Origin of the sequence: Streptomyces abyssomicinicus (assembly GCF_008974245.1) — a bacterium.
Taxonomy (GTDB): domain Bacteria; phylum Actinomycetota; class Actinomycetes; order Streptomycetales; family Streptomycetaceae; genus Streptomyces; species Streptomyces abyssomicinicus.
In genome coordinates this window covers 57672-114250 of record NZ_BBZI01000013.1, presented here as the reverse complement: position 1 = coordinate 114250, position 56579 = coordinate 57672, and the positions used below count along the sequence as shown (strand labels likewise).

General features: G+C 74.4%; 50 protein-coding genes, 3 tRNA genes and 2 pseudogenes (2 of these 55 cut by a window edge). 29 read left to right on the top strand and 26 right to left on the bottom strand.

Features of this window, described 5'->3' with window-relative positions; all coding sequences use genetic code 11:
• A protein-coding gene (locus GBN72_RS29745; RefSeq protein WP_164540953.1) for a serine/threonine-protein kinase crosses the window boundary here: on the bottom strand, positions 1-839 show its beginning. 1564 nt of this gene lie to the left of the window's left edge; the window shows 839 of its 2403 coding nt (coding positions 1-839); its start codon is at positions 837-839; the stop codon falls past the left edge of the window.
• A gap of 425 nt (positions 840-1264) precedes the next feature.
• Between GBN72_RS29745 and GBN72_RS29740 the strand changes: the two genes are divergently transcribed.
• The 5 genes from GBN72_RS29740 (at position 1265) to GBN72_RS29720 (ending at position 5314) form a co-directional block, all read left to right on the top strand.
• Entirely contained in the window at positions 1265-1537 is a 273-nt protein-coding gene (locus tag GBN72_RS29740) for a hypothetical protein (RefSeq protein ID WP_151775052.1), read from the top strand.
• Positions 1534-2478, top strand: a complete 945-nt coding sequence (locus GBN72_RS29735) for an RNA polymerase sigma factor (protein WP_151775051.1) — start codon at positions 1534-1536, stop codon at positions 2476-2478. The genes GBN72_RS29740 and GBN72_RS29735 overlap by 4 nt, the downstream gene beginning before the upstream one ends.
• Positions 2475-3251 (top strand): hypothetical protein, encoded by a 777-nt coding sequence (locus tag GBN72_RS29730; protein ID WP_151775050.1) that lies wholly within the window; start codon positions 2475-2477, stop codon positions 3249-3251. The genes GBN72_RS29735 and GBN72_RS29730 overlap by 4 nt, the downstream gene beginning before the upstream one ends.
• 285 nt (positions 3252-3536) lie before the next feature.
• Entirely contained in the window at positions 3537-4601 is a 1065-nt protein-coding gene (locus GBN72_RS29725) for a hypothetical protein (protein ID WP_246212991.1), read from the top strand.
• Positions 4602-4780: 179 nt separating this feature from the next.
• Positions 4781-5314 (top strand): HD domain-containing protein, encoded by a 534-nt coding sequence (locus tag GBN72_RS29720; RefSeq protein WP_151775048.1) that lies wholly within the window; start codon positions 4781-4783, stop codon positions 5312-5314.
• 3 nt (positions 5315-5317) lie between these two features.
• Here the strand turns inward: GBN72_RS29720 and GBN72_RS29715 are convergent, their stop codons facing one another.
• The 3 genes and pseudogenes from GBN72_RS29715 to GBN72_RS35645 form a co-directional block, all read right to left on the bottom strand.
• The gene (locus GBN72_RS29715) at positions 5318-6118 is read right to left on the bottom strand and encodes a GNAT family N-acetyltransferase (RefSeq protein WP_151775047.1); all 801 of its coding nucleotides are present in this window, start codon (positions 6116-6118) and stop codon (positions 5318-5320) included.
• A 145-nt stretch (positions 6119-6263) separates the two neighbouring features.
• Positions 6264-6515, bottom strand: coding sequence for a hypothetical protein (locus GBN72_RS29710; RefSeq protein WP_151775046.1), 252 nt, complete (start codon positions 6513-6515; stop codon positions 6264-6266).
• A pseudogene (locus tag GBN72_RS35645) lies at positions 6512-7039 on the bottom strand (DUF5958 family protein). Before GBN72_RS35645 ends, GBN72_RS29710 begins: the two are co-directional and overlap by 4 nt.
• Positions 7040-7253: 214 nt before the next feature.
• Here GBN72_RS35645 and GBN72_RS29700 point away from each other — a divergent pair.
• The 4 genes from GBN72_RS29700 (at position 7254) to GBN72_RS29685 (ending at position 10595) form a co-directional block, all read left to right on the top strand.
• Positions 7254-8303, top strand: a complete 1050-nt coding sequence (locus tag GBN72_RS29700) for a zinc-binding dehydrogenase (RefSeq protein ID WP_151775045.1) — start codon at positions 7254-7256, stop codon at positions 8301-8303.
• A gap of 70 nt (positions 8304-8373) precedes the next feature.
• On the top strand, positions 8374-8859 hold the full coding sequence (locus tag GBN72_RS29695) for a TetR/AcrR family transcriptional regulator (protein WP_151775044.1): 486 nt from the start codon (positions 8374-8376) through the stop codon (positions 8857-8859).
• A 1-nt stretch (position 8860) separates the two neighbouring features.
• A complete protein-coding gene (locus GBN72_RS29690; RefSeq protein WP_151775043.1) occupies positions 8861-9229 on the top strand; it encodes a hypothetical protein in 369 nt (122 codons plus the stop codon).
• A 208-nt stretch (positions 9230-9437) separates the two neighbouring features.
• Entirely contained in the window at positions 9438-10595 is a 1158-nt protein-coding gene (locus GBN72_RS29685; protein WP_151775042.1) for a CDP-alcohol phosphatidyltransferase family protein, read from the top strand.
• A 312-nt stretch (positions 10596-10907) separates the two neighbouring features.
• Here GBN72_RS29685 and GBN72_RS29680 read toward each other — a convergent pair whose 3' ends face one another.
• From GBN72_RS29680 to GBN72_RS29660, 5 genes are all read right to left on the bottom strand, one after another.
• Complete coding sequence (locus tag GBN72_RS29680; RefSeq protein WP_151775041.1) at positions 10908-11243, bottom strand: alpha-amylase inhibitor; 336 nt, start codon at positions 11241-11243, stop codon at positions 10908-10910.
• Between the two features lie 193 nt (positions 11244-11436).
• Positions 11437-12657: a PP2C family protein-serine/threonine phosphatase gene (locus GBN72_RS29675; protein ID WP_246212990.1), complete on the bottom strand. Its 1221-nt coding sequence runs from the start codon at positions 12655-12657 to the stop codon at positions 11437-11439.
• Positions 12658-12862: 205 nt separating this feature from the next.
• Positions 12863-13045, bottom strand: a complete 183-nt coding sequence (locus GBN72_RS29670; protein WP_151775040.1) for a hypothetical protein — start codon at positions 13043-13045, stop codon at positions 12863-12865.
• Between the two features lie 242 nt (positions 13046-13287).
• A complete protein-coding gene (locus tag GBN72_RS29665; protein WP_439959830.1) occupies positions 13288-14361 on the bottom strand; it encodes a DMT family transporter in 1074 nt (357 codons plus the stop codon).
• The gene (locus tag GBN72_RS29660; RefSeq protein WP_151775039.1) at positions 14358-14966 is read right to left on the bottom strand and encodes a TetR/AcrR family transcriptional regulator; all 609 of its coding nucleotides are present in this window, start codon (positions 14964-14966) and stop codon (positions 14358-14360) included. The genes GBN72_RS29665 and GBN72_RS29660 overlap by 4 nt, the downstream gene beginning before the upstream one ends.
• A gap of 632 nt (positions 14967-15598) precedes the next feature.
• Here GBN72_RS29660 and GBN72_RS29655 point away from each other — a divergent pair.
• A complete protein-coding gene (locus GBN72_RS29655; RefSeq protein ID WP_151775038.1) occupies positions 15599-16165 on the top strand; it encodes a L,D-transpeptidase family protein in 567 nt (188 codons plus the stop codon).
• A 104-nt stretch (positions 16166-16269) separates the two neighbouring features.
• Here the strand turns inward: GBN72_RS29655 and GBN72_RS29650 are convergent, their stop codons facing one another.
• The 3 genes from GBN72_RS29650 to GBN72_RS29640 all read right to left on the bottom strand — a co-directional run bounded on the left by GBN72_RS29650 (position 16270) and on the right by GBN72_RS29640 (position 18737).
• The gene (locus tag GBN72_RS29650) at positions 16270-16773 is read right to left on the bottom strand and encodes a lamin tail domain-containing protein (RefSeq protein WP_151775037.1); all 504 of its coding nucleotides are present in this window, start codon (positions 16771-16773) and stop codon (positions 16270-16272) included.
• A 111-nt stretch (positions 16774-16884) separates the two neighbouring features.
• Positions 16885-17910 (bottom strand): SEC-C domain-containing protein, encoded by a 1026-nt coding sequence (locus GBN72_RS29645; protein ID WP_151775036.1) that lies wholly within the window; start codon positions 17908-17910, stop codon positions 16885-16887.
• A gap of 233 nt (positions 17911-18143) precedes the next feature.
• Entirely contained in the window at positions 18144-18737 is a 594-nt protein-coding gene (locus GBN72_RS29640; RefSeq protein ID WP_151775035.1) for a hypothetical protein, read from the bottom strand.
• A gap of 1450 nt (positions 18738-20187) precedes the next feature.
• Between GBN72_RS29640 and GBN72_RS29630 the strand changes: the two genes are divergently transcribed.
• On the top strand, positions 20188-20517 hold the full coding sequence (locus GBN72_RS29630; protein WP_151775034.1) for a hypothetical protein: 330 nt from the start codon (positions 20188-20190) through the stop codon (positions 20515-20517).
• 38 nt (positions 20518-20555) lie between these two features.
• Here GBN72_RS29630 and GBN72_RS29625 read toward each other — a convergent pair whose 3' ends face one another.
• Positions 20556-21047: a heme-degrading domain-containing protein gene (locus GBN72_RS29625; protein ID WP_151775033.1), complete on the bottom strand. Its 492-nt coding sequence runs from the start codon at positions 21045-21047 to the stop codon at positions 20556-20558.
• Complete coding sequence (locus tag GBN72_RS29620; RefSeq protein ID WP_151775032.1) at positions 21044-22123, bottom strand: Gfo/Idh/MocA family protein; 1080 nt, start codon at positions 22121-22123, stop codon at positions 21044-21046. The genes GBN72_RS29625 and GBN72_RS29620 overlap by 4 nt, the downstream gene beginning before the upstream one ends.
• A 333-nt stretch (positions 22124-22456) precedes the next feature.
• Between GBN72_RS29620 and GBN72_RS29610 the strand changes: the two genes are divergently transcribed.
• From GBN72_RS29610 to GBN72_RS29590, 5 genes are all read left to right on the top strand, one after another.
• Positions 22457-23080, top strand: a complete 624-nt coding sequence (locus GBN72_RS29610; RefSeq protein ID WP_164540948.1) for a hypothetical protein — start codon at positions 22457-22459, stop codon at positions 23078-23080.
• A gap of 238 nt (positions 23081-23318) precedes the next feature.
• Positions 23319-24098 carry an HAD-IIA family hydrolase gene (locus GBN72_RS29605; protein ID WP_151775030.1) on the top strand — a complete coding sequence of 260 codons (780 nt, stop codon included), beginning with the start codon at positions 23319-23321 and terminating at the stop codon, positions 24096-24098.
• A 171-nt stretch (positions 24099-24269) separates the two neighbouring features.
• The gene (locus tag GBN72_RS29600) at positions 24270-24869 is read left to right on the top strand and encodes a hypothetical protein (protein WP_151775029.1); all 600 of its coding nucleotides are present in this window, start codon (positions 24270-24272) and stop codon (positions 24867-24869) included.
• Positions 24866-25513, top strand: a complete 648-nt coding sequence (locus tag GBN72_RS29595; RefSeq protein ID WP_151775028.1) for a class F sortase — start codon at positions 24866-24868, stop codon at positions 25511-25513. The genes GBN72_RS29600 and GBN72_RS29595 overlap by 4 nt, the downstream gene beginning before the upstream one ends.
• Positions 25514-25639: 126 nt before the next feature.
• Positions 25640-26668 carry a glycoside hydrolase family 6 protein gene (locus GBN72_RS29590; protein WP_151775027.1) on the top strand — a complete coding sequence of 343 codons (1029 nt, stop codon included), beginning with the start codon at positions 25640-25642 and terminating at the stop codon, positions 26666-26668.
• Positions 26669-26728: 60 nt separating this feature from the next.
• Here GBN72_RS29590 and glxA read toward each other — a convergent pair whose 3' ends face one another.
• The 3 genes and pseudogenes from glxA to GBN72_RS29575 all read right to left on the bottom strand — a co-directional run bounded on the left by glxA (position 26729) and on the right by GBN72_RS29575 (position 31728).
• Positions 26729-28675: a radical copper oxidase GlxA gene (gene glxA, locus GBN72_RS29585; RefSeq protein ID WP_151775026.1), complete on the bottom strand. Its 1947-nt coding sequence runs from the start codon at positions 28673-28675 to the stop codon at positions 26729-26731.
• A 790-nt stretch (positions 28676-29465) separates the two neighbouring features.
• Positions 29466-31284, bottom strand: a pseudogene (locus tag GBN72_RS29580) (glycosyltransferase family 2 protein); the annotation flags it as partial.
• A 370-nt stretch (positions 31285-31654) separates the two neighbouring features.
• Positions 31655-31728: transfer RNA gene (locus GBN72_RS29575), tRNA-Lys, on the bottom strand.
• Positions 31729-32729: 1001 nt separating this feature from the next.
• On the opposite strand from GBN72_RS29575, the gene GBN72_RS35640 reads away from it, so the two are divergent.
• The 3 genes from GBN72_RS35640 (at position 32730) to GBN72_RS29555 (ending at position 36402) form a co-directional block, all read left to right on the top strand.
• Positions 32730-34028 carry a peptidoglycan-binding protein gene (locus GBN72_RS35640; protein WP_439959835.1) on the top strand — a complete coding sequence of 433 codons (1299 nt, stop codon included), beginning with the start codon at positions 32730-32732 and terminating at the stop codon, positions 34026-34028.
• A gap of 414 nt (positions 34029-34442) precedes the next feature.
• Entirely contained in the window at positions 34443-35591 is a 1149-nt protein-coding gene (locus GBN72_RS29560) for an SPFH domain-containing protein (RefSeq protein WP_439959834.1), read from the top strand.
• Between the two features lie 205 nt (positions 35592-35796).
• Positions 35797-36402: a lytic polysaccharide monooxygenase auxiliary activity family 9 protein gene (locus GBN72_RS29555; protein ID WP_151775025.1), complete on the top strand. Its 606-nt coding sequence runs from the start codon at positions 35797-35799 to the stop codon at positions 36400-36402.
• A gap of 85 nt (positions 36403-36487) precedes the next feature.
• Here the strand turns inward: GBN72_RS29555 and GBN72_RS29550 are convergent.
• From GBN72_RS29550 to GBN72_RS29540, 3 genes are all read right to left on the bottom strand, one after another.
• A tRNA-Lys gene (locus GBN72_RS29550) sits at positions 36488-36561 on the bottom strand.
• A 128-nt stretch (positions 36562-36689) separates the two neighbouring features.
• The gene (locus tag GBN72_RS29545) at positions 36690-37451 is read right to left on the bottom strand and encodes an IclR family transcriptional regulator (RefSeq protein WP_151775024.1); all 762 of its coding nucleotides are present in this window, start codon (positions 37449-37451) and stop codon (positions 36690-36692) included.
• A gap of 202 nt (positions 37452-37653) precedes the next feature.
• Complete coding sequence (locus tag GBN72_RS29540; protein ID WP_151775023.1) at positions 37654-38388, bottom strand: maleate cis-trans isomerase family protein; 735 nt, start codon at positions 38386-38388, stop codon at positions 37654-37656.
• 134 nt (positions 38389-38522) lie between these two features.
• Between GBN72_RS29540 and ehuB the strand changes: the two genes are divergently transcribed.
• From ehuB to GBN72_RS29505, 7 genes are all read left to right on the top strand, one after another.
• Complete coding sequence (ehuB, locus tag GBN72_RS29535) at positions 38523-39425, top strand: ectoine/hydroxyectoine ABC transporter substrate-binding protein EhuB (protein WP_151775022.1); 903 nt, start codon at positions 38523-38525, stop codon at positions 39423-39425.
• An 8-nt stretch (positions 39426-39433) separates the two neighbouring features.
• The gene (gene ehuC / locus GBN72_RS29530) at positions 39434-40138 is read left to right on the top strand and encodes an ectoine/hydroxyectoine ABC transporter permease subunit EhuC (RefSeq protein WP_151775189.1); all 705 of its coding nucleotides are present in this window, start codon (positions 39434-39436) and stop codon (positions 40136-40138) included.
• On the top strand, positions 40135-40782 hold the full coding sequence (gene ehuD, locus GBN72_RS29525) for an ectoine/hydroxyectoine ABC transporter permease subunit EhuD (RefSeq protein ID WP_151775021.1): 648 nt from the start codon (positions 40135-40137) through the stop codon (positions 40780-40782). The genes ehuC and ehuD overlap by 4 nt, the downstream gene beginning before the upstream one ends.
• Positions 40783-40843: 61 nt before the next feature.
• Entirely contained in the window at positions 40844-41572 is a 729-nt protein-coding gene (gene ehuA / locus GBN72_RS29520) for an ectoine/hydroxyectoine ABC transporter ATP-binding protein EhuA (protein ID WP_246213007.1), read from the top strand.
• A 104-nt stretch (positions 41573-41676) separates the two neighbouring features.
• Complete coding sequence (locus GBN72_RS29515; protein ID WP_246212988.1) at positions 41677-42792, top strand: LLM class flavin-dependent oxidoreductase; 1116 nt, start codon at positions 41677-41679, stop codon at positions 42790-42792.
• Between the two features lie 223 nt (positions 42793-43015).
• Complete coding sequence (locus tag GBN72_RS29510) at positions 43016-43402, top strand: DUF8844 domain-containing protein (RefSeq protein WP_151775187.1); 387 nt, start codon at positions 43016-43018, stop codon at positions 43400-43402.
• A 53-nt stretch (positions 43403-43455) separates the two neighbouring features.
• A tRNA-Lys gene (locus GBN72_RS29505) sits at positions 43456-43529 on the top strand.
• A 19-nt stretch (positions 43530-43548) separates the two neighbouring features.
• On the opposite strand, the gene GBN72_RS29500 is transcribed toward GBN72_RS29505, so the two are convergent.
• On the bottom strand, positions 43549-45060 hold the full coding sequence (locus GBN72_RS29500) for a M6 family metalloprotease domain-containing protein (RefSeq protein WP_151775019.1): 1512 nt from the start codon (positions 45058-45060) through the stop codon (positions 43549-43551).
• A gap of 315 nt (positions 45061-45375) precedes the next feature.
• Here GBN72_RS29500 and GBN72_RS29495 point away from each other — a divergent pair, with 315 nt between their 5' ends.
• Entirely contained in the window at positions 45376-47241 is a 1866-nt protein-coding gene (locus tag GBN72_RS29495) for a putative bifunctional diguanylate cyclase/phosphodiesterase (protein ID WP_151775018.1), read from the top strand.
• A gap of 767 nt (positions 47242-48008) precedes the next feature.
• Here the strand turns inward: GBN72_RS29495 and GBN72_RS29490 are convergent.
• The 3 genes from GBN72_RS29490 to GBN72_RS29480 are packed head-to-tail and all read right to left on the bottom strand — an operon-like array spanning position 48009 to position 52125.
• Positions 48009-49364 carry an AAA domain-containing protein gene (locus tag GBN72_RS29490; protein ID WP_151775186.1) on the bottom strand — a complete coding sequence of 452 codons (1356 nt, stop codon included), beginning with the start codon at positions 49362-49364 and terminating at the stop codon, positions 48009-48011.
• Entirely contained in the window at positions 49364-50992 is a 1629-nt protein-coding gene (locus GBN72_RS29485) for a hypothetical protein (protein WP_151775017.1), read from the bottom strand. The genes GBN72_RS29490 and GBN72_RS29485 overlap by 1 nt, the downstream gene beginning before the upstream one ends.
• Positions 50983-52125, bottom strand: coding sequence for a hypothetical protein (locus tag GBN72_RS29480; RefSeq protein ID WP_151775185.1), 1143 nt, complete (start codon positions 52123-52125; stop codon positions 50983-50985). The genes GBN72_RS29485 and GBN72_RS29480 overlap by 10 nt, the downstream gene beginning before the upstream one ends.
• Positions 52126-52422: 297 nt before the next feature.
• Between GBN72_RS29480 and GBN72_RS29475 the strand changes: the two genes are divergently transcribed.
• Together GBN72_RS29475 and GBN72_RS29470 are read left to right on the top strand one after the other, a co-directional pair.
• On the top strand, positions 52423-52752 hold the full coding sequence (locus tag GBN72_RS29475) for a hypothetical protein (RefSeq protein ID WP_151775016.1): 330 nt from the start codon (positions 52423-52425) through the stop codon (positions 52750-52752).
• A gap of 568 nt (positions 52753-53320) precedes the next feature.
• Positions 53321-54178, top strand: a complete 858-nt coding sequence (locus tag GBN72_RS29470) for a spermidine synthase (protein WP_151775015.1) — start codon at positions 53321-53323, stop codon at positions 54176-54178.
• Between the two features lie 229 nt (positions 54179-54407).
• On the opposite strand, the gene GBN72_RS29465 is transcribed toward GBN72_RS29470, so the two are convergent.
• Together GBN72_RS29465 and GBN72_RS29460 are read right to left on the bottom strand one after the other, a co-directional pair.
• Positions 54408-55937, bottom strand: coding sequence for a GH1 family beta-glucosidase (locus GBN72_RS29465; protein ID WP_151775014.1), 1530 nt, complete (start codon positions 55935-55937; stop codon positions 54408-54410).
• A gap of 113 nt (positions 55938-56050) precedes the next feature.
• Positions 56051-56579 carry the 3' portion of a carbohydrate ABC transporter permease gene (locus GBN72_RS29460; protein ID WP_151775013.1) on the bottom strand. It continues 392 nt past the right edge of the window, so only the last 529 of its 921 coding nucleotides appear in the window; the start codon falls outside the window, past its right edge — the gene reads right to left on this strand; its stop codon occupies positions 56051-56053.

The following is a 56579-nucleotide window of genomic DNA, read 5'->3' as shown; positions in this document are numbered from 1 at the left end:
GGCCACGGAGACGCGGGAGGGAACACCTCGGGCGGCTCCCAGTGCGCGGCGATCCGCCCGAGAAGCTGGGCGGGGGTGGGCCGGTCGTCGGGGTCCTTCGCCAGGCACGCGAGGACCAGGGCGCGCAGCCGGTCCGACAGGCCGTCCAGCCGGGGCTCGGCGGTGACGACCCGGTGCAGGACCGCCAGGGGCGGACCCTGGCCGAAAGGCTCGCTGCCGGTGGCGGCGAACGCGAGCACGGCGCCGAGGGCGAAGACGTCACCGGCCGGCCCGACCCGGCCGCCCTCGGCCTGCTCCGGGGACATGAAGCCGGGTGTGCCGATGGCCACGCCGGCCTCGGTCAGCACGGTGGCGTCCATCGCGAGGGCGATGCCGAAGTCGATCACCCGCGGACCGTCCGCGGCCAGCAGGACGTTCGACGGCTTGAGGTCGCGGTGCAGCAGTCCTTCCGCGTGGATCGCCTGCAACGCCTCGACCAGACCGGCAGCCAGCGGCCACAACGAGTCCTCCGGCAGCGGCCCGCAGGCGGCCACGGCCTCGGCCAGGGAGGGCCCGGGCACGTAGACCGTCGCGATCCACGGCGGGTCGTCGTCCGGACCGGCCGCCACGACCGCGGCGGTGAACGCGCCGCTGACGGTCCGCGCGGCCGTGACCTCCCGCCGGAACCGGCTCCGGAAGTCCGCCTGCCGGGCGAGATGCGGGTGCACCACCTTCACCGCCACCGCGCGCCCACCCGGCGACCGGCCCAGGAACACCTCTCCCATACCTCCGGCACCCAGCCGGCCGCGTAACACGACATCACGCACCCGCGTCGGGTCCCCGGCCGCCAGCGGCTCCATCCCGCGCTCCTCCCGTGCCAGAACAGGTCTCCTCCACCACCGTGCGGTTCTCCTCGACCGCCGTTCGGGGCTTACCCAACCCTCGGGCCTTCGGCATCCGGGTCCGGCGGCGGGCGTGCGATACAGGCCACGTGGGACGGGCGTGCGGGGCGGGCCGTGCGGGGCGGGTCGGACGCCGCCTGGGGGCGGGTCGGACGAGGGCCGTGCGGGGCCGGTCCGAGGAGCCGGAAGTGCGGCGGAAGGACGGCGGAGGGACGGCGGAGGGACGGCGGCGGAGGGGCGTGCGCGGGCGTAATGTTCCCCGAACCCATGATCACATTGCGTGATCATCCGCTCACCCACCATGCTGACTACCCGTCACCGCCGAAGGCGTGTTCGGTCGGCGGAGGCGGATTCATCTGTCTGCACGATTTCGGATGTGAGCGATGTCCGCAAGGCAAGTCTGGCCGTACGTCGTGCTGGTGGCCACGTTCGCGTGGAGCACGGCGATGGTCCTGATGGATCACGCCGCCGTGGCGGCGGCGGTGGTCCCCGCGGTGGTGCCCGCCCTGCTGCAACTCGCGGGGACGAGGCGCGAGCTCGCGGGGACGAGGCGCGCCGCGAGGGGCGACGCCCGGCGCGCGGTGGGGCGGGCGGGAGAGGCCGGGGGGCCGGAGCCGGGCGCGGAGCCCGAGCGGAACAAGGAGCAGCCCTGTTGAACAGATCCCCGGTACAGGACGCCGACGAGCCCGCGAAAGCCCGCAAGCGGGGCCGCAGGCCCAGTGAGGTCGATCCGCGTGTCGTCGGCACCCACCTGATCCTGCTGTCCGTCCTGCGCGACCGCTACCAGCGCGACGGGCACACCATCGACCAGCTCAGCGGCGACTGCAACTTCGTCAGGTCCAAGATCTCCGAGCTGCTCCGGGGCTACGGCGGGAAGTATCCGCGCTGGGAGATCACCAGGGCCGTGGCCACCGCCCTGGGGCTGCCGCTCGCGCCGATGTGCCGCCTGTGGCTCGCCGGGGCGCGGGAGGCGCGCAAGAAGGAGGAGTGGATCGAGCGGAACGCGGGGGTGGAGGACGACTGGCGCGCCCCGCTGCCGCGGGCCCTGGAAGGGCTGCGGGACCTGCACGGCGCGACGTACCGCGCCTATGCCCGCGTCTACCTGCGGCCGGACGTCGCCGACGGGGTCGTGCAGCAGGCGCTGACCGTGGTGTGGGCGCGCATGGACGTCGTGTTCTCCAGCGCCAGCGTCGCCGGCCACGTCTGGGCGGTGCTGCGTGAGCTGGTCATGGCATGGGCCGACCCGTCGACGGCGCACGGTGTCGCCGCGTCGCGGACGGTGTCCGTCCGCTGGGGCTGCGACCCGCTGGAGCCGGCGGATCTGCCGGACCTGCCGGATCTGCCGGATCTGCCCGACCCGCGGGACGCGTTCGTCCGGCTGACCGAACAGACGGATCTCTTCAGGGCGATGCGCGAGCTCGCCCCCCACCACGCGGACGTGCTGATCCTGCGCTACGTGCTGGGCCGGAGCGCCGAGAAGACGGCGGACGTGCTCGGGACCGATCCCGGCATGGTCGGCCTGTGGGACCGGCAGGCCCAGGAACACCTGGAGCATGCCCCGCACCTCAGAACCACCCTGGGAGGGATGACGACATGAGCCGTGTCCAGCAGTTGCTCGCGGGAGCCCGGATACCGGACGGGGACCCTGTGCCGCCGGACATCGTCCCCGTCGGCGGTGGGCCGGGCAGACCCCGGGCCGCGGACCCGGCGCGGGACCCGGGGGAGAGGCGGGCGGACGGCCAACTGGAGGTGCTGTGCGAGCTGTTGCTGGTGCGCTACGCGCACACCGCGCTCCGGTCCTTCCTCACCGACCGGCTTCCCGAGCCGCTCGGCGCCCGGCTCGTCGGCTGCGTCCTGCAACTGGCCGACGACGAGGACGGCGCGCGCGCCTGGTGGCAGTACGCCGCCGGGGCGGAGGACGAGCTGTCGCCGTACTGCCTCCACCTCCAGCACCGGAAGTACGGGGACCGGGACGCCGCCGAGTGGTGGCTGGACCGCAGCCGCGTCGAGCGGTGGGCCGGCGTGGCCGGACGGCCGCAGGGCGTCCGCCTCGCCTTCGACGTGACGTTCCCCGCGATGCTGGACCTCCTCGCGGGGCTCCGGCCCCAGTTGGAGGAGCGGTCACGGGACGCGGTGGTGGAGGCGCTGCTGGAGTTCATCCCGGACGCCGTCGCCCCGGGACACGCCCGGCACCCGGCGTTCGACCTGCCGGTCCCCGGGCCGGGGTTCGAGGACCGGATCCGCGCCCTGCTGAGCGGGGGCCCGGGGCGCCGCTCGCCCTCACCCGGTTCGGAGGGTGACGGGGGCGGCGGCGCCGGGGACGGGCGGCTCCCGGCGCACCCCCGCACCGAGGGGCCGGCCGAGGGGTAGGAACGCGGCGGGGCGCCGCGACCACCCGTGTCGTGGCGCCCCGCCCGATGCCTCGGGCCCGTCTCGGGGCCGCTTCGGGGCCGGAGGCCGTGGCCCGGTGCGTCGCGCCGGGTGACCGGCCGTCGGTCACTCACCGCGCACGGCAGTGGAGCCCTCGCCCGCCGCCCCCCTGCCGGTCCCCTGCCCCCTCCTGTCGGCCACCCGCCCCCCTGCCGGTCCCCCGCCTCCGCCTGCCCGGTCCCCTCGCCGTTCCTTGTCGGCCCGTGCGTCTACGGTGTGCCGGTGATGTTCAGCAGAAGACAGAAGCCGGCAGGCCTCGACGCACTCGTGACCGAGCTGGAGCAGGCCGTCGAGGCCCGCGACGGCGCCCGCACCGAGAAGACGTTCGCCGCCGTGATGCGCGCCCTGCAGCAGGCGCCGGACGACGAACTCGTCCCGGCCGGACCGCGGCTGGCCGCGCTGCTGCCGTCGTTCCCGCCCGTCGGTCCCCGGCCGTACCTGGCGAACGCGGCCGGTTACTGCGTCGAGCGCGGCGCCGACCCGCTGGCCTGCGCGGGGCCGATCCTCGACGCCGTGCGGCGGGACCTGCTCGACGCGACGGAGTTCGCGCGCCGCTGGACGGCCGCCGGCGGCGTCGAGGACCAACTGCCCGAGCCCGACGAGAAGATGATCGACGACGCGCTCCTCGCGCGCCTCGGCGACGACGAGTACGAGGCCCTGCGACTGGCACTCGCCTGGTGCTCCACGGACGGCTGGCAGCCGCCCGCGCTGGCCGTGCTGTGCCGCAGCGCGGAGGTGCGCCGCCGGTACGCGGCCGCGCTCCTTCCCGTCGCGCGCGACCTGGCGGCGCTGGAGTCGCACGACCTCAAGTGCCTGGTGTACGCGCTGGCGGTGCTGGACGACGAGCCCTTGATCGTGCTGCACCGGCCCACCGGGCGCGGGTTCGAGGTGCGCATCGGCGGGATCGGGGACAACTTCCAGTTGCACACCCTGCTCGCCCACGTCCTCGTCGGCGGCGGTCACGTACCCGGTGACGCCCCGTCGGCCGAGAGCGTCCTCCTGGCCACGGACCCCGCGCCCGCCCAGGGCCGCACCGACGTCGTGGCGACCGGGGCCTTCGAGCTCCTCGCTCCGGACGGCGAGCGGATCTGGAACGAGGGGCTGCCCGACGACATACCCGTGGTCGAGGGACGCCGTCTGCTCGTGCTGGACGAGCCGACGTACCGGCGGAGTTGGAACGCCGACCGGTTCTTCCCCCACCTGCCGGGAGCGGCGGAGCTGACCCGTGTCCTCTCCGCGGACGAGACGCGCACCTGGTTCGCCCGCACCTCGGCGGACGCCGCGAGCTGACACCGCCGGCCGGACGCCCCCCCCGGTGCGGCGGGGCGGTCCCGCGGGAACCGTACGGCGCCCACCGCCGGTCACCGCCCGGAGGGCGCCGCAAGGCGGGGGAGAATGTACCCGGCAGGCCTGAGCCGGCCGCCGGAGCCGGGCCGGAGCCCGAGGCGGCCGCCGGAGGAGGGGGTCACGTGAAGACCGTCAGCGAAGTCGACGCGCTCGCGTCCGCGGCCCACGCCGGGCAGACCGACAAGACCGGCGTGCCGTACGTGGAACACGTCCGGGCCGTGGCCGCCGGGCTGGCGGCGTTCGGGGACGACCTGGTCATGGCGGGGCTGCTGCACGACGTCGTCGAGGACACCGCCTGGACCGCCGAGCGGCTGCGTGCCGCGGGAGTCCCGCCGCGCGTCGTCGCGGCCGTCGAGGCGGTGACCAACCTGCCGGGCGTGCCCTACGAGGAGAAGATCCGCCGCATCGCCACCGACCGGGATGCCACCCTGGTGAAGATCGCGGACAACGCCCACAACAGCCGGACCGACCGCGCGGAGCGGCTCCCGGAGGAGAAGCGGGTCCGCCTGGCCGCGAAGTACCGGGCGGCGCGCGACGTCCTGTGGGCCGCGGCGGACGAGCGTGACATCGAGGCCATCGTCGGCGTCGTCAATCCGCCGCTGCTGGAGGAGTTGCGGGAGCGGCGGCAGCCGCGGGAGCGGCGGCGGGCGGTCTGACGCTCAGGGCCTGAGCCCGTAGAACCGCATCGGGGAGTTCGGCACGAAACCGATGCGCGGGTACACCGGCGCGCCCGCCTCGGTGGCGTGCAGGGTGGCGCGGGTGAGGCCGGTGGCGCGGGCGCCCTCGTGGAGGGCCCGGCGGGTGACCGCCTCGCCGTAGCCGCGGCGCTGGTGGCCCGGATCCGTGGCCACCAGGGCGACGAACAGCCGGCCGTCCGCCTCGACCGCCGCGGCACAGGTCACCGGCACGCCGTCGCGCAGGCCGAGGAAGGCGAACACCTCGCTCTTCCACAGCGGGGAACCCGCGAGGCCGTCCCGGCCGGCGGCCGGATCGAAGCCGTACGCCAGCGAGTTGAGGTCGGCGTAGTCGCGCAGGTGGTCGTCGGTGGTCACGCGGACGAAGGTGAGGTCGGGGTGGCGCGGCTCCGGCACGGGCAGCAGGTCGCCGGCCATCCCGGTGCCGGGGAAGGCGTACTCCAGGCCCGCCCGTTCCGCCGCCGCGGGCAGCTCCGCCCGGGCGTCCTCGCCGAGCAGGCCCTCGAAGAGCCAGAGGAAGCCCGGCTGCCGCTTCGCGCGCATCACGTCCGCCGCCTGCCGCAGGCGTGCGTCGAGGAGCGGCACGTCCACGCCGTCCTCGGTGAGGGTGACGGCGTTCCAGAAGGGGAACCGGCAGTCGGCCCAGCGGACGGCGACGCCGGGGAGGTCCCGCACGTCCGCTTCCGGGGTGCGGTCGAGCACCATGGCGCGCCACACGGTGGTGAGCTGGCGCATCGATTCGATCGTGTCCGCGAGATCCGTCACAGCCCAGCAGCCCTTCGCCTCGTCGAGCGGATGGTGGGCCGGCCGCGTCCATGCCGTGCCCGCCCCCCGGTCCAACGCCGGAACCCCCCGGAGGCCACGGCCCGAACCGGCCATGCACCGCCGGCCGCGCCGCGCGCCGGTCCGGTCACGTGTCCCCGCGCCCGCGTGCCTTCCGCTGCAGGGCCTCCCGCCGCCGGCGCAGCGCCTTCTGCCGCTTCCGGCTCTCCGCGCGTCGCCGCGCCCGCTCGCGGGCGGCCGGGCTCCTCAGTTTCGAGGAGTCCGGCAGCCACAGGAGCGCCCCCACCAGACCGGCGATGAGCAGCAGCAGCAACACTCCGAGCGCCGCCGCGAAGGCAGGCGGAAGGTCCCCGATCTGCTCGATCCGGTACCGGATCATGGCCACCACCCCTTGTCTCGAACACCTGCACGGCAGGACCGCACTGTAGCCACAGGGCAGCCACCCCAGGACGACCGCCCGCCCACCGCGGGGGCCGGGCGGTGTCGGGCGGGCGGCGCGTCGGCCTCCGGCCGGGGCTTCAGCCGGTGCCACGCGTGACCGCACCCGTCGGCGCAGGTCTTCCGTCGGCGCCGCGCATCGGCGACGGCCAGGACCTGGACGAGCAGACGGAATGCCTTGATCCGCTCGTGCCGCGGCCGCAGCCCGGCGATGGCTCCCAGTCGCTGCTAGACCCGGCCTCGCATGATCATCACGCAGGGCGTGTGGCTCGGCCGGAGCCCTGAGCGCCGTATGGCCTCCCGGGTCTCTTCCCCGGTGGGACGGGCCTGGTGACAGAACTGGCCGAGGTCTCGCAGCGCGAGGGTCTGTTCGCTCTCGTCCAGGCCTTCGAACCACGCGAGGCCCTCGTGAAGCGGGCGCATCCCTTGGGTCGTCTCGTTCAGGATCACGGCGCGCTCGTCCATCCGTGGGGCCCTCTCGCCGGGTGTCGGGGTGGGAAAGGGACTGTGCCGCCCCCGGCGCCGGGTGGCAACGGCATTTCGTCGCGGGTCGGGCCCCGGGCGCCCCCGGCTCTCGGCGGTACGCCGGGGCCGGGCGGTGTCCGAGCGGTGTCCGAGCGGTGTCCGGGCGGCGCGTGGTGCGGGGTTTCCGGTCGGCGATGCACGGTACGCAGACGGCATGGGAGTGTCCGAGATGATGCGTGCCGTGCGGCTGACCGCGCACGGAGGGCCGGAGGTCCTCGTGCCGGCGGAGGTGGCCGTGCCGACCCCACGCGCGGGGGAACTGCTGATCCAGGTCAGCGCGGTGGCGCTGAACAACACCGACCTGTGGACCCGGGACGGCGCCTACGGCCGCCCGGGGGACCCGAGGGCGCTCTCGGGGTGGCGGGGGCCGATCGACTTCCCGCGCATCCAGGGGGCGGACGTGGCCGGCCGGGTGGTGGCGGTCGGGTCCGAGGCGGACGCGGGGCTGCTCGGACGCCGGGTGGTCGTCGACCCGGCGATCTACGACACCGACGGGCCGGACGCGTACCCGGTGGGCCTGATGGGGAGCGAGCGCGACGGCGGTTACGCCGAGTACGTGACGGCCCGGGTGGAGCGGGCGCACGACGTGACGGACTCCCCGCTCACCGACGCCCAGCTCGCGGCCCTGCCCACCGCCTACGGCACGGCGCTGGGCATGATCGAGCGCGGGCGGCTCCGGCGGGGGGAGACCGTCCTGGTGTCGGGGGCGTCCGGCGGTGTCGGTCTCGCGCTGGTGCAGATCGCGCGGGCGCGGGGCGCGCGGGTGCTCGCCGTCAGCCGGGGTTCCAAGATGAGCCTGGTGCGTGAGGCGGGCGCGCACGAGGTCATCGACCGCGGCCGGGACATCGACGAGCAGGTGCGCGTGGTCGCCCCGGACGGTGTCGACGTCGCGCTGGACGTCGTCGCCGGGGACCTGCTGAGCGAGGGGCTGCCGTGGCTGCGCGAAGGGGGCCGGTGGGTCGTCGCCGGCGCGCTCGGCGGGTACGACGTCGCCTTCGACGTGCGCCGTCTCTACCTGCACAACGCGCAGGTGATCGGCTCCGCGATGCACACGCCCAGGCACTTCGACCTGCTGATGGAGATGGCGCGCAAGGCCGAGGTGCAGCCCGTGATCGCCGCGACCTACCCGCTGGAGGAGGCCGCGCTGGCACAGGAGGAACTGGCCCGCCGGGGACACGTGGGGAAGATCGTCCTGCATCCCTGAGCCGGGCGGCGCGCCATAAAAGAACGATCGTTCTTGACTGATCGTTCTCGAACTGCGTACGATCACCGGCATGGGAAGACCACGGGCCTTCGACGCCGACCAGGCCGTCGCGGCCGCCGCCGTCCTGTTCGCCACGCACGGCTTCGAGGGCACCTCGGTGGACGACCTGGTGTCCGCCACCGGCGTGCACCGGGGCAGCCTCTACAAGGTGTTCGGATCGAAGCGGAGCCTGCATCTGACCGCTCTGCGCGCCCACCTCGCCCAGGAGATCCGGCCGACCACCGAGGCCATCGCCTCGGTCACCGGACCCGAGCAGGCGCTCGCGGCGGCGATCGCCTCGTTCGACGACGGCCCGGCCGCAGGGCTGCTCCTGCTCGCCGCCACCGAGCGCGCGCCTCACGACCCCGAGGTGGCCGCGCTGGTCGCGGAGGGTGTCACCGCCCTGGAGGACGCCCTGCGCCCCACCCACGGCGACGCCGCGCCTCAGCTCGCCTCCACCGTTCTCGGTGCCCGCCTGCGTCTGCGCGCCCGGCCGGCCGACCCCAAGGAGTACTGACATGGCCCTGATATCCATCGACAACGAGCGGAACCTGCTGATCGTCGAGATCCAGGGCCTCGACAAGCTCTGGGCGCTCAAGAGCCGCCTGGAGGTCCCGCTCGGCAACGTGCGCGGTGCCACCCACGACCCCGGCATCGCGCGCGAGTCGAAGGGCATCCGCGTGGCCGGGACCCACATGCCCGGCGTGGTGACCGCGGGACGCTTCCGCCGGCAGGGCGAGTGGCTGTTCTGGGACGTGAAGAACCCCGAGAAGGCGGTCGTCGTCGAGCTCGCGGACGCGGAGACCTACGACCGTCTCGTGGTGGAGGTCGACGACCCCCGCGCCACCGTCGCACTCGTCGAACGATCTCTGCCGCGCGGCGACTGAGCCGGGCGCGGCCGGGTTGTACGGCAGAACTGTGATGAACGACACCCAAATGGAGGGCAAACTTCCGGTGGAGACGAGCGTCTGATAGTTACAAGTCCGATTTCCCTAAGCCTGTGATCACGATGCCGCCGTCGCGGGGGCGGTCGTCGGGGTGGCCGACGGCGAGGGCAGTAGCCAATCGGAAAAGCATCCCGTGTGACGAGGAGCCATGAGTCAACTTTCCCTCAAAGCTGTTCAGCAGCTCACCTGCAAGAAGCGTGACGCCTGGTGGACGGTGTTTCTCGTCGATCCTCTGGCCACCCGGATGCTCCTGGTGCTGGCCAGGTTCCGGTTCATCACGCCCAACGGGGTGACCTGGGCCGCGCTGATCTTCGGTCTGGTCTCGGCCGGGTTCTTCCTGGCGGCCGACCCGGTGTCGCTGATCATCGGCGCGGTGCTCTACCACTTCAGCTTCGTGCTCGACTGCGTCGACGGGAAGCTGGCCCGGCTCAAGAACAACGGCTCCCTGTTCGGCGGCTGGCTGGACTACGTCTTCGACCGGGTCCGCGTGCTGTTCTGCGCGGTCGGCCTGATGGGCGGGCAGTACCTGCGCACCGGTGAGGGGATATTCCTCCTCGCGGGCCTGGTGATCGTCTTCCTGGACAGCCTCCGGTACCTCGACGCGCTCCAGATCTACAAGATGCGCGCGGGCATGCGGAGCAAGATCAAGAAGGCGATGCGGGCCCGCCGTGCGCAGGAGATGGCCGCCGCGATGGAGGCGGGCGTCGTCACGGACCCGGCTTCCGGGAACGGGCCGGCGGCCGACGGCGAGTCCGCGGTGGACGCGGGCGTCGTGTTCATGGAGGACCTGCTCCGCGACAGCGAGACCGAGAGCGACGGCGACGACGCCGACCGCTCCGAGGAGCAGCTGCGGGCGGCCCAGGAAGCCCCCGACCGCAAGGTCATCGACCTGCACACCGAGTTCCGCACCAAGTTCCCCTGGTACACCCGGGTCCGCACCGCGCTGCTGAACCGCCGCGTGCGGCCGCACCTGGTCAGCGGCATCGAGTTCCAGATGTTCGTCTTCATCGTGGGCCCGCTGATCGGTCAGCTCCTGTGGACCACCGCCGTCGCCGCGGCACTGATGCTGGCCTTCGAGCTCGTGATCATGTACAAGTTCTGGCTCTCCACCAAGGACTTCGACCGGGTGATGGCCGAGCTGAGCCCCGCCCCGGCGAACACGGTCGGCGTGATCGTGCCCGAGGCGTTCAAGGGCTACGTCGCGCCCGCGCCCGAGCCCGTCGCCGAGGACGCCGCGTCGTTCCTGCCTTCGCAGTCGCGGACCGAGGCGGCCGACGTCCCGGCCGCCACGTCCGGCAAGTTCTGACCGGGCTCACCCGCGTCTCCTGGCGACCCCGAAGGTGGCGCCAGGAATCGTGATCACCCGGCCCGCCGGCCGACTCACCGGCGCGCACAGGACCGGCACCCGCGTTCGCGGGTGCCGGTCCTTCGTGTTGTGCCCCTGCCGGGAAGCGGGTCCCGTGGCCGGGAAGCGGGCCTCGTGCCGGGAAGCGGGCCGCCGTCGGCCCCGCACGGCTCTGGCCTGTGCGGCGCGGGGCCGACGTGTCGATCCCACCAGGGGCCGCCGCCCGCCGCACGCCCGTGGGGCCGTCCGGGCGACACCGCGGCGGGCCGCCGGTCAGCAGGTGACCGTGCGCTCGTAGGCGCCGGTGATCGACTCGTGCGTGTGGATCACGGAGTCCTTCGGCGCCAGCCGGAAGCAGGGGCTGTCGCCCGCGTTGTCCACGACGACGCGGACCCGCGCCGTCCTCGCGCAGTCGTTGGTGAGGTGGACGTCGAAGCCCGCGGGGGTCGGGTTGACGTACTGCCGCACACAGGCCGGGGCGGTCGGGCCGGCGGCCGCGGCCGGGTCGGAGGGCCAGAGGGCGGCGGCGGTGGCGCCGACGGTGACCCCCGCTGCGGCGATCACGGCGGTGCGGCGGGTGGACGGGCCGCGTACGCGCTTCGGTGACATGGGCGCTCTCGCTTCCTCGCGGTTCTCGCAGGGGCTGAGGCTGAGGTGCGTCCATCATCCGGCGGACACGCGGACGGCGGCATCCGCGCTGGGCGGAACGGGTGATGTCCTGCGTGCTGGGCCGAACGGGCGAAGCGGTACGGCGCACGCCGCGTCACCGGGCCCGTCGTCCCTCCCCCGGAAGGTGCCGGGTTCACGGTGTGAGCTTGTCCTGGTGTCCTCCGCGCCACTCGGTGAGCAGCACCGTGGCGTCGTCCGCGAGGACCCCGCCGTGGTGCTCCGTCACGGCGGCCATCAGCCGGCGGAGCGTCTCGTGCAGGGTGAGCTCGCCGGAGTGGTGGCGCAGGATGAACTCGACGAACCGGTCCAGGCCGAACTCCTCGCCGCCGGGCCTGCGCGCTTCCACGATGCCGTCGGTGTAGAGCAGCACACGGTCGCCGGGCTCCAGCTGCTCGGTGCACTCGGTCACCGGAAGCCCTAGGTCGGTGCCCATGGGGCCGGCCGGCGGGCAGCTCAGCTCGGTGGTCCACCGGTTGCCCCGCAACAGGATCGGCAGGTGGTGACCGCGGTTGATCCAGGTCAGCCGACCCGTGTTCATCCGCAGCTCGGCGATGATGCCGGTGACGTAGCGGCTGGTGCTGAACTCCCGCACCAGCGTGTTCTCCACGTGGCGGCTGGTCTCGACGAGGGACGCGCCCTGGCGGCGCGCGTTGCGGCAGGCCGCCACCGCGACGTTGGCGGTGATACCCGCGGTGGTGTCGTGGCCCATCGCGTCGAAGATGCTCAGGTGGAGCGTGCCGTCGGCCACGGCGTAGTCGAAGGCGTCCCCGCCGACGTGGTAGGCGGGCTCCACCGCGGCGCCCACGGTCACCTCGTGCCCGGCGTACGCCGGGGGCGGCGTGAGATTCCACTGCATCTCGGCCGCGACGTTCATCGGCTCGGTGCGGGTCAGCCGGGCGTAGGAGTCGCTGTAGGAGCGCTTGCTGAGCAGCAGCAGGGCCGTCGTCGACGCGAGATCGCGCAGGGTCTCCCGAACGTGCTCGCCGTCGGTGTCGGTGTCGCTCCGCAGCACGCCCAGCCGCTCCACCCCGTCGGTGATCGCCACCCACCAGCGCCGCCGGCCGGTCTCCGTGGGCGCGAGCCGTTCCGGCAGGACGTCGACGCGCTGGTAGGCCTGGCCGGGCAGACTGCCGTGGATGGTGAACAACTGCCCGCGGTGGCCGGCGTCCGGCCCCTCGCCGGTGAGCTGGCGGAGCACCTTCTCGCGCAGGTCCACGAGGAACACGGCCGTGTCGTGCAGCCCGGCGGCGGTCGCGTGCCGTGTGATCAGCTGGGGCAGCTGATCCAGGGTGACGGTGTGGCTCTCCTCGATCAGGCGCACCCATTCCAGCGCCGCCGCCGCTCGCTCGTCCACGGTTCGCCCCTCTCACCGACGCCTCCGACGCGCCCACGACACCTTCAGCACCCGTCTCCCGCACCGCGAGCCGACGTGCGGCGCGGACCCCGCCGTGACGCGCCGCACCCCCGGTACCGTCGCGTCGCCGGACGCGTGGCCGCGGGGGTGCGGGGCGGGGAGTGGGCCTGACGTCAGCGCCGTCGGTGACGACGCGGCGCGGCCGTCAGTCGTCGTGACCGGCGTTGGCGGTGCCGTAGTTGCCCTCCTCGGAGGTCCACTGGGTGCCGGAGAAGATGTTCGGCGAGTGGTCGTCGTCGTTGCCGGCGACGGCGGTCCCGGCGCCGAGGCCGGCGGCGGCGAGGGCGAAGGCGGCCAGAACGGTGGCGGTGGCGCGGCGAACGCGCATGGTTCCTCCTCAGGGTTCGGTCCCCGGACGCGGAACGGTCGGGCGGGTGATCGCGTCCGGTGCCCTCATGCCACCAGCCGCGAGCCGTGCGGGTACGCCGCCGGCCCCGTGTCGCGCCCTCCGTTCACCCATCGGACCCAGCAGGGGGCGCTCACCTCCACCGGGTGCGCCCCCGCCCGCGCGCCCGTTCACCCCGGGGCCGCCGAGGCCGCGCCCGCCCTCGGGGCCGGGGTGTCACGCAGTCACGGTGCCTCGCGGGCCCCCGCGAGCACCGCGCCGTCGGCCGGCGCGGCGGCGGTGTCCGGGGTGGCGCTGTCCGGGGCGGTGGTGTCCGGGGCGGTGGTGTCCGGGGCGGCGGGCGGTCGCGGCCCGCGGGGCCGGCGGCCGGGTGCGGTGAGGACGGCGAGGCAGGCGACGACCAGGGTGATGCCGGCCCAGCCCGGCAAGGGCAGGCGCTCGCCGACGACCAGGACGGCGAGGACCGCCGCGACGGCGGGTTCCAGCAGGGAGAGGGTGGTCGCGGTGCTCGCCGGGACGTGGGCCAGGCCCCAGCCGAAGAGGACGTAACCGGTGAACATCGGCACCAGGGCCATGTAGAGGCCGACCGCCGCGTTGGACCAGGAGTCCAGCAGCGGCGCGCCGGTCGCCAGCAGCACCGGCATCAGCAGCAGGCCACCGAGGCCGAAGACGGTGCCCATGGCCGCGCCGGAGGTGACGCCCGCGCCGATCAGGCGGTGGGCGGCCCACGAGTACAGGGCGTAGGTGAGGCCGGCGACCAGGCCGAGCGCCACGCCGAGCACGGTCGCCCCCGGGGAACCGGCGCCCGCGGCACCGGTCCCCGCGTGCGCGGACCCGGCGTCCCATGCCTGGGCGGCGCACACCAGGACCGTGCCGGACAGACCGAGAGCGGCGGCGGCCGTCCAACGGCGGGTGAGGCGGCGGCCGTCGGCGAGACGCTCGATCAGGGCCGAGGCGAGCGGGGCGGAGCCGATCGACACCACCGTGCCGACGGCGACGCCCGCCAGATGCATCGAGGAGTAGAAGGCCAGCGGGTAGACCCCCACCGACAGCGCGCCGAGGAGCACCACACCCGTGCGGGTCCGCAGGACCACGGCCTCCCGCCGGATGCGGGAGGCGGCCACGAGGGCCTGCAGCAGGCCTCCGAGGCCCATGGCGACGGCCCCGATCGCCAGTGGCCCCACCGCCGGGGCGAAGGTCGCCGCCGTGCCGGTGGTGCCCCAGAGCACCGACGCCAGCAGCACGCACGCCGCCCCCACGCCGGCCGGACCGGCCGCCCGGCGGGCCGGCCGCCTCACAGCCGGTCCAGCAGGCCGGCCGCCATCGCGCGGGCGTGCCGCAGACGCGTCCCTGCGCCCTCCAGGCCGGCCCGGGCCATCGAGCCCTCCAGCAGGAAGGACAGGTGCTCGGCCACCGCGCGCGCCTCCTCCGGGCGGCCGGGAAGCAACTCCTCCAGGTGCCCGGCGAGCAGGTCCTCGACCTCCTCCTTGTGCCGGCGCACCACCTCCCGGCCCCGGTCCCCGGCGGGCAGCTCGGCGGCGGCGTTCAGCAGGCCGCAGCCCCGGAAGCCCCGGTCGTAGGCGAAGGCGGCGTGATCGGCGTACGCGTCGAAGACGGCCAGCACGCGGCCGCGGCCGTCCCGCGCCTCCTGGAGGCGCTGCCGGTAGAGGCCCAGCCACTCCTCGTGCCGTGCGTCGAGGTAGGCCGTCACCAGCTCGGCCTTGGAGGCGAAGTTGTTGTACAGGCTCATCTTCGCCACCCCCGCCTCGGCGGTGATCGTGTCGATGCCCGTCGCCGCCACGCCGTCCGCGTAGAAGCGGCGCGCCGCGGCCGCGAGCAGCCGCTCCCGGGCGGCCCCCCGCCGCCTGCCGGGACGCGCGGCGCCCGACTCCGTACCGCTCACCGGGGTCCCCTCTCCCTCGCTTGATTAGGTAGGTCAGTCTACCTAATGGTGTCCAGGTCGGTGCTCGCGCCCGGGTGCGAGCGTGCTCGAGGGGTCCCGGGCCCGTGGGCCCGTGGGTCCGTGGGTCCGTGGCGGGAGGCGTGCGGAGGCCGCGCGAGCCCGGTGCGCACGGCGTGACCGCTGGGGGAACAAGGGGTGCGGCGGGGCGCGGGGTGAGGGCGGTCTCCGGCCGTCCGGGTGAATAGGCGGTGACGGGTCTATGAGGGGCGTTGATCTGTGCTGATGCTTCGAGGACGGGCCCGGGTGATCCAGAAGGGGCCGTTCGTGGAAGGACCAAGCCGATGACACGAGGGAAGTTTCTGCGTCTGGCGGCAGGGCTGGCCGCCGGTTCCGTCCTGGGGAGAGGGCGGTGGCGCAAGGGCGCCGCGGGCCGGGCCAATCCGCGGTCGGAGGCCAGTCACGGCTGAGACCGCCCGCCGGCCGGGGCTCAGCGACGTGCGCGCGGGGCGCGTACGGACGGTGGGCTCCTGCCGTCCGGGTGACTGCCCCCGTCAGGCCTTCCGTGATGGGCCGCGCGGTGCCGATGCTGCGGCGGACGGCCGGTGAGGCGAGGAGCGGAAGGCGGGATCTCGGTGGCGACGGGGACGCGGTGGGTGCGGGGGATCTGCGGGGTGTCGGTGGTGCTGGCGGCCGCAGCGGGCGCGGCGGCGGTGACGGGGACGGCGGGGGCCTCGGCCGCGGCACGCCCGCAGGTCACGCTGGTGTTCGACAAGAACCCGGCGGATCCGGGCCGCTCCACGCTCACCGTTTCGCGCGACGGTGAACGGCAGGCCCGGTACCGGGCGGGCTCGGGGGACGGGAGCACCGACGACTGCGCGGCCGGCCGGGGATGGCTGCCCGACGGGGACTGGCGGATCGTGCTCAAGGACCGGCGCTTCAAGGGCGGCAAGGTGCGCGGGTACGGGATCCAGCTGGGGAACATGCGGTGCGCCGGGGGCACGGTGACGAGGACGGAGATGTTCGTCCACTCGGAGATGCACCGCGACGGCGGCCAGGGCGACACCGAGCCCCGCCGGTGGGACGGGGAGGAGGACTACCTCTCCGACGGGTGCGTGAAGCTCCGGCCGGAGGACATCAAGGACCTGTTCGCCCGGCTCGACGACCTCGGATGGCCGGAACGGCTGAGGGTGATCGCCTGAAGGGGATCGTCTGCGGGTGACCGCCTGGGGTCGGACGCACGGCGGCCGCGCTCCCCCCTCCGGAGGGGGGCAGCGCGGCCGCGGGTGACAGGGCCGGAGGACGGTCAGCTGTGGAAGCCGATGTACCCGTTCCGGTCGCCGTCGTGCGCGCTCCGGCTGTAGGCGTGGGAGTCCGAACCCGGACCGGACGGCTTGTACAGGTAAATCGTGTCCTTGTCGTTGTTCCACATGAAGTTGCAGTTGCCGCGGTAGACGACGTTCTTCGCGTCGGAGTCCGTGCCGTTGCCGCCGCGCAGGCGGACGTAGTCACCGGGCTGGAGCGAGTGGGAGGCCGTGAAGGTGAACCTGTTCCCTGCGGCGTCCTTCACGACGTATCCCCTGAGGTTGATCGTCGCGGTCTTCGAGTAGTTCTTCAGCGTCAGGTACTCCTGGGCGGTGTTGCCCGACGCGCAGCTGTTGCGGTCGGTGCCCGGGGCGTCGTACTGGACGCCCCGGATCTTCAGCGCGGAGCTGTACTCGGCGGCCTGCGCGGGAGCGGCGGTCAGGACGCCCAGCGAGACGGTGGAGACGGCGGCCAGGACGGCCGCGCGCGTGGTGGAACGGCGCATGAGGATTCCCCCCTCGGTCGTGCGGGTGCAGCGAGGGCAGGAGTCTATGGTGCGTGAAGATTGTGTGACGGACTTATGAAGTTTTTGGTTGTGTGGCGGCCCGCGCCCCGTTCAGCCGTGCTGCCCGTGACAGGTGGTGTACGGGTTGCCGGAGCCGCACCAGCAGGGGGCGGCCGGTTCCGGCGGCCAGGCGAGCGCGCGGCCCCGGGCGGCCAGGGTGGTGGCGTACTGCGGGAGCAGGGTCGCGTCACCGGGGGAAGCCGCCTCGGAGGCGGCGAAGGCCTCGTAGGAGGGGACCGTGCCCGAGACGATGCCCAGGTTCGGGGTGCCGGAGGCCGCCAGCTCACGGAGGCTGGCCTCTATGGCGGCCACGTGGGCGGAGTGGGAGGGATACTCCTCGGCCAGCTCCGGGTAGGCGGCGAGCAGTTCGTTCAGCTCGCGCTCCGGCCAGTGGAGCACCGCGACGGGGAACGGCCGGGAGATCTCCCGGCGGAAGGCCCCCAGCTCGGCGTGGAGCCGCGCGATCTCGGCGGCGAGCTCGCGCGGGTCGGAGGAGCCGAGGGACCAGACCCGCTTGGGGTCGTGCAGCTCGTCCAGGCGGACGGCGGACGAGGCGTCGTGCAGACGGTCGGCGAGCGAGTCCCAGGCGTCGTGGTCCGCGCCCAGCATCCGGCGCACCCGGTGCCGGCCGTAGAGAAGGGGGCGGGTCGCCGACGTGGGCTCCTGCGAGTCACCGATCAGCAGGTGGGCGCCGTCCGTGAACGTCTCCTCGGCGGAGTCCAGTTCGTCGTGCGACTCCAGGGCCTCCGCGACGACGACCCACGGACCGGGCGTCGCCGGCCTGGCCGCGCGCACGCCGATGATGATGGCGCGGGCCTCGGCGACATGGTCGTACTGCCACAGGTTGGACGCCTTCAGGGCGCGGACCAGGTGCGGGTCCTCCGGACCGGAGGGCGAGGCGAGCAGCCGGTCGTAGAGGGCGGTGGCGGCGGGCCGGTCGCCGGACAGCTCGTGGTGCGCGGCGGCACGCAGCAGCAGAGCTTCGGCGTCCTGCGGGTAGAGCGCGGCGGCGCGCTCCAGGCGTGCCGCTTCTTCGGTGTGGTCGACGGCGTTCTCTGCGGGCATGTCGGGACGCATGTCCTCACGGTAGCGCCGGGGTCCGACGCGGCGGGCGGAGTGGGGGCACGGTGTCGGCAGCGTCACGGTCGGCGGGCCGCGGTCGCGCGGACGCACGCCACCCGGCGGCCGGGGGGCCGCCGGGTGGCGTGCGCGTCGGTGACGGCTCGGGAGGACGTGGAAGGAGGAGGAGCAGGCGCCCGGGCGGGGAGCCGTACCCGGGTCGGGTCCGGGCGCCTGCGGACCGGAGGACGTCAGAAGTAGGTGACGTCCAGGACGCGGCGCTCCAGCTCGTACTGGACGTACGGGCGGCCGCGCTCGTTGTCGCGGTAGACGACGTCGTGGGTGCCGCGGACGCGGTCGGCGGTGCGGCGGATGTGGTTGACCAGGCAGCGGTTCTCGCGCAGGTCGACCTTGTGGCCGTTGGCGTGGCTGTAGCGGCTGCGGCGGTCGCGGTCGTTGCCCACCTCGGTGCCGTTGACGACGACCACCTGGCAGCGGCTGTCGCGCTTGAGCTTCACCAGGCCGCGGACGGTGTCCTCCTGGATGCCCTGGTAGCTGGTGCAGCGGGAGCGGTTGACGTTGCGACAGTCGCCCGGCGAGACGCGGCGCACGCCCGCACGGTCGAGGATGCGGTCCGCCTCGCGGTCGCTCAGACGGTCACCGGGCCGGGCGGACACGGAGTCGGCCGCGGCCGGGGTGGCGGAGGCGACCGGGGCGAAGGCCATCAGGCCGCCGGCCAGGGCGGTGGCGAGGAGGGCGGCGACGGCCCCCGTGCGCCGGCGGGCCGGCTTGCTGGACGGGGTGGCCTCGGTGGCCGGGGTGAGCTGCTCGGTGGCGTTGCGCACGGATGCGGGTCCTTTCGAACTGCCGTCGCGGTCGCGTCGTGGATCGCGTACGACGGTGGTTTCATCCGGCCGATGACGCTCGACCGGGTGGCTTGGACGCCTCAACACTGCCCCGGCAATTCCGGCGAGTTCTATACTTCCGGCGGGTCAGTTGATTCATGCACAAATCGGCTCCTATGCACGCGGCTGACCAGCGTTCATGCAGAGGAGCGTGGGGGAGGCGCATCAAATGCGTGAGGAACCGGGGCGGAATTGTGGGGAGTTCGCGAAGGCCGGAGTGGCCTCGGGGGCGGCTGCCCGGCTGAAGCTCGCGGCGACGCTGCGGAGTTGGTGGCAGGAGGACCCGGGGCGGGCCACGCAGTCCTCGCTGGCCCGTCGGCTGGGCGAGCGGGGTGTGAAAACCAGCCAGGAGATGCTTTCGCGCTACCTCCACCGGACCCGGCCGACGCTGGCACGGCCGGACGTGATCCGCGCGCTGCACGCGGTGCTGGGACGCGGGGAGGGGGAGCTGGAGGAGGCTCTCGAACTGCACGCCGTGGCGCGGGGGGACGGTGCGGCCGGGGCCGCGGAGGGGCCCGGCGCCGTCGGGGCCTTCGGGGGCGGCGGCGCCGGCGGGTTCGGTGGGGTCGCGGACACGGGCCCGGGGGTGAGGTCCGCGTACCCGGCGGGCGGCGGGGGCGCGTCGGTCGCCCCGCCCGGGCGGGACGCTGCCGCCGTCGTCCCCGGTGACGTGTCCCGACCCGGGGACGGCACGGCGCGGGACGCCTTCCCGACCGCCCAGGCGTTCCCGGCTGCCCAGGCGTCTCCGGCCTTCCGAGCCGCCCCTGCTTCCCAGGCCGCCCCTGCTTCCCCGGCCTCTGCAGCCTCCCAGGCTTCCCACGCCTGCCCGGCTGTCCCTGCGCTCCCCTTCTTTTCGGCTCTTCCGGCCTCCCAGGCCGTCCCTGCTCCTTCGGCCTCCGCGGACTCCCAGACGTTCCCGGCTGCCCCTGCTTCTCCGGCCTTCCCGGCCGCCCCTGGTTCCCCGGCGGCTCCAGCCTCCCAGGCTTCCCATGCCTGCCCGGCCGGGCCTGCCGTCCCGGCTTCCCAGGCCTTTCCGGCCTCCCAGGCCTTTCCGGCCTCCCAGGCCTTTCCGGCCACCCAGGCGTTCTCGGCCTCCCAGGCTTCCCATGTCTGCCCGGCTGTCCCTGCTGCCCCGGACTCCCAGATCCCTCCGGCCGCCCAGGCGTTCCGGGACTCCGAGGACTTCCCGGCCGTCCCTGCTTCTCCGGCCGTCCCGGCCTCTCAGGCATTCCCGGCCTTCCCCGGCCTGACCGGCAGCGGTCCGGCGGTGGGGGTCGCCCGGGGCGAGGGCGCGGCCGTGTCCGCCGCTGCCCATGTCCCCGGCGCGCGCAGCGGGACCGGGACCGGTGCCGGAGGTGGGCCGGCCGGCGGCACCGGGGCGGATGGCGGGGTGGCCGCCGCCCACGGCCCCCGCCCGTACGGGACGGGCGGTGCGCAGGACGCCGCGCACGGCGGGGGCGGCGGCAGTGTGGCCGGTGACCTCGCCCACGGGGCGGCCCAGGTCGTGCCCGGCGCCGCGGCCGGGGCGGGGGCCGAGGCCGCCGCGGCGGAGCTGCGGTGGCGCCGGTGGTCCGCGGTGGTCACCGCGGCCGCCGCCGCGGCGGCCGGCATGGTGCTGACCGCCGCCGTGACGCTGGGGGACGTGCGCGGTGAGGCACGGGTGCAGGCGCCGGTCTGCCCGGTGGCCCCGAGCGGCCCGGCGTCGCCGCAGCCCAGTTGAGCCGAGCGACTCCCGCCGCGGCCGGCGGTCCCGCGCCGTCAGTCGACGACGAGGCCCAGGAAGCGCTCCAGCGCCTCGACGACCAGCGCGTGGTCCTCGGCCTGCGGGAGGCCCGAGACGGTGACCGCGCCGATCACCCCGGAGCCGTCGACCCGGACCGGGAACGAGCCGCCGTGCGCCGCGTAGACGTCCGGGTCGAGGCGGGACGACTCCTCGAAGCTGCGGCCCTTGGCCCGGAACCGGGTGCCGACCAGGAAGGAGGCGTGCCCGTAGCGCATCACCACCCGCCGCTTGCGGTCGATCCACGCGTCGTTCTCCGGCGCCGAGCCCTCCAGCGCCGCGTGGAACAGCTGCTGGCCCGCGCGGTGGATGTCGATCGCGACGGGCGCCTGGCGTTCCCGGGCCAGCGCCACCAGCAGGGAGCCGAGCTCCCAGGCGTCCTCGGTGGAGAACCGGGGGAACACCAGGCGGCGTTCCTGAGCCTCGAGTTCCTCGACGGTCGGGGTGAGTTCGGGAGTCATCCTGGTCATGCCGGCTTCACCGTCCCGCCGTCACGGGCGGACCGGGCGGCCGCCTCCAGCACCGCCAGGGCGTCCGCCGCCTCCAGCGCCGTCACCGGGTTCTCCCCGGCGCCCGTCAGCGCGGCGGCCACCGCGCGGTAGTACGCCGGGTAGTCGCCCGGCAGGGTGGACACCGGCTTGCCGCCGCCGGTCAGCGGTGACTCACCGGCACCGACCGCGCCCCACATGCCCTCCGGCTCGTACCCCCAGCGCTCACCCTCCGAGGCCGGACGCAGGCCCTCGCGCAGCGCGTTCTCCTGCGGGTCCAGGCCGTACTTCACGTAGCCCGCGGTGGAGCCGAGCACCCGGAAACGGGGGCCGAGCTGGGCGGTGGTCGCGGAGGCGTACAGGTGGGAGCGGACACCGCCGGTGTGGGTGACGGCGATGAACACGTCGTCGTCGATCAGCGCGCCCGGCCGGCGCGTGTCGACCTCCGCGTAGACCTGCTCGGCCGGACCGAAGAGGTGCAGCGCCTGGTCGACGACGTGGCTGCCCAGGTCGTACAGGAGACCGCCGAGCTCCGCCGGGTCCGCCGACTCGCGCCAGCCGCCCTTCGGCTGCGGACGCCAGCGCTCGAAGCGGGATTCGAACCGCTGGACCTCGCCGAGGGCGCCGTCCTCGATCAGCTTGCGCACGGTGAGGAAGTCGCCGTCCCAGCGGCGGTTCTGGAACACGGAGAGCAGCAGGCCCTGCTCCTTCGCCAGCGCGGCCAGCGCACGGGCCTCCGCGGCGGTGCCGGCGACCGGCTTGTCCACGACCACGTGCAGGCCGCGGCGCAGTGCCTCGGTGGCCAGCGGGACGTGCGTCCTGTTCGGGGAGGCGACGACCACCAGGTCCAGCTCGTCGGCGCGCGGCCACAGCTCGTCGGCCGACGCGGCGATCCGCACGTCGGGGTACTCGGCGCGGGCCTGGGCGGCCCGCTCGGGGTTGGAGGTGACCACGGTGTCCAGGACCAGGCCCTCGGCGGCGGCGATCATCGGCGCGTGGAACACGGAGCCGGCCAGACCGAAACCGACCAGGGCCACGCGCAGCGGTGCAGTAGTCATACGACCACTCTGGCACGGGGGGTTCCCGCGCTGATCCGGGTGGGGGGTTCCGTACGGCCGTCCGGGTGGCGTGGCGGTGTGTCGGGGGCGCGGGAGCGTGGCGCGGGGAAGGCCACCGGCATGCGACGGTGGGCGGCTGCCGTGGCTCTGGCCGCGGCCGCGGTGGGTACGGCGGCGCCGACGGGACCGACCCCGCCGACGTCCGGCCCCTCCACCACGCCCACTCCCCCCGCCGCGTTCACGGCGTCCGCCGGACCCGCCGCGCTCACGGTTCGCGCCGCCGCGGCGGGGCGGGGATGCGAGGGGGTGGGGAAGGGGGCGCGGGGATTTCCGGTGGTGGCGCGGTTGCGGGGGCCGGAGGCCTACCGGGCGGGCGAGGTCCCACGGGCGTGGGTGCTGGAGCTCACCAACCGCTCGTCGCGCACCTGCGCGGGGCTGCACCCGGTGGTGGTGCTGACCGACGAACGGCGGGCGCTGCGCCCGGCACAGGCGGCGCTGTTCTTCTTCGACGGTGAGCGGCCCCGGGCCGTCGACTTCGAGGGGACGGAACGGGACGAGCTGGTGGGGGTGTTCGGCGAGGAGGGGCGCGAGCGGCGTGGCGACTTCAAGGGGTTCACGGTCGGGGCGGGAAAGACGGTGCGGGTGCGGGTGCTGCTCGCGCTGGCACCGGACGCGCTGTCCAACGAGGTGGCGGCGGAGGCGGTCGTGGTCCGGCGGGCGGGCCGGGACGGGGCGGACGGCGAGTGGGTGGGGCGGTCCGCGGACCCGTACCGGTTCCGGATCCGCGCGGCGGAGGCGGCCGGCGTACGCGGCGCGTCCGGGCCCGCCGCGGAGCGGGACGACCCGGTGCCGTGGGTTCCGGCCGCCGCCGGTGGCGCGGGAGCGGTGGCCCTCGCGGCCGCGGCGGTGTTCGCCGTGCGGCGCGCCGTCCGCCGGGCCGCCCACCGCGCCCCCTGACCTCCCGCCCCCGGCGTACCCGCATCCGGGCATCCGCGCCCTCGCGCCGCCACCCGTGCACGCCCCGCCCCGGGGCCGGCGGCACGATCCCCCGCACAGGGGTCCTCACGTGCGGCGGCGCGCACCAGGGCGGGCGGGCACCACGGCGGGTGCGAACAGCGGCGATCACCTCTGGGCCGGGAGCGGCGGGGCGCATAGGGTGGGCCTCCGGTGGCAGTAGAGGTTCAGGAGGCTGTGGATGTCGGAGCGGAAGCCCATCGAGTCGTGGCTCACCGACATGGACGGGGTACTCATCCACGAGGGCGTCCCGATCCCCGGCGCGGAGGAGTTCATCAAGCGCCTCAAGGACAAGGACCGTCCGTTCCTGGTCCTGACCAACAACTCCATCTACACGCCCCGCGACCTCCAGGCCCGGCTCCGCCGGATGGGCCTGGACGTGCCGGTGGAGAACATCTGGACGTCCGCCCTGGCGACCGCCCAGTTCCTCGACGACCAGCGGCCCGGCGGCACCGCCTACGCCATCGGCGAGGCGGGCCTGACGACCGCGCTGCACGACATCGGGTACGTGCTCACCGACCACGACCCCGACTACGTCGTCCTCGGCGAGACCCGCACCTACTCGTTCGAGGCGATGACCAAGGCCGTCCGGCTGATCAACGGCGGCGCCCGGTTCATCGCCACCAACCCCGACGAGACCGGCCCCTCCACCGAGGGACCGCTGCCCGCGACCGGCTCGGTGGCCGCCCTGATCACCCGCGCCACCGGCAAGCAGCCGTACTTCGCCGGCAAGCCCAACCCGCTGATGATGCGCACCGGCCTCAACCGGCTCGGCGCGCACTCGGAGAGCTCCGCCATGATCGGCGACCGGATGGACACCGACGTGCTGGCCGGCATGGAGGCGGGAATGCGCACATACCTGGTGCTCACCGGCTCGACCGGCAAGGACCAGGTGGAGAACTACCCGTTCCGTCCCTCCGAGGTCGTCGGCTCGATCGCGGACATCGTCGACCTCGTGTGACCCGCCCGGGCGGGGCCACCGCACCCCGCCCCGCCCGGCCCCGGCACCACCCGACACGCGCGCGCTGCTCCGAACGGGCGGCGCGCGCACGTTCGTTCGTGGCATACCCGGCACGGTCCCGATGCGGGACGGCGCGGTCCGGGGGAGCCTCCTGGTAACGGGAGGTTCGTGATGGGTGCACTACGTACGACGCTCAGCTGTGCGGGCGCCGCGGTGGCCGTCGCGCTCACCCCGGTGGCCGGCGGTCCCCACGCGGCGCCCCCGGACGCGGGCGACGACACGGTCGTGAAGGTGGCGCCGACCGCGCCGCGCCCCGGCGCCGACGTGCGGGTGACGGTGGACCGCTGCGGCGGCCGCACCGGCACCGCCGCGTCCGACGCCTTCGTGGCGGAGGCCAGGCTCACCGGTACCGGCGTCGACGGCAGGCTCACCGGGGAGACCCGTGTCCGTTCCGGTGTCCGGCCGGGCGCCTACCGGGTGCGGATCCGCTGCGACGGCGTCCCCGACCGGTTCGCCGAGGTCAGGGTGGCCGGCGTCCGCACCGGCGTGGCCCCGCCCACCCCGCCCGCCGTCTCGCCGACCGCCCCGGTCCCGGCCGGCGGTGGCGGCCTGGCCCGCGCGGAGGCCGAGGCGAAGGCGCAGGAGGACGCGGAGGCCGCCGCTCCCGGGGCCGCGCAGACGGTGACCGGCCTGGTGCTGGCCGGGGTCGCCGCGGCCGTCGTGGTGCTGGTGCCGCGGACCGCCCGGAGGCGACGTGCGAGGCAGCGGTGACGGTGCGCGGCGGACGACTGCTGCCGGTCCTGGCCTGGCTGACGCTGCTCGGCGGCACGCTGGTCTGGGCGGCGGAGCTCACCGACGTCGACCTGCCGCCGCCCTCCGGCCGGCCGGCGGCGGAACCCGCGGCGCCCGCCGCACCGGGGCCGGGTGTCCGTCTGCCCCCCGCCCGGCGGCCGCTGCCGCCGGCCGCGCCCCGGCGGATCGACGTGCCGTCGCTGGAGCTGAGCGCCCCCGTCGTGCCCCGCCCGCTCGACGCGTCCGGCGCGCCGGGGACACCGCCGATGGACATGGCGGGCGCGGTCGGCTGGTGGCAGCGCGGCCCCGCCCCGGGATCGGCCGGCCCGGCCCTGCTGGCGGGCCACCGGGACACCGCCACCCAGGCGGCCGTCTTCCACCGGCTCGGCGAACTGCGGCCCGGCGACGCGATCGACGTCTACCGCGGCGACGGCCGGGCGGCCCGCTTCACGGTGGAGGAGGTGCGGACCCTGGACCGTGACGGCTTCGATGCCCGCACCGCCTACGGGCCCCGCAGACCCGGCCGCGCCGAACTGCGGCTGGTGACCTGCGCCGGCGCATGGGACGAGGCGGTGCGTGCATACACCGCCAATGTGGTGGTCTCGGCCTATCTCACCGGATGAGGTGAACGATGATCCGGAACTTCCGTGTTGGTGCTCTCCGTTGGATTCGCGTGGGTGACAACTGAAATGTCAGGACTGAGAATGGGAACGACAGTGCGCCCAGGGGGGACAGCAGGGGGGAACGGGATGGACGCCATCAGGCGAGCCAGGAGGGTGAGACGGCTGTGCGCGACGGTGCTCGGCACGGCGCTGCTGCTCACGGTCGTGGGCTGCTCCGGTGACGAGGAAGGGGACCGGGAACGGCAGAGGGAGCGGGCGGGGGGCCCGGCCGTCGGGAAGGGGGCGCCGTTCTGGGTCAATCCGAACGGCAGCGCCGCCAGGCAGGTCGAGGCCTACGAGCGGGAAGGCCGGGAGGCCGAGGCCGAGGTCATCCGGCGGATAGCGGAACAGCCTGCGGGCGAGTGGGTCGGCACCTCCGACCCCGAGGGCGAGGCCCGTGCGCTCACCGAGGCCGCGGTGAAGGCCGACCGCAGGGCGCTGCTGGTCCTCTACAACATCCCGCACCGTGACTGCGGCAACTACTCCGGGGGCGGAGCCCTCGACGGCAACGCCTACCGGGCCTGGCTGGAGGGGGTGATGCGCGGCATCGGCGACCGCCCGGCGACGGTCGTGCTCGAACCCGACGCCGTGCTGCACCTGGTCGACGGGTGCACACCCGCCGAGTTCCACGAGGAGCGGTACGCGCTGCTCGACGAGGCGGTGACGCGGCTGAAGGGGCTGAAGAACACCAAGGTCTACCTGGACGCGGGCAACGCGGGATGGGGGCAGCCGGACCAGATCTGGGAGCCGCTCAGGAGGGCCGGGGTGGAGAAGGCCGACGGCTTCGCGGTCAACGTCTCCAACTTCTACTCCACCGCCGACTCCATCGCCTACGGCAAGTCGCTCTCCGCGAAGGTCGGTGGCCGGCACTTCGTCGTCGACACCAGCCGCAACGGCAACGGCCCCTACGAGGAGGGCGACCCCGGCGAGCGCTGGTGCAACCCGCCGGGCCGCGCCCTGGGCGAGACGCCGACGACCAGCACCTCGGACCCGCTGGTCGACGCCTACGTGTGGGCCAAGCGGCCCGGCGAGTCCGACGGCACCTGCAAGGGCGGGCCGAAGGCCGGCGAGTGGTGGCCGGAGTACGCGCTGGCGCTGGCGCGGGCGTCGGGGTGACGGCACGGACGGCGAAGGGGCGGCCCCGCAGTGCGGGACCGCCCCGTCCGTCCGCGGCGCTCAGGGCACCTTCACCCACCGTGCCGTCGAGGGCACCCCGTCCCGGTCGGTGAAGAAGAGCATGTACCAGCCCGGCTGCACCAGGTTCCGGTTCCCGGGCACGGTCACCGTCACCCCGTCGGCCGTCCGCTCCATCTCCAGGGCGATCGACCGCTGGTCCACGTCCGTGACGTGCGTGGAGGCGCTCGGGCGGATGAGCCGCGCCGTCGCCAGGCGGCCGGCGTCCGGGGAGCGGAACGTGGCCGACCCGCCGCGGCGCACGGTGTCCGGACCGTCCTTCACCACCGGCTGCTCGCCCCGGTAGAGGTAGGGCGGCGTGTAGATCTCCACGCGCTGCTCGAAGACGCCCGGCCTGGAGTCGGCCCGGTCCGCGAAGAGAGGGTCGGACCCGAAGAACATCACCCGCCCGTCCGGCAGCAGGATCGATCCCGAGTGATAGTTCCGGCCCACCAGCGGGTCGGCGACCCGGCGGAAGGCGTTCGCGTCCGGGTCGTACAGCCGGGCCTCCAGGATGTCGGAGCCCGACCGCCCCCGGTAGTCCTCCGAACCGCCGGACACCAGCACCGTGTCGTCCGGCAGGATCGAGGACTGCGGGTAGCGGGTGCCGCGGCCGAGCGACGGGCCGTCGGTGAAGCGCGGCTTGCCGGAGCTGAGGTCGACCAGCCGGGTCCGCTCCGTCGACGCGCGCGACTCGCCGACCCCGCCGCCGCCGATCACCAGGTACTTCTCGTCCTGCGCTGGCGGCAGCAGCACGGTGCCGGAGGTCTCCAGCTGGTCCGCGTCCCGCATGCCGGGGATCTTGGTGAACGTGTTGGTCCGCACGTCCCACACGCCGGGGTCGCGGCCCACGTCCGCGGGGCCGTAGCCGGCGTTGGAGCCGGAGTAGAACAGCTTGCCGTTCCGCATCAGGAACAGCGCCGGATAGGTGGGGAACTGACGCTCCTTCTCGGTGTACGTCCACTTCCTGGTCTCCGGGTCGTACACCTCGTTCTTGCCGGGCACCAGCTGCCCGACCTCGTCCAGGCCCGAGACGGAGAGGACCTTCCCGTCGGAGAGCGTGGTGAGCGTCGGGTACCAGCGGGCCTCGCGCATCGGATCGACCTTGATGTACCGCTCGGCGACCGGGTCGAACTCGTAGGCCTCGCGGATCCCCTGGAAGTCCTTCTTGTCCAGGGCCAGCTTCTGGGCGATGCCGTACGTGTTGCGGGCGTCGGCACCCTTCAGGCCCTGGACGCGGTAGTTGTCCTCGGCCCCGGTCTCGTGGCGGGCGCCGCGCCGCTCCGCCTCGACGTACACGCGGCCGAGGCCGGCGTCGTTGCCGAGGAACCTGCCGGTATCGCGGTCGAACCGCTTCTTCGCGCGCGGGACCAGGACCGAGTCCTGGGCGACGAAGGTCTTGCCGTTCTCCTTGCCGGTGAAGCGGGTGCCCGCCTCGATGGTCATCGGCTTGTCGGGGTTCTCGTTGTGCACCACCATCAGCCCGCCGGCCTTGGTGACGTCGCCCTTCAGCTTCTCGTAGCGCTGGGTGCCGCCCGCGATGAGCAGGTTGCCGTCGGCGAGCTGGGTGTGACCGGTGCAGAAGAGGTCGCTCGGGGTGGGGACCTTCTTGACCGTGCCCTTCACCGGGTCCCACACCCGGGTGTCGAACCGCTTGGCGTCGAAGTTCTTCTGGTCGTTGCCCGAGCCGGCGACCAGCAGCACCTTGCCGGTGCGCAGCAGGGCGGCGTGGATGGTGTTCTGGCGGTACCCCTCCGGGAACTCGACGATCTCCCAGCGGCCGTTCTCCGCCTTGTACGCGGGCCGGTCGATCGCGTAGGCGTGGTACTTCTCGGACCCGAAGCGGTACAGCCAGGGGCCGTTGGCGCCGGCCAGGGCCAGCACCACGGCGGTCGTGACGGCGATGCGGCGCACCCTGCGCCGCGAGGGGCTGGGCCGGTTCGGCGTCATCGCCGCGGTCCCTCCTCGTCCGCCGCACGCCGCGTCCCTGCCGCTTCCCCGCGGGCCGGGCCGCCGGTGGCGCGCCCGTCCTCCGCGGGCGGCGCGTCGGCCGGCTCGCGCGGGGGCGCGGTGGCGGCGGGCGGCGCGTCGGCCGGGCCGCGGGTCCGCGTGGTGCCGGTGGCGGACCTGACGTCGACGGGCACCGCGTCGGCGGGCCCGGTGGACGCGGAGGCGTCGGCACTTTCCGTGGCGGCGGCAGCGGTGGGCGCCGCGTCGGTGGACGCGGCCGCGGACCCGCGTGCGGGCCCGGGCCCGGCGTCGGCCGGTTCGGCGGGCGCGAACGCGGCGGGGGGCGCGTCCTGCGGGCCGGAGCCACGGGGCAGCGTGAGCGTCGGCGTGTCGCGCGGGGCGGCCGCCCAGCTGGGACGGCGCGCCGGACGCCGGGCACCCGGCCCCTCCGGATCCGCCCCGGGCCCGGCCCCGGGCCCGTCGCCCGTCTCCGGCACGGGTCCGCTCTCCGCCCCCGGCACGCGACCGGGCGCGGCCGCCGCGACCGGCGGCGCGGACACCTGGGACGGCATCGACGGGGCCGCCCCCGCGGCCGCCGCCCCCACGGCGGCCGGGACCTGGAGCGGCATCGGGCGGGCGTGGGCCCCCGCGGCGATCGGCGGGCGGGCGGCCGACCAGGTGGGCGTCCCGTGCGGCGGGGTCACGCGGGCGGCGATGGCGGCGGGCACCGCCACCGGAGCCGCGGCCGCGCCGGGCGTGCTCCGGCGGCGGCGCTCCGCGCGGAGGGTGAGGCGCCACATCACGATCGGCAGTGCCGTGATCAGCAGTGCCAGGGAGGCCCAGACCACCATCGCCGGGTGCGCGTGCCCCTGCCGGAAGCCCACACCGATCGCGCCGCCGAAGACCGCGATGAAGAACAGGTGGATCCGGAACGTCCCGAACAGCGTGTCCGGGCTCGCCGAGTCACCCTTCGGCGTCACCACGAACCGGCTCCTGCGCCGCAGGACCGAGTCCAGCATCGACCGCGCGTACACCGGCGCCGACAACGCCGACATCACCATGCCGGCGACGCCGCCCGAACCCTCCGGCTCGTGCGGCGAGACGTTGTGCCGCCGGTTCCACACGTACAGCCCGATCTGCAGCGCGGAGGCGTTCCCGTACAGCATCAGCCAGACCACCGGGTCGATGTCGACGCCCGACGCGCCCAGCCCCATGAAGAGCGCGCAGCTCAGCGCCGCCAGGATCCAGTTCAGGGCGGAGATCGGATAGAAGATGATCATCATCGTGTAGTTGAAGAGCTTGCCCGGCGGCATCGACCAGAAGCCCTTCCAGTACTGCGTGAGGATCGTCTCGTACGTGCCCCGCGACCAGCGCAGCTGCTGGGTGAAGAAGTCGGTCCAGGAGTTCGGCCCCTCGCCGACCGCCAGCACGTCCGGGGTGTAGACCGACCGCCATTTGCGCCCGGTGGCCGGGTTGCGGTGGCGGTGGATCTCGAAGCCGGTCGCCATGTCCTCGGTGATCGAGTCGTACAGCCCGCCGATCTGCCGCAGCGCGGAGATCCGCACCGCGTTGGAGGTGCCGACGAACATGGGCGCGCCGTACCGGTTCCCGGCGCGCTGGATCAGCGCGTGGAACAGGAACTGCTGCGACTCGGCGGCCTTGGTGACGAAGGTGTCGTAGTTGCCGTACACCTGCGGGCCGATGACGAAGCCGACGTCCGGGTCACGGAAGAAGCCGAGCATCCGCTCCAGGTAGTTCGGCAGCGGCACGTGGTCGGTGTCGACGGAGGCGAAGAAGTCGTATGCGTCGCCGTGCGCGTCCAGCCAGGCGTTGTAGTTGCCGTGCTTGGTCTTCGCACGATGCGGCCCCTTCGCCCGGTTCCACCGCTCGACGCCCTTGCGGGAGAAGTGGCGCACGCCGAGCCGGGCGCACACCTCCTTGACCTCCGGATCGTCGCCCTCGTCGAGCAGCCAGACGTGCATCACGCCCCGGTGGCGGATCCGCACCGCCGCCTCCAGGGTCTTCGTGACCATCGCCAGCGGCTCCTTGCCCGGCACGAAGGAGGTGAGGAACGCGACCCGCGTCCCCGCCTGCGGAACCACCGGAACCGGGTCCCGGGCGACCAGGGTGGCGTGCGCGTTGGAGAGCACGTTGGCGCAGCGGAACAGCTCGATCAGGCCGATCGACACCAGCATCACGACGTCCAGCGCCGGCAGGAAGTCGTACGTCGGGTAGTCCCGTTTCGTCCAGTGCGACGGCTGCAGCAGCCAGGCCAGCAGGCCCAGGGACAGCAGCGGTGCCGCGAGCAGCATCAGCGCGACGCGGATCCGGTGCGGCTCCTGCGAGAGGAGGGACCGGTAGCGGACCGTGTACGGCTTCTCCGGATCCGGGCGGGTGAGCGGTCCGGCGAGCCGGCTGTAGTGCTCGTAGTCGTAGGCCGGCAGGGTCCGCCGCAGCCTGCGGAAGACGCCGGTGGTGGTGGTCGTGCCGGTCGCCGGCGTGTGGCCGCCCGCCGACCTCTGCTGCGGTGCGGCCACCGGCGCTCTGCGCGGCGGTGTGGTCGTGGACGCGCCGAAGTCCTGCGCGGCGCCTGTCGGCGTCGACGTCATGAAGTCATCCCCCCGCACGCCCCGTGGCGGTGCCGCGGCGCGTGTCCCGTTACGTCTCGTCCCCCCTGGCCGGCTGCTCCACGACGCCCCCCAGCGTCCGTATCGGTGCGGGGCCCCACCCCCGCCGCGGCGGCAACCGTGCGCCGCGCATGCCCAACGGCCGCGTCGACGCGGCCACTTGTGTCCAGGGTTCTACGGGTTTGAGCATGATCGCAAGATGCGCAACGCGGTCGTAACAGGTCATACGAGCCCAATGGGGCGGCCGGGGGTGAGGTTGGGGCAACTGGGACACGTGTGCGCCCCCCGGTGCTGCCGCGCTCCCACCGTGCGGGCACAGCAAAAGGCCCTCGCTTGCGCGAGGGCCTCGTCGTGCGCCGCCAGGGACTCGAACCCCGGACCCGCTGATTAAGAGTCAGCTGCTCTAACCAACTGAGCTAGCGGCGCCTGCTGACAGAGAAAACTCTACCCCACGTGGCGGGGTGCTCCCGACCACCTCACCTGCCCCTTTCGCCCCCCGTTCGTCCCGTGGAGTGGCCACGTACATCATTCGGACCGTCAACATGCGGCACGGGCGCGGGGTTGCGAGACTGGCGAACGTGCAGAAGCGCGGACATTTCCCTACGAAATGTGAGGCAGATCGCATGACGGAGCCGGCCTTCGAGGAGTTCGACCCCGCCGGAGCGTGCGACTGCGCCGGGTGCGCCCACTGGCGGCGGGCGATGCCGGGCGGGGCGGCGGGTTCCGTGCGGCATCCCGCCGGGGCCCGTGTCGTCACGGTCACGGCGGCCGCCGCCACGGCGATGACCGCGGCCCCGGCCGCCGCGGTGGCCGTCGCCGCGCCCGCTCCGGAGGCGTCCGCGCTCGCGGCGCGGGCGGAAGCGGCGCAGGTCGGCGCGTCCTCGGACGGGGACACCGCGACCGAGCCCGCGCGGGGTGGGTCTACCGAAGGCGGAGGGTCGTCCGAGCAGCCCGGGCCGGTGCGGGAGCGCGAGCACGGCGGGCCCGCCGGGGGCGGGGCGGGCTCCGAGCAGGCCGCGCAGGACGGACCGGCGCGGGGAGTGCCCGAGCAGCCGTCCGGGCCGACCGGTTCCGCTCGGGGTGACGCCGCCCGGCCGGGGACCGCGCCCGCCGGGCAGGCTCAGGCCGAGCCGGGTGGGTCCGCCGGAGAGACGGCCCCGGAGTCCGCGCCGGTGCGCAAGCGCGAGCACGGCGGGCCCGCCGGGGGCGGGACGGCCCGTGGGGAGGCCGCGCGGGGCGGACCGGCGCGGGGAGCGCCCGAGCCGTCGTCCGGGCCGACCGGTCCCGGCCGAGGCGACGCTCCCCGGCCCGGGGCCACGTCCGCCGGGCAGGTTGAGGCCCAGCCCGTGCGGGGTGGGTCCGCCGGGAGTGGGGCTGCCGAAGGCGGGCCGGCGCCCGCCGGAGAGGCGGCCCCGGAGTCCGCGCCGGTGCGCAAGCGCGAGCACGGCGGGCCCGCCGGGGGCGGGACGGCCCGTGGGGAGGCCGCGCGGGGCGGGCGCACCCAGGGCGAGGCCCCTCTCGCCGCGCCCGGCGGGCAGGCTCAGGCGGGGGCCGCGAAGGGGGCCCGCGAGGGAGCCGCGCGGGGCGGGGCTCCGTCGTCGGCGGCCGTGCCCCGGTGGCAGTCGGCGCGGCCCGGGGCGGAGACGGCGCGGCCCGGGGCGGAGACGGGGCGGGGCGGGGCGGAGACGGGGCGGGGCGGGGCCGCCTCCGCGCGGGCGGAGAAGGGGGCGGGGGAGGGCCGTGCGCTGCGGGCGGTGTCGCGAGGGGAGATCATCGAGCGGGCGCGGACCTGGGTCGAGGCCGGGGTGCCGTACGACATGGCCCGGAACTGGAGCGACGGCTACCGCCAGGACTGCTCCGGCTTCGTGTCGATGGCGTGGGACCTCCCCAGCAGCGCGTGGACCGGGAATTTGGACGACTACGCCGAGCGGATCGAGAAGGACGAACTCCGGCACGGCGACATCCTGCTCTTCCACAACCCCTCCGACCCGCAGAGCGGCTCGCACGTCGTGATCTTCGGCGGCTGGACCGACTACACCCACACCCGGTACGTCGCCTACGAGCAGACCCGTCCGCACGCCGTGCGCCGGGTGCTCGACTACCCGTACCCGGTGAACGGCGGTCGCTACGTCCCCTACCGCCACCGGGCCCTCGCCCCCGGCGGCGCGGGTGAACCGGCGTCCGCGGGTCCCGGACGGGCCGCGGCCGGCTTCCCGGGCCGGGCCCATTTCGGCCCCGGCGCCAGCAACTCCCACGTCGCCCGCCTGGGCAGGCTCCTCACCGCACGCGGCGGCGCCCGGTTCGACGCGGAGGCGGCCGGGCCCCGCTGGACCGACGCCCACCGCCGGGCCACCCGGGCGTTCCAGCGCGCCCAGGGCTGGGCGGGCAAGGAGGCCGACGGCATCCCCGGCCCGCACACCTGGCGGCTGCTCGTCACCGGCGGCGGCCGCGACATCCCGCCCGCGGGCACGCCCTCCTCCCACGGCGTCACCGGCTATCCCGGCCGGGCCGCGTTCCGCCCGGGCGCGAAGAACGCCTACGTCACCCAGCTCGGGCGACAGCTGGTGCGCAAGGGGTACGGCCGCCACTACGCCGTCGGCCCGGGGCCCGAGTGGACCGACGCCGACCGCAGGGCGGTGCGGGCGTTCCAGCGGGACCAGGGCTGGCGCGGCGGTGCGGCCGACGGCTACCCGGGGCCGGAGACCTGGCGCCGGCTCTTCTCCTGAACCGAACGAGACGCAAGCGAGACACGAGGGGCAACTGGCATGACAGCGACCACCGACGAGATCCCGGCCACGGGACCCGACCCCGACCCCGATCTCCGTGCCGGGGCCGACGCCGGGACCGGTGCCGACACCGGCTCCGTCCGGCTCGGCGCGCAGGACGGTCCCGTGCCGTCGGCCGTCCCGGCGTCCCCCGCACCATCGCCGCTGATGACGGCCCCGGCGGCGACCCCGGCGGCGACCCCGGTGCCGCCCCCGGTCGTGCCCCCGGCGCCGCCCCCGCCGGCGCCTGCCGCGGTGCCCCCAGCGGCGGTCGCCGTGGTGGGCACGGCGGCGACCGCAGCGGCGACCGCCGCCGCGACCGCCGCCGTGCCCACCGCGGCGACCGCGACCGCGACCGCCGCCGTGCCCACCCCCATGCCCACCCCCATGCCCACCCCCGTGCCCGCCGGGACGGCGACCCGGCCGCCGGGCCGGCTGATCCAGAACGAGGCCACCACCGAGATCCCCGTCCACCTGCTCTTCCGCGACGACCCGGCGACCGGCGCCCGGCCCGCCGCCGTTGCCCGCGTCGAGACCAACGGGACCATCGGCCCCCAGCGTCCGCAGCGCCCGTTCCGGCGGCGCCCCGCCCCGCTCCCCGCGGTGGCCGCCGACATCGACCCGGCCCTGGAGGAGCGGGCCGGCCGGGCCCTGCCCGGCGCGCTCGGGGCGCTGGCCGGCTCCGTCGGGGTCGCGGGCGGCGTGCTGACCACCTGGTGGACCGGCGTCGTCCCGCCGGTCGCGCTGGAGGTGGCCGGCCTGCCCGTCCCCGACGGCCAGGGGACCGGCCTCGGACTCACCCAGTGGGCCGCCTTCGCCGGCTCCGCCGCCCTCGGACTGTTCGGCTTCGGCGGTCTGGCCCGCGGCAACACCGGCCGCGCCTGGGTGCTCGGCATGTTCGGCCGCTACCGCGGCACCGTCCGCCGCACCGGGCTGCTCTGGGTCAACCCGCTGCTGCTGCGCCGCAAGGTCGACGTCCGCCTGCGGCACTGGCGCAGTGAGCCGCTGTGCGCCAACGACCCCAACGGGGTGGCGCTGCGCGTGCGGACCCTGGTGGTGTGGCGGGTGAAGGACACCGCCCGCGCCGTGCACGCCGTGGAGGACCACGAGGAGTACCTGCGCCGCTGCGTCGAGGCCGCGCTGGCCCGCATCCCGGTGGACCCGCCGATGGAACCGGCCGACGAGCGACCCGAGCAGGGCGAGGAGGAACCCGGCCTGGAGGAGGCGCTGACCGGCCAGGTCGCCGCCGACGCGAAGGCGGTCGGGCTGGAGGTCTTCGCGGTGCGGCCGATCCGCGTCGAGTACGCCCCCGAGGTGGCCGCCGTGATGCAGCGGCGGCGGATCGCCGCCCTGGACGCCCGGCAGCGCGCCGGGGTGCTCAGCGCGGTGGTCGACTCGGTCGAGGACACCGTCAACCGTCTGACCCTGCGCGGACTGGTCGAGCTGGACGACTACGAGCGCAAGGTCCTGGTGAAGGACCTGACCGTCGCGTTCTGCGCGGGACGGGGGGAGGGCGCGCCGTAACGGCGGGAGGGCCCGGGAGGGGCCGGGCGGGCCGTGGCCGCCGTCACTGCGGAAGTCGAAGGTTCCGCGCGAATCCGTAGAGCGGCCGAGATTGGTATGGACATGTTCAAGCTCCGCTTCTAGCTTGGTACTTGGTCTAGACCAACAGCACGACTCGAGATGCTCGGCACTGCTCAACGACCCCCCCTCCCTCAGGAGCGTCGGCATGCGCAAACGCACGAAGATGTACGCGGCCTCGGTCGGCCTGGCCACCGCGGGAGCCATGGTGCTCTCGACCGGTGGCGCCAGCGGCCACGGCTACACGGACCTGCCCGTCAGCCGGCAGAAGCTCTGTCAGAACGGCTCCGTCACGAACTGCGGCTCCATCCAGTGGGAGCCGCAGAGCGTCGAGGGCCCCAAGGGCTTCCCGGCCTCCGGCCCCGCCGACGGAGACATCTGCTCGGCCGGCCACTCCACCTTCAACCAGCTCGACCAGCCGAAGACCCCCTCGGGCGCGGCCTGGCCGGCCACCAAGGTCACCTCGGGACAGAGCTACACCTTCCGGTGGCAGTTCACCGCCCGGCACTCGACGACCGACTTCAGGTACTACGTCACCAAGCCAGGCTGGAACCAGAACCACGCGCTGGCCCGCTCGGACCTCAACCTGACGCCGTTCCTCACCGTGCCGTACAACAACCAGCAGCCGCCGCAGACGCTCTCGCACAGCGGAACGCTGCCCGGTGGCCTCAGCGGCCGGCACGTGATCGTGGCCGTCTGGACGGTCGCGGACACGGCCAACGCGTTCTACGCCTGCTCGGACGTCACCTTCTGATCCGTACCGACGGACGGAACGACCGCCGACCGGCGTGGACGGCAACGCCGAAGGGCCCCTCGCGAGGCGAGGGGCCCTTCTTCCGTGCGCCGCCAGGGACTCGAACCCCGGACCCGCTGATTAAGAGTCAGCTGCTCTAACCAACTGAGCTAGCGGCGCATGACTCCCGCCTTCCGCTTCCGCGGCCGGCGACGAAGAAAATACTACCCGGTCCCCGGGGGTGCTCGTGACCAGCCGGGTGGCCGGCCCGGTGACCGGCCGGTCACCCGGCCGGAGCCGGGCCATGATCAGGGCTGGAGGGACAGCGAGAGCAGCACCGGCGCGGCCTCCTGGTGGAGCCGGTCGGCGGCCCGCCGGAGGCGGTGCGCCTGGCTCACCGGCATCGACAGGGCGAGGCTGCCCACCCGCTCACCCGCGGAGAGCGCGACAGCCGCGCAGACCGTGCCCACCGCGTACTCCTGGAGGTCCAGCACCGGCGCGGACGGCGGCTGCGCCTCCAGGTGGGTGAGGAGCAGCCGCTCGCTGGTGATGGTGCGCGAGGTCAGGCGGGCCATCCGGTGGCGGGAGAGGTGGTCGCGGCGGCCGTCGCGGTCGAGCTGCCCCAGCAGGCTCTTGCCCACCGCGCTGGCGTGCGCCGCCCAGCGGAAGTCCACCCATTCGTTCACCGCGGGCGCGCCGGGACCCGCGGCGCACTGCGTGACCCGCACCTCTCCGTCGTCGTAACGGCTGAGATAGATCGCCGCCCCGACGTCGTCCCGGAGCCGGTCGAGGGTGCGCTGCAGCTTCTCGCGGAGCGCCTCCTCGTGCCCGTCCGTCGAGGTCAGGCGCGCGAAGGTGTCCCCGACGGCGTACGCGCCGTCCGGGAGACGCAGGACGTAGCCCTCACGCCTCAGCATCCGCAGCAGCGTGGTCAGGCGCCGCGGGCCGAGGTCGAGCTGACGGCCGAGTTCTGCGTCGGTGATTCCGGCGGGGTGCCGCGCCACCACGTCCAGGGCCCGCAGGGCCTCCTGGACCGGGTGGCGCGACTCGGCCGGTTCGTTCAGCGCCACGGTTTCCCCCTGCGCCAGCGTGTTCGGGCCGTTGATCCGGTCGATCGACGCGACTCACGATACCGGGGCGTACCGATCCGGACAGGGTCTTACGGCCCCGGTCGGCCCACGGGCCGCGCTTTCGCAGGTGGCATATGACAAGGGCACGCACCAATTCGGGTACCGGCGGTAATAGGCCAGGAATGAGAGGAACGGCCCCGCGTCAGACCTGCACCAGAGGCTCACGGGTGAAGAGCGCGCCCAGCTCCGGAGCGTTCACCCTGCGGTCCGTGAGGCGCAGCGCCTCCCAGGCCGCCACCTGGTTCGCCGTGAGCACCGGCTTGCCCACGGCGGCCTCCAGGGCCGGCAGCGAGGAGACCGTGTGCAGCGCGCTGTCCGGAACCAGCACCGCCTCGGCCTCCGGACGGTCGGCGGCCAGCACCAGCTCGTGGACCCGGTCCGGGCCCCACGCCGCCACATCGGCGGCCGTGGCCGCGCCCGCGCCGTGCACCGAGGTGACCCGCACCCCCGCCCCCTCCTCCAGGAAGCGGACGAACAGCTCCGCGACGTCCTCCGGATAGGTGGCCGCCACCGCCACCCGTCGCGCCCCCACCTCGCGGACCGCGTGGGCGAAGGCGAAGGAGGCGGAGGACGCCGGCATCCCCGCGGCCACCGCCAGCGACCGCACCTGCTCGCGCGAGGCGTCCCAGCCGTCCACGAAACTGCCCGCCGTGTTGACCCAGACCACCGCCTCGGCGCCCGACAGCCGCAGCTGCTCGCAGGCCTCCGCCAGCGGTCCCGGCGCGCCCGTCTCCCGCAGGACATCGACCCGCCGCACGTCCTCTCCGAGCTCGGTGTGGACCACGTCGACGCGGATGTCGCTGCCGAGCAGCTGCTCCATGCGCGGGTAGTCGTCCTCGGCCGAATGGCCCGGGTAGATGAATCCGAGTGCGGTCATGTCCAGCCTCTCCGTCACCGTCACGTGAACCGTCACCGTCGTGCGTCGCCGCAGTACCGGTCCTGTCCGGGTACCCAGCACCGCCCGGGAAACCGATCGGATTAGGCCATGGAAGCCCGGGTAGGCGCGCCGCCATGTCTTCACCTCCCTTCAAGAAGGAAAGACCACTCACCCGGCGGAGCGTGCTGGCCGCGGGGGCCGCCACGGCCGCCGCGCTCGGCGTCTCCGCCTGCAGCCGGGTCCCCACCGAGGACTCCGGGAACGGCGGTGACCTGCTGGAACGCCTGCGCGCACAGGGCGTGGTGCGGGTCGGCATCGCCGGCGAAATACCCTTCGGCTACATCGACAAGGACGGCGGCCTCACCGGCGAGGCCCCCGAGCTCGCCCGGGTGATCTTCAAGCGCCTGGGTGTCGGCTCCGTCCAGCCGGTGCCGACCGAGTTCGGCTCCCTGATACCCGGGCTCAACTCGCAGCAGTTCGACGTCGTCGCCGCCGGCATGTACGTCAACAAGGAACGCTGCGGCCAGGTGATCTTCGCCGATCCCGACTACCAGATGCTCGACTCGTTCGTCGTCCGCAAGGGCAACCCGATGGGGCTGCGCGACTACCAGGACGTCGTCGGGAAGAAGGCCAGGTTCGCCACCGGGACCGGCTACGCCGAGATCGAGTACGCGGTCGCGGCCGGCATCCCGGAGAACGAGATCCTGATCGTGCCCGACCAGGTGGCCGGACTGAACGCCGTCGAATCCGGACGCGCCGACGTGTTCGCGGGCACCGCGGTCACCACCCGCGAGGTGGTCAAGAAGTCCCGCAAGGCCGAGGCCACGAAGCCGTTCGCGCCCGTCGTGGACGGCAAGCCCCGGATCGACGGCGGCGCCTTCGCCTTCCGCCCCACCGAGACCCGGCTCCGGGACGCCTTCAACGCCGAGCTGCACAGGATGAAGAAGAGCGGCGAACTGCTGCGCGTCCTGCGGCCCTTCGGGTTCACCGAGTCGGAGATGACCGACCTGACCGCGAAGGAGCTGTGCGCCCGATGAACAGCTCGATGACCTCCGGACTCTGGGAACTGGTGCTGAACGGTGTGTGGATCACCGTCCAGCTGCTGGTGCTCAGCGCCGTCCTGGCGACCGTCGTCGCCTTCGTGGCCGGAATCGCGCGCACCCACCGGCTGTGGATCGTCCGCTTCCTGGCGGGCCTGTACACCGAGGTGTTCCGCGGCACCTCCGCGCTGATCATGATGTTCTGGGTCTTCTTCGTGATGCCCACCGCCCTCGGCTGGCAGCTGGTCCCGCTCTGGGCCGGCACGCTCGCCCTCGGCCTGACCTACGGCGCGTACGGCGCCGAGGTGGTGCGCGGCGCGATCGCCGCCGTGCCGCAGGCCCAGCGCGACGCGGGCATCGCCCTCAGCCTCACGCCCTGGCAGCGGACGCGGCTCATCCTGCTGCCGCAGTCCGTGCCCGAGATGATCCCGCCGTTCTCCAACCTCCTGGTCGAACTGCTCAAGGGCACCGCCCTGGTGTCGATCATGGGCATGGGCGACCTGGCGTTCAGCGGCAACCTGATCCGGCTGGCGCTCCAGGAGAGCACCGAGATCTACACCTACATCCTGCTCATCTACTTCGTCCTCGCCTTCCTGCTCACCCGTCTGATGCGCGGACTGGAGAAGAGCCTCAAGGTCCGGACCGGCAAGGTCGTGAGGACCGGCTCGCCCGAGGCCACGGCCGACGTGAAGGCGGGTGCTGCCGCGTGAACTGGGACTGGAACGCCGTCGCGGAGTTCATGCCGCACTTCTGGGACGGCCTGGTCGTCACCCTCCAGGCGCTGGTGCTGGGCTCCCTGCTCTCCTTCACCCTCGGCCTGGTGTGGACGCTGCTGATGCGGGTCCCCACCCGATGGGTGCGCTGGCCCGTCGGCGTGTTCACCGAGTTCGTCCGGAACACGCCGCTGCTGGTGCAGCTCTTCTTCCTCTTCTACGTGCTGCCGGAGTGGGGCCTGACCTTCTCCGCCCTCACCATGGGCGTCATCGGCCTCGGCCTGCACTACTCGACCTACACCATGCAGGTCTACCGGGCCGGCATCGAGGGCGTGCCGGTGGGCCAGTGGGAGGCGGCCAAGGCGCTCAACCTGCCGCTGCGCCGCACCTGGACCGCGGTCGTCCTGCCGCAGGCCGTCCGGCGGGTGGTGCCCGCGCTGGGCAACTACGTGATCTCCATGCTCAAGGACACGCCGCTGCTGATGACCATCACCGTCCTGGAGATGCTCGGCGAGGCGCGGCTCTTCTCGCAGCACGCCTTCGAGTTCACCGAGCCGGTCACGGTGATTGGTGTGGCCTTCATCGTCATCTCCTACCTCGCCTCCCTTCTCCTGCGATCCCTGGAGCGACGCCTTGTCTGACACCCTCCCCACCCCCGATCCCGCGGCGCCGGCGCCCGCCGCCACCGCGCCCGCGGGCGAGCTGATCCGGTTCGACGGCGTGACCAAGCGGTTCGGCGAGAACACGGTGCTGGACCGGCTGGACTTCTCCGTCGAGGCCGGCAAGCACGTCACCCTCATCGGCCCCTCCGGCTCCGGCAAGACCACCATCCTGCGGATGCTGATGACGCTCACCAGGCCCGACGAGGGCACCATCACCGTCGACGGCAGGCGGCTGTACCCGGCCAAGCGCCGCGAGGTCGCCGAGGTGCGCAAGAACATCGGCATGGTGTTCCAGCAGTTCAACCTCTTCCCCAACATGAAGGTGCTGCGCAACGTCACCGAGGCGCCGGTCACCGTGCTGGGCCTGTCCAAGGACGAGGCCGAGGCGCGGGCGCGCGAGCTGCTGGAGCTGGTCGGGCTCGCCGACAAGTGCGACGTGTACCCCTCGCAGCTGTCCGGCGGCCAGCAGCAGCGGGTCGCCATCGCCCGCGCGCTGGCGATGCGGCCGCAGGTGCTGCTGCTCGACGAGGTGACCTCCGCGCTCGACCCCGAGCTGGTGGCCGGCGTGCTGGACGTGCTGCGCGACATCGCCCGGTCCACCGACATCACCATGCTCTGCGTCACGCACGAGATGAACTTCGCGCGGGACATCTCCGACGACGTGCTGATGTTCGACGGCGGCAAGGTCATCGAGTCCGGCCCGCCGGAGCGGATCTTCGAGGACCCGACGCACGCGCGGACCCGGGAGTTCCTGGGCGCGGTGCTCTGACGCCCCCGGGCGGACCCGACGCGGCGGGGCGGTGGCGGAATAGGCCACCGCCCCGCCGCGTTGTCCACCTCCGCACGGCGAAGCGGCGAAGAGGGAGTACGACGGTGACAGATACGACGGTGACGGAGCAGGCGGAAGAGATCCGCGGCACGGTCCACGGCAGCGCGCCCGTCCCCCTCTCCGTCCTCGACCTGGTCACCGTCGGCGCGGGCCACACCGCGAGCGACGCGCTGGCCACCTCGGTGCGGATCGCGCGGCTCGCCGAGTCGCGCGGGTTCGAGCGGTACTGGGTCGCCGAGCACCACTCCATGCCGGGCGTCGCCTCCAGCTCGCCGGCGGTGATCCTCGCCTACCTGGCCGCGCGGACCGAGCGGATCCGGCTGGGCTCCGGCGGCGTCATGCTGCCCAACCACGCCCCGCTGGTGATCGCCGAGCAGTTCGGCACGCTGGAGGCGATGGCCCCGGGGCGCGTCGACCTCGGCCTCGGCCGCGCCCCCGGCACCGACGGCGCCACCGCGGCCGCGCTGCGGCGCACCGACCGGCTGCACGAGGGGGCCGACGACTTCCCCCAGCAGCTTGCCGAGCTGCTCCGCTTCCTCGACGACGACTTCCCGGACGGCCACCCCTACGCCCGCATCCACGCGGTGCCGGGCCCGGTGCAGGCGACCTCGCCGGGCGGGGTGCAGTCGGCCCACCGCCCGCCGGTGTGGCTGCTGGGATCCTCCGGGTTCTCCGCGCGGCTGGCCGGCGCGCTCGGGCTGCCGTTCGCCTTCGCCCACCACTTCTCGGCGCAGAACACCGTCCCGGCGCTGGACCTGTACCGGGAGTCGTTCCGGCCGTCGGCGGTGCTGGACCAGCCGTACGCGCTGATCGGGGTCTCGGCGCTGGCCGCCGACGAGGAGGGCGAGGCCCGGCGCCAGGTCAGGGCGGCGGCGCTCAACATGCTCCGCCTCCGTTCCGGACGCCCCGGGCTCGTCCCCACGCCGGAGGAGGCGGAGGCGTACCCCTGGACCGAGGCGGAGTCGCTCTTCGTGGAGTCCTGGAACGAGAACGTCGTGCACGGGACGGGGCAGCAGGTCCGGGAGGGGCTGGACGCGCTGCAGAAGCGCACCGGGGCCGACGAGCTGATGCTCACGGCCAACGCCCACGGCCCCGACGTCCGCGTCCGCTCCTACGAGCTCATCGCCGACGCGTACAGCCTCCCCGGCACCTCCTCCTGACCCTTCGGGCCCGGCCGGCCCTTCGGCCCGCCCGGCCCGTCCGACCCGATCGTCGGACCTGACCCGTCCGGTCCTGGTTCTCCCGGCGGCCGTGGCCCGCCCGCCCGCGCCGGGGCGGGCGGGCGCGCCGGGGTGGGGAAGCCGGGGCCAAAGGCGGGGGTTGCGGGGGGCGGGACAATGGATGGCGGTGGACGAGAACGCACGCGAGGAAACGGAGAACCGCATGGCGGAGCACACGCCGCGACAGCACACCCCGCGGCTACGCCCCGCGCCCCTGCTCTTCGAGCCGACGGCCGCGGCCGCCGACCCTGAGCACTTCTTCGATCTCGAGTCGATCGAGGACCCCCGGGCGCTGCTCTCCCGGGCGACGGAACTCACGCTCGCCTTCCGCGCGGCCGCCGACCGCGCGGTCGAGTACCAGGCGATGGCCGCCGCCCAGCTCGCCGACCCCCGCCGCTTCGACCGGCTCTCCACCGCCGACATCGCGGCCCGCGCGGACTGGACCGAGGACTACGCGCTGAAGATGGTCGAATTCGGCCGTGACCTGCTCCGCGGCGTCGAGGACGCCCCCGGCCCGGCCGGTCACCGCGGCTCCGCCGGACCTGCCTGAATATCGATTTCTCGTCACGCGGATCGGGGTGCTAATGTCTACGACGTCAGCAGGCGCCGCTAGCTCAGTTGGTTAGAGCAGCTGACTCTTAATCAGCGGGTCCGGGGTTCGAGTCCCTGGCGGCGCACCGACACCGGAGGCCCGGTTCACGGAAACGTGGACCGGGCCTCCGGCGTTTCCGGCGTCCCGCGGCGCTCCGGGGGGCCCAGGCGCTCCGGGGAGGCATCCCCGGCCGTCGTCGGCGTGATCTGCACCGTCCACGCCCCCGACGCCGTGCGCCCCTCCACCCGTACCCGCACGCCCTCCTGCGCCACGGTGAAGGTCTCCCCGGCGGCCACCGGCGCGTCGGCGAGCGGCGGGTACACCGAGCTGTCGTGGCAGGCCGAGGTCCCGGGATGGGAGTCCACCACCTCCACCGGGCCCTTCCCGGAGTCGGTGCCCCCGTTCACCCGGTACACCAGCACGCCTTCCGCGCACGTCGTGGCGTCGTTGCCGACGGGCCCGCGCGCCTCGAAGGCCAGCACGCTGTCCGGCCCGGTCCGCACCACCGCCAGCTTGGTGCCGCCGCCCAGGCCGAAGTACGGCACGGCGGCGCCGGCGCCGGACGTCGCGAAGGCGTCCGCGCCGAACGCGCCGGCCTCCTGCGGACGCCGTCCCGGCAGCCGGTTCTCCGGCCCGGCGGCGGCCTCCGCCGGGTCCGGTGCGCCGGGTGCGCCGGGCGCGCCGGACCCGGGGCCGCCCACCCCCAGTGGCTCCAGGGTGAGCCGGGTGGAGCCCTGGACACAGCTGATCTGGTCCGGTTCGAGCCAGCCCAGCTTCCACTTGTGCCAGCCGAGGAGGTCCGGCGCGAGACCGAACTGGCTGCCCATGAGGTCCCAGTCGCCCACATGGGTGTCCCAGTCGCCCTTGCCGTCCACCGGCCGGTGGTACAGGTCGGGCAGGTCCAGCACGTGACCGGTCTCGTGGGCCAGCACCAGCCGGTCCGGGGGGTGCTTCTCGAAGACCGTGACGACCCGCCGCAGGTCCGTGCCGTCGGCCCGCAGCGGGGTGGAGAGGTTGACGACCTTCGTGGCGTCCGCGTTCACGCCCGGCGCGTCCGGGTCGGCGACCAGGTACACGATGTCGTACCGCGAGAAGTCGACCACCGGGTCGGCGACGGAGAGCGCGTCGCGCAGGTAGGCGGCGCGCCGGGAGGAGCTCCAGTCGCGCTCCATGGCGTACTCCGTGGAGGCCTGCGGCATGCGCAGCCAGGTGCGCTCCGGGTGCGGGCGGACCGTGAAGCGGCCGTAGGAGGCCCGCTCGAAGTACCGACTGGTGAGCGGAAAATGGTCGGCCACCAATTCCCCGGGAGTGGTGAGCGGGTCCGAGTCTGGGAAGGAAAGAAACACCATCACCGCGTCGAGGGGCCGCGTGGGGCGGGGGTAGTGGGCGTTCCAGGTGTCCAGCCCCTCGGAGTGGTGGGCCGAGGTGCGCTCCAGCGCACAGGGTTCCAGGCCGGTTCCTGCGGCGGAGGGGTGGGCGACGATGGATGTGGCGGCGAGAGCGGACAGGGTGGTGGTCACGGCCGCCGTGGTCCGCATGCCCGGACGACGGCGGAACCCCTTGAGGAAGGGGAGTGGACACGGCACGTCTACCTCCGGGCGCGATTTCCGGGACACCGCACCCAGACTGTGTGATGGTGTTCAGAGATGCCCTGTTCGTCTGACCCGGAAGGGTGAGCGGCGACCTGTGCACACCGGTGGCCCGGCCGGGACTCGAACGGAGCTTCGGTCACGGAACGTCACAATTGATCGGCCGATGAAGCAACGTGTCCATTTATGGACGCAAGCGATCTGTCGCTGGGGTGGTTTGCCCCGGTGCGGAAATGAACGGCTGGAAGGGCCTGAGGGCTGCCTCTATGATCGGCACACTTTCCAGACTCTTCCTGACCCGGACTACCCATACGAAGATCGAGTGCACTGCGGGAGCAAGCGGTGAGCGGAACGTCCGAAGGTCCGGCTCCGGCTCCGGATCGCCAGGGCCAGGCCGTCACGGAGCGTGGCGCCGGGCCCTCGCCCGCGGCCGACGGGGAGGCGCTGCCGGCGCTCGCCCCCGCCTACCGGTCCGCCTTCACGGCCGCGCCGCTGGCCATGGCGGTGGTCGCCCCCGACGGCCTGGTGATCGGCGCCAACGCCACGCTGGCCAGGCTGCTCGGCGCGGCCCGACCGGACGCGCTGGCCGGGAAGGTCGCCGCCGACCTGGTCGACCTGGCCGCCGACCCGCGCAGCTGGCAGGCGTACCGCGAGGTGCTGCGGGGCCGGCAGGCGGTGCTGCGCTGCACCCGCCGCCTCAAGCACCCCGACGGCCACTCCCTGTGGGCGCAGGTCACGGTGACGCCGCTGACCGGGGGCGACCAGGGCGTCCTGCTCTCGGTCGCCGACATCTCCGCCCGCCGTGAGCTCCAGGCCCGGCTGCGCCACCTCCAGATGCACGACCCGGTCACCCGGCTGCCCAACCGCAGCCTGTTCTTCGAGCGGCTGACCACCGCGCTGGAGACCGCCCTCACCTCGGACACCGGAACCGGCCGGGTCGGGCTCTGCTACCTGGACCTCGACGGGTTCAAGGCGATCAACGACACCCTCGGCCACCGGGTCGGCGACCGGCTGCTGGCCGCCGTGGCGGAACGTCTCACCCGCTGCGCCGACGAGGCCGGCTTCAACAGGACGGGCGCGCCGCTGGTCGCCCGGCTCGGCGGCGACGAGTTCGCGCTGCTGGTGGAGGACTCCACCGGCACCGAACAGGTCGCCGACCTCGCCGAGTCCGTCCTCACGGCGCTCCAGGCGCCCTTCGACCTCTCCGGGCAGCGGCTCTCCGTCTCCGCCTCCATCGGCGTCGTCGAACGCCACGCGGAGGGCACCAACGCGACCGGGCTGATGCAGGCCGCGGACACCACGCTGTACTGGGCGAAGGCCGACGGGAAGTCCCGCTGGACCCTCTTCGACCCGGAGCGCAACGCGCACCGGATGACCCGGCAGGCGCTGGTCTCCACGCTGCGGCCGGGGATCGAGCGGGAGGAGTTCGTCCTCCAGTACCAGCCGCTGGTCGGCATGTCCGACGGGCAGGTACGGGGGGTCGAGGCACTGGTCCGGTGGGACCACCCCCAGTTCGGGATGCTGTCCCCGAACCGGTTCGTGGGCCTGGCCGAGGAGGACGGCTCCATCGTGCCGCTGGGGCGGTGGATCCTGCGGACCGCCTGCCGACAGGCACGGCGGTGGCAGCTGGACCGGCCCGGGGAGCCGCCGCTGTTCGTCAGCGTGAACGTCGCGGTGCGGCAGGTCTGGGACTCCGACCTGGTGGCGGACGTGGCGCGGATCCTCGCCGAGACCGGACTCGAACCGGGGCTGCTGCAACTGGAGCTCACCGAGTCGGCGCTGATGGGGTCGGCGGGGCGGCCGATCAAGGCCCTGCAGGCGCTCAGCGACATGGGGGTGCGGATCGCCATCGACGACTTCGGCACCGGGTACTCCAACCTGGCGTACCTCAGCCGGCTGCCGGTGTCCGTGCTGAAGCTCGACGGCTCGTTCGTGCGGGGGTTCCAGTACGAGGACGCCCTCGGGGGCCCCGGCGGCGACGGGGACCGGGCCGCGCCGAACGCGGCGGACGAGGTGATCGTCGAGGCGATGGTGCAGCTCGCGCACCGGCTGGGGCTCAGCGTCACCGCGGAGGGGGTCGAGACGGCGGCGCAGGCGGCGCGGTTGCGGCGGATCGGCTGCGACACGGGCCAGGGCTGGCTCTACAGCCGCCCCGTCCCCCCGGACCGCATCACCACCCTCCTCACCGACAACGCGGCCCTCCTGTAACCCCCTCGGCACCCCGGTCCCTACCACGGCGGCCGGACCCCTCCCGCCCTCCCATGCGGTCACCCCACCGTGCGGTGCGGAGCTCCTGCCTTGCCGTTTGCGGGCAATCGTGCCGCTAAGGGCGATGGGGGTGCCCCCTGCTTGAGCGAAGTCGAGAGCTTGGGGGAGGGTGGGCGCAGGCCTCACGTACGCACGTGACGGCTCGCTCCGCGCACCTTGGCCCTCTGGGAAGGGGGCGGGTCGGGGGATGAACAGTGCTGTCCGCCTGGGGCCGGGCTTGGGCGCGCCGCAGTGAGGTCACGTGCGTAAGGTGCCGCCCGCTTGGGCGTGGTGGAGCGGACCGCTTGCCGCGAGGGCGCCGCCCTGCGCCCGCCCGTGCCGCCCCCTGGGCGGCCCAGCCGCCCGCAGAACGGCGGGGTGTGGCGCGGTGACCGCGGGACGATGGGGTGCGGCCCGGCCCTGCGCCCGCCGTCCCCCAAGCTTTCGGCTTCGCTCGAGCAGGGGAGGACCCCCATCGCCCCCCTGGGCGGCCCAGCCGCCCAGGGAACGGTCGAGCAAGCGCCCGCAGAAACGGCAGGCACGCCCCCGCGGGGCGGCAGGCACGCCCCCGCGGGGCGGCGGGGCGGCGCCTGCGGGGGCGTGCGCCCGGCGGGGCGGCGCCTGCGGGGGCGTGCGCCCGAGGAGACGGCAGGGGGGCGGGGCAGGTCCTGTGGGGGTGCGGGGGGCGCTCGGTCGGTGTGCCCTTCCGGGGCGGGACGGGGGTGTGGTCAGGGGCGGTGGGGGACGCGGTGTTCGGAGAGGTGGGAGAGGACGGCGTGGTTGGCCTCCCAGCCGTCGGGGAACTTGACGGTGACCCCGAGCCGCACCGGCTCGGTGGAGGGGTGATCGTCGAGCAGATCGGCGACGCCCGCGCGGCAGACCACGATGCACGCGTGCCGGTGCCGCGACGCCAACACACACAGCCGCCCCGTCTCCAGGTGGAACGCCGTCGCGTCCGGCCGCCCGGACAGCGGATGCAGCACCACCGTCACGTCGTACTCCCGCCCCTGGAGCCGGTTCGCGGTGTCGACGACCACGTCCCGCACCCCCAGCTCGGCCAGCGCCGCCCGCACCGCGGCCGCCTGGTCCCGGTGCGCCGTGCCGACCGCCACCCGGTCGGCGGTCAACGGCACCGGATCGGGTGACCGCTCCGACACCGCAGCCCCGCCCCGGTCCAGCAGCCGCCGCACCACCGCCGCCACCGCCCGCACCGCCTCCGGGTCGGTTCGCGGCGTCAGCCGGGGCGGCAGCTCCAGCAGGCCCCACCCGGAGACCGCCGCCTCGTCGATCACCCGGTCCGGCCCGGACCCGTCCGACGGCACGCCGAACGACAGCCGCCGGTCGTCGGACCCGGTGCCCGCGCGGAACGGCGTGTACGGGTAGAACGCGTCGGAGACCAGCGGCGCCGCCGAGGCGGGGAGCCGCCAGGACACCGGCAGCCGGTGCTGCGGCAGCCCCGGGTTGTGCGCCAGCAGCGTGGTGACCGCCGAGGCGGACGGGTCGTACGACAGCCCCGCCCACTGCTCGGCGCCCACCACCGAGAACGGGTCCAGCTGACCGGGGTCGCCGACGAACAGCGCCCGGTCGAACAGCCCGGCCACCGTCAGCAGCGCGTCCGACCGCATCTGGTACGCCTCGTCGACGATCGCCTGCTCCCAGTGCGCGTCGGACGGCTTCACGTGCCCCCACTTTGCGGCCGTGGAGATCACCACCGGCAGCCCGGCCAGCGCCGGCGCCTTGTCGGAGAGCAGGACGTTGTCCAGTCCCTCCAGCGCCCTGTCGAAGGCGTCCGCGTCACTGCTGTGCAGCCGGCCCACCGGCAGGTCGGGCCGCTTCTCGTGGAGCCGCAGCACCAGGTCGTCCACCTGCGCGTTGGTCTGCGCGACGACCATCAGCGGACGTCCGGCGTCGGCCAGCTCCAGCGCGGCCCGCACCACCAGCGTGGACTTGCCCGCGCCGGGCGGGGAGTCAACCACCACGCCGCGGTGCGCGCCCGACATCGTGTCGCGCAGGATCCGCTCGGTGACCCGGGCGGCCGCCGCGCCGGGGTCGAAGGCGGCGTCGGCGGCCCCGACGGACGTGATCACAGCAGGTCCTCCTCGGTGACGGGATCGGCGGCGGGCAGCGGCGACGGGTCGGTGGGCGGCCCGCCGTGCGTCCACGGGGTGTTCTCCGGGTCGGGCAGCTTGGGGCCGCCACGCGGTTCGTGCTCGAAGAGCGTGAAGCAGACCCGGTCGCCCTTCTCCGGCACCGAGCCGAGCGCCGGTTCCCTGCCGCGGCCCATCCTGTCGACGATCCGCAGGACCACCAGCAGCGGGCCGCCGCCGGGATCCTCCCCGCCGTCCTCCTCCTCGGCGCCCACGAACTGCGCCGTCTGCGGCTTGCCGTCGAGGGAGCGGTGGACCTTCGCCTTCTCCCCGAGATGGGGCCGGTCCTCGGTGCGCACCGTGATCAGCGGGCGGGGGCTGGGGCGCTTGCTCTCCGTGTACGTCATGGTCACGTCGACGACCTCGCCGACGAAGGCCTCCCCGCCGAGCCGCCGCGCCGCCAGCACCAGCGGATCGTCCAGCGCCTCCTGGGCGTCCAGCTTCGCCTGCTCCTTCTCCCGGCGGGCGAGCTTCTGGGCGGCCGTTACCGCGTCGTCGATCCGCGGCTGCGGCGGCTCGCCGGAGGCCACCCGGTCCCGGTGGGCGGTGAACGACCAGCGGTCGCCCTTCCAGCGGTCCGGCACGTGCGCCGCCTCCGGCAGCTCACGCAGCAGGTCCAGGCCGCGCCACACGCTCTCCCAGGTCGGCAGCGTCCGGGAGCGGACCAGCTCGCCGATCTCCCGCTCGGCGGCCGACAGGTTCGCCAGCAGCGCGTCGGCGGCCACGCCGTCCTCCGCCGCCGCCAGCGCGGAACGCGCCCGGTCGTAGCGCTCGATCGCGGGGGCCAGCAGCCGGTTGTCGAAGGCCGGGTCGGTGGCCGGACCGGCCGGCGGGCAGAGCAGCTGCCCCTCGGCGTCCCGCCCCAGCTCGGCCCGCAGCGCCGCCTCGGCGCCGGTCGGGCCGTCCGCCCCGGGCGGGTCGATCCACGCCAGCAGGGCGCCCAGGTGCTGGTCCTCCAGGCTGGACTGCCCGGTCGCCCAGTGCCGGGAGAGCAGGTCCGTCATGGCCAGCAGCAGCGACGCCCCCGGCACCCGGGACCGCTCACCGAAATGGGTGAACCAGCGGCCCAGCAGCGGCACCCGCGGCGGCGCCGGATACGCCGTCTCCGGGTCCTGCTCGGCGGTCCGGCGGAACCGCGTCGACCGGCCCAGCAGCCGCACGAGGTCCACGCCCGCCCGGCTCGGCACGATCAGCTGCGGGGCGTCGGCGCACAGCTCCCGCTCCACCGTGACCTGCCGGCCCGTCTCCGGGTCGGCCTCCTTGCCCTCCACCAGCTCCACGTCGTCCGCGAACGACTCGAGGTACGGCAGCACGATGTCGGCCAGCTCGGCCAGGAAGACCGACCGCAGGTCCCGGTCACGCGGCTGCGGTACCACCAGCAGGCGCGGCGCGTCCCGGTCGCGACCCACCAGCGCGCCCAGCGGGGCGCCCGCCTCACCGGCCGTGGTCAGCGGCACGAGGACCAGCGGACGCTCCGACAGGTGCCTGTGCCGGACCGTGGCGGCGGGCTGGGCGCGGCCCGCGCGGATCGCCTCCAGCCGGGCCAGCGTCGTGATCAGCGACATGCCAGCGCCTCCTCCCGCAGCCGGGCGGCCCGCCGCAGCGCGGCCACCGCCGGGTCGGCGGCGTCGCCCGCCTCGCCGTGGGCCGCCGCCAGCACCGCGTCCACGCCCGACAGCTCGCCGAGCTCGGCCCGCGCCGACCGGCCCAGCACCGTCACCGCGCCGTCCTCACGCGCCCGGGACCGGCAGTGGAAGGCCAGCTCGCAGGTGGCCAGGCACTCCGGGGTGTACACCGCGCGCACCGACTCGACCGTCTCGGCCAGCCGCTCGGCCGGCAGCTCCGGGGAGAAGCAGGCGCCCGGGGCGAGGTCCGCCGCGATCTCCTCCACCCGGGTCAGCCGGCCCAGCTGCCGCGACGTCACCGCGCGCTGCTTGCGGACGTCGACCGCGGAGGCGGTCGGCAGGTTGGAGAAGTCCTTCGGACAGACCAGCAGGATCCGGTGCCGCACCTGCGGCGACGGCTCGAGGCGCGCCGCCACGTCCTCCAGCGCCAGCACGTACACCGCCGCCTGGCGGGCCGCCGCGCCCACCTTCGCGGCGTCGGCGGACCCGTCGAGCATCGGGAACGACTTGATCTCCACGACCGTCCAGGTGCCGTCCGGGTGGACCACCACCGCGTCCGGCTCCAGGAAGGCGGGGGTGCCGGCCACCTCGAGGGCGAGCATGGGGTGGTCCAGGAGCGTCCACGCGCCGTCCTCGGCGGCCGCGGCGGCGGCCTCGCGCAGCGCGAGCGCGGTGCGGCCGGTGCGGCCCTGCGGGCCGGTCGCCGCCAGATCCGGGACGCGGGCGCCGCCGGGCGGCGGCTCCGGGGCGGACGGGTCCAGCCGCTCACGCACCAGCCGGAGCAGCTCCGCGCCGCCGTCGCCCTTCACCCGGGCCTCGAAGGCGTGCCCACGGGTGAACGCGAACTGGGACTGGCCGAACGGCGCGGGGGCGCCCAGCGCGCTCGCCAGCGCGGTCTTGTCCACGCCGGCGCCGTCCAGCAGCGCGCGGCGCTCGCACCCCGGGTTGGCGGCCAGCGCCGCCAGGGCGCGGGCGTCCAGCGGCTTGGCGGACACGCCCGGGCCGCGCAGCTCGGCCAGCCGCTGCCGCAGCGCGGGGGCGCCCTCGGGGCCGTCGCCGTGGACCGCGCCCAGGGTCCCGGCCGGGCCGGCCGACTGGTTCGGCTCGGGGCCCGGACCGCCCCGACCGGGGCGCGGGCCGCTCAGGTATTCGCTCACCCGTGGAAGTCTGGCATCTGCCACCGACAACGCGGGGGGCGCGTGGGACGCGGGACGCCTTCCGGGGCGGGCGGCCGGATTGCGAGGGGTGGCGAAGGGGAGCGGATTGGCGGGATCGGGCGTCGCTCCGTGTCCCCCGGGGGTTCACTGACGTTGAATCCCCACATGGGTGACTGCCGGTTCTTGAGCGATTGAGGTCCCTGGAGGCCGCGAATGCAGAACAGCCGACTGACGGTGCGGGGTGACGTGGTGACCGTGCCCACGCGGCAGGGGCTCGAGGCGGTGGACATCCTGCGCCGCCACCACTTCGAAGCGGTGGGACCGGTGCTGCACGACGACCGGGGGGAGACCCTGGGGTTCGTAGTGCCGACCGGCACGGCGGAGGCGTGGAACGTTCCCGGCAGCCGGTGCGTCCACCGGGTCGAGGGCACGGACTGGCTGCTTCCGCCGGCGCGGGAGGGGCTCGCCACCGATCCCGCGGTGCTGCGCCGTGCCCTGAGGGAAGCCGCCCGGCTCATCGCCGCGGCGGACAGCTGCGAATAGCCTCCGGCTCCTCCCCGGCCGCCCCTCCCCGGCCCCGGCCTCCGGCCCCTGCGCGCGCCACCACCCCTGCCGGCGCTGCCCCGGCCCCGCCGGCCGACGAGCGCCGCCCGCACCGAACTCCCCTCCGCGCCGCCGCCGCGTGGTGGCGGGCCGGCCCCGGCCCTGTTGCGAGGACCGTCGGCCGACGTGTGCCGATGGCGCCGGGTTTCCCTCCGCGCCGCCGCCGTCCTGTGGTCCGGTTCTGGCCCCGTTGCGGGGCTGCCGGTCGACGAGAGTTGCTTGTGCTGGGCTTCCCTTCGGGACGTGGCCGTTCGCCGTCCGGTGGGCGGAACCCGACCCCGCTGCGGGGCCGCCGCAAGCGTTGCCGCCTCCGGCCGGCGGCACGGCCCCGGCCCTGCTGCCGGGGGTTGGCGGCCGACGGGTGCCGCCCGCGTCCGGCTTCCCCCGGTTGCTCCGCCGCCCCGCCCCGCCCGGTGGGCGGAACCCGGCCCCGCCGCCGGGAACGCCGGGTCCGTTCGCGGTCGCCCGGGTGGAAGCCGCATGGGCCGGAGCGGGTGAGAATGGGCGTATGGGCAGGAAGGCGCGGGGCGGTGCGGCGGCGGGGGTCAGCGAAGAGGTCGACGGGGGGACGGCGGAACTCGTGCCGGACCGTGAGCGGCCCCGCGGGTGGACGCTCACCATCGACGGCGCGCCGCAGTCGCACGTGGACCTGGACGACCCGACGCACCTCGCCTTCGGCTACCAGCGCCGGATCGGCCACGTCATCGACCTCGCCGCCCCGCCGGGACGGCAGATCACCGCGCTCCACCTCGGCGGCGGCGCGTTCACCCTGGCCAGGTACGTCGCCGCGACCCGGCCCCGCTCCACCCAGCAGGTCGTGGAACACGACGGACGCCTCGTCCAGCTGGTGCGCCGCGAACTCCCCCTGGACCCCGCCGCCCGGGTCCGCGTGCGGACCGCCGACGCCCGGGAGGGTCTGGCCAAGGCCCCGGACGCCCGGGCCGACCTGGTCGTCGCGGACGTCTTCAGCGGCACCCGCACCCCCGCCCACCTCACCTCCGTCGAGTTCCTGGACGAGGTGCGCCGCGCCCTGGCGCCCGGCGGGTGCTACGTCGCCAACATCGCCGACGGCGCCCCGCTCGCGTTCCTCCGCGGGCAGATCGCCACCGCCGCCGCCCGGTTCCCCGAGCTCGCGCTGATCGCGGAGCCCGCCGTGCTCCGCGGCAAGCGGTTCGGCAACGCGGTGCTGGTCGCCTCCGACGCCCCGCTGCCGGTGGCCGGCCTCACCCGCCGCGCGGCGGGTGACCCGCACACCGCCCGGGTGGAGCACGGCCGGGCCCTGCTGGACTTCACCGGCGGCGCGTCCCCCGTCACCGACGCCACCGCCGTCGCCTCCCCGACGCCGCCGGCCTCGGTGTTCCGGTAGGGCACGAGGGGAAGCGGGGCGCGGGGACGCGCAGGCGCCGGGAAACGCGAGAACCCGCCTCCGGCGGCCTCAAGCGCCACCGGAGGCGGGTTCCCACCCGCGCGGCCCTCGCCTCCGCCGGTGGCGGGGAGGGCCCGGAGGAGATCCGGACCGCACGTCCGTGAGGGCGGCCCGTCCCCTCGCGCGGGCCGCCCTGTCCGGTCAGGCGTGATCGCCACGCCGGACCGTGTCAGCCGGCGTCGGCCACCGGCTCCGCGGCGGCCCCGGCCGCCGGCTCGCTCACCGGGTCGACCGCCGGCGCGACCACGACGTCCACCGACGGCGCGGCCGCCGGCTCGACCACCGGCTCGGGCAGCGTGCCGCTGCGGGCCGCCTTCGCGTACCACAGGGCGCTCGCCTTGGGCGTGCGCTTCTGCGTGTCGTAGTCGACGTGGACCATGCCGAACCGCTTCGAGTAGCCGTAGGCCCACTCGAAGTTGTCCAGCAGCGACCACAGGTAGTAGCCGCGCACGTCCGCGCCGTCGGCCATCGCCCGGCGCACCGCGGACAGGTGGCCGTGCAGGTAGGCGACCCGCTCCGGGTCCCGCACCTGGCCGTCCTCGTCGACCTGGTCGTCGTAGGCGGCGCCGTTCTCGGTGATGTAGAGCGGCAGGCCCGGCGCCTCGCGGTGGTAGCGCAGGAGGAGGTCGTACAGGCCGGTCTCGTCGACGGACCAGCCCATGGCCGTCTGCTCGCCCGGAGCCTGGTGGAAGACGACGTCCTCGGCGCCCGCCCACGGCGAGAAGTCGCCCGTGCCGTGCGCGTCCGAGGCGGGGCCGTCCTCCGGCGCCGTGCCGGCGTGGCCGACCAGGGCCGGCGTGTAGTAGTTGAGGCCCAGCGCGTCCAGCGGCTGGTGGATCAGCTTGAGGTCGCCGTCCTCGACGAAGGACCAGTCGGTCACCGAGGCGGTGGCCGGGAACAGCGTCTCCGGGTAGGCGCCGTGCAGCATCGGACCGTGGAAGATGCCGTTGGCCAGGTCGTCGATGCGCTGCGCGGCCTGGAGGTTGAGCGGGTCGTCGGAGACGGTGCGCACCACGTGGGAGTTGAGCGCCACGGCGACCGAGTTGCGGGCCGGCATCACCGAGCGGAGCGCCGAGGTGCCCAGGCCGTGGGCCAGGTTGAGGGTGTGGGCGGCGCGCAGGGCGAGCTCGCCGTCGGTGCGGCCCGGTGCGTGGACACCCGAGCTGTAGCCGAGGAAGGCGCTGCACCAGGGCTCGTTGAGGGTGATCCACCGCTCGACCCGGTCGCCCAGGGCCTCGCCGACGATGGCCGCGTACTCGGCGAACCGGTGGGCCGTCTCACGGGCGGGCCAGCCGCCGGCGTCCTCCAGCTCCTGGGGGAGGTCCCAGTGGTAGAGGGTGACGGCGGGCGCGATGCCCTTGTCCAGCAGCTCGTCGACGAGACGGCGGTAGAAGTCCAGGCCCTTCTGGACGGCCGGGCCGCGGCCGGTGGGCTGGACACGGGGCCAGGCCACGGAGAAGCGGTAGGTGTTGAGACCGAGGTCCGCCATGAGCGCGACGTCGTCGCGGTAGCGGTGGTAGTGCTCCACCGCCACGTCGCCGTGCTCGCCGTTGTGCGTTTTGCCGGGGGTATGGCTGAACGTGTCCCAGATGGAGGGAGTGCGGCCGTCCTCACGGACCGCGCCCTCGATCTGGTAGGAGGACGTGGCCGATCCCCAGAGGAAGTTGGGGGGGAAGGAGACCGAAGCGGAATCGGGCATGGAAGCGCTCCCATGAGAGGTCACGGCCGAGGCCGTGAGCGGAGGGGGGAAGGGTTCGGGCACCACCCGGGCGGGGCCGGCCGCTGTGCGGGAGGGCCGGCCCCACTGCCGGATCAGCCCTTGACGGCGCCCTGCATGATGCCGCCCACGATCTGCTTGCCGAAGATCGTGAAGACGAGCAGCAGCGGCAGCGTGCCGAGCAGCGCGCCGGCCATGATGAGGGCCTGGTCGGGCGTGTAACCGCGGCCGAGTCCGGCCACCGCCACCTGCACCGTCGGGCTGCCGTGCTGGGTGAGGACCAGGAACGGCCAGAGGAAGTCGTTCCAGGTCTCCACGAACTTGAGCATGGCCAGCACCGCCATGGCGGGCCGCGCCACCGGGAACACGATGTGCCACATGATGCGCCAGGTGCTCGCGCCGTCCACCCGGCCGGCCTCGATCAGCTCGTCGGGCAGTGCCTGGGTCAGGTACTGGCGCATGAAGAACACGCCGAACGCGTTGACCAGGGAAGGCAGCAGGACCGCCTGGAGCTGGTCGGACCAGTCGAGCTTGGCCACCATCATGTAGAGCGGGATCACGCTGAGCTGCGGCGGCACCATCATCGTGCCGATCACGACCAGCAGCAGCGCGTTGCGCCCCTTG

Excerpts from the sequence above, each read along its gene's own strand:
- ehuB (WP_151775022.1), top strand. The coding sequence starts at position 38,523 with ATGTCTTCACCTCCCTTCAAGAAGGAAAGACCACTCACCCGGCGGAGC.
- GBN72_RS29560 (WP_439959834.1), top strand. The coding sequence starts at position 34,443 with ATGCCCACCCCCATGCCCACCCCCGTGCCCGCCGGGACGGCGACCCGG.
- GBN72_RS29485 (WP_151775017.1), bottom strand. The coding sequence starts at position 50,992 with ATGTCGCTGATCACGACGCTGGCCCGGCTGGAGGCGATCCGCGCGGGC.
- GBN72_RS29465 (WP_151775014.1), bottom strand. The coding sequence starts at position 55,937 with ATGCCCGATTCCGCTTCGGTCTCCTTCCCCCCCAACTTCCTCTGGGGA.
- GBN72_RS29710 (WP_151775046.1), bottom strand. The coding sequence starts at position 6,515 with ATGATCCGGTACCGGATCGAGCAGATCGGGGACCTTCCGCCTGCCTTC.
- GBN72_RS29740 (WP_151775052.1), top strand. The coding sequence starts at position 1,265 with ATGTCCGCAAGGCAAGTCTGGCCGTACGTCGTGCTGGTGGCCACGTTC.
- GBN72_RS29470 (WP_151775015.1), top strand. The coding sequence starts at position 53,321 with ATGGGCAGGAAGGCGCGGGGCGGTGCGGCGGCGGGGGTCAGCGAAGAG.
- GBN72_RS29670 (WP_151775040.1), bottom strand. The coding sequence starts at position 13,045 with ATGCGCGTTCGCCGCGCCACCGCCACCGTTCTGGCCGCCTTCGCCCTC.
- GBN72_RS29475 (WP_151775016.1), top strand. The coding sequence starts at position 52,423 with ATGCAGAACAGCCGACTGACGGTGCGGGGTGACGTGGTGACCGTGCCC.
- GBN72_RS29685 (WP_151775042.1), top strand. The coding sequence starts at position 9,438 with ATGAGTCAACTTTCCCTCAAAGCTGTTCAGCAGCTCACCTGCAAGAAG.
- GBN72_RS29555 (WP_151775025.1), top strand. The coding sequence starts at position 35,797 with ATGCGCAAACGCACGAAGATGTACGCGGCCTCGGTCGGCCTGGCCACC.
- GBN72_RS29730 (WP_151775050.1), top strand. The coding sequence starts at position 2,475 with ATGAGCCGTGTCCAGCAGTTGCTCGCGGGAGCCCGGATACCGGACGGG.
- glxA (WP_151775026.1), bottom strand. The coding sequence starts at position 28,675 with ATGACGCCGAACCGGCCCAGCCCCTCGCGGCGCAGGGTGCGCCGCATC.
- GBN72_RS29650 (WP_151775037.1), bottom strand. The coding sequence starts at position 16,773 with ATGCGCCGTTCCACCACGCGCGCGGCCGTCCTGGCCGCCGTCTCCACC.
- GBN72_RS29620 (WP_151775032.1), bottom strand. The coding sequence starts at position 22,123 with ATGACTACTGCACCGCTGCGCGTGGCCCTGGTCGGTTTCGGTCTGGCC.
- GBN72_RS29695 (WP_151775044.1), top strand. The coding sequence starts at position 8,374 with ATGGGAAGACCACGGGCCTTCGACGCCGACCAGGCCGTCGCGGCCGCC.
- GBN72_RS29625 (WP_151775033.1), bottom strand. The coding sequence starts at position 21,047 with ATGACCAGGATGACTCCCGAACTCACCCCGACCGTCGAGGAACTCGAG.
- GBN72_RS29600 (WP_151775029.1), top strand. The coding sequence starts at position 24,270 with ATGGGTGCACTACGTACGACGCTCAGCTGTGCGGGCGCCGCGGTGGCC.
- GBN72_RS29690 (WP_151775043.1), top strand. The coding sequence starts at position 8,861 with ATGGCCCTGATATCCATCGACAACGAGCGGAACCTGCTGATCGTCGAG.
- GBN72_RS29540 (WP_151775023.1), bottom strand. The coding sequence starts at position 38,388 with ATGACCGCACTCGGATTCATCTACCCGGGCCATTCGGCCGAGGACGAC.
- GBN72_RS29725 (WP_246212991.1), top strand. The coding sequence starts at position 3,537 with ATGTTCAGCAGAAGACAGAAGCCGGCAGGCCTCGACGCACTCGTGACC.
- GBN72_RS29680 (WP_151775041.1), bottom strand. The coding sequence starts at position 11,243 with ATGTCACCGAAGCGCGTACGCGGCCCGTCCACCCGCCGCACCGCCGTG.
- GBN72_RS29645 (WP_151775036.1), bottom strand. The coding sequence starts at position 17,910 with ATGCGTCCCGACATGCCCGCAGAGAACGCCGTCGACCACACCGAAGAA.
- GBN72_RS29510 (WP_151775187.1), top strand. The coding sequence starts at position 43,016 with ATGGCGGAGCACACGCCGCGACAGCACACCCCGCGGCTACGCCCCGCG.
- ehuC (WP_151775189.1), top strand. The coding sequence starts at position 39,434 with ATGACCTCCGGACTCTGGGAACTGGTGCTGAACGGTGTGTGGATCACC.
- GBN72_RS29590 (WP_151775027.1), top strand. The coding sequence starts at position 25,640 with ATGGACGCCATCAGGCGAGCCAGGAGGGTGAGACGGCTGTGCGCGACG.
- GBN72_RS29605 (WP_151775030.1), top strand. The coding sequence starts at position 23,319 with ATGTCGGAGCGGAAGCCCATCGAGTCGTGGCTCACCGACATGGACGGG.
- GBN72_RS29700 (WP_151775045.1), top strand. The coding sequence starts at position 7,254 with ATGGGAGTGTCCGAGATGATGCGTGCCGTGCGGCTGACCGCGCACGGA.